Source organism: Hymenobacter seoulensis (assembly GCF_054780535.1).
Map to the genome: position 1 here is coordinate 113,838 of NZ_BAAGWD010000002.1, position 57,325 is coordinate 171,162.

Below are 57,325 nucleotides of genomic sequence, written 5' to 3' on the forward strand. Positions count from 1 at the left end.
CGGCGCGGCCCCCGGCGACATTCGCTTTAAGGACCTGAGCGGCCCCGATGGCGTGCCAGACGGCATAATCAATGCCTCTGACCGCACGTTCATCGGCAACCCCAACCCTGACTTCACTTACGGCATCAACAACACCGTTACCTGGGGTGGTTTTGACTTGAACATGTTCCTGCAAGGCTCGCAGGGCAATGATATTTACAACCAGAACCGCTACATCCTGGAGAGCCCCCTGTATGGCAACAGCAGCGGCAGCACCCGCGTGCTAGGCCGCTGGACCGGCCCAGGCACCAGCAACGATGTGCCCCGCGCCATTGCCGGCGACCCAAACCAGAACCTACGCGTGTCCAGCTACTTCCTCGAAGATGGCTCCTACCTGCGCATCAAAACGCTCACGCTAGGCTACACCCTGCCGCAAGGCCTGCTCGACCGCGTGGCGGCCAAGCAGCTGCGCGTGTACGCAAGTGCCCAAAACCTGCTGACGCTGACCAAATACACTGGCTACGACCCTGAGGTGGGCTCCCGTGGCGTCGACCTGGGCGTTTATCCCCAGCCGCGCGTGTTCTTGGTAGGTCTCAATCTGGGCTTCTAACCTTTAATCAGCCTTCCCATGTCATTATTCAATAAATACGCTTGCGGTACATTCCTGCTTACGCTGGGCCTGCTTTCCAGCTGCGGCAAGGAATTCCTCTCCGAAGAGCCGACCGACCAGGTTACGGACGCTAACTTCTACAAAACCACTACGGACGCCATTCAGGCCACCAACGCTGTGTACAGCGAGCTAGGCAAGGGCGGGCAGTACAACTACGCGCTGTGGGGCATCGGTGATATCGGCTCCGACCTTTCCACGACCGGTGGCGGCGGCGGCGGCGACGGTATTGAGCAGCAACAGCTCGATTTCTACAACATCCCGACCACCAACCCCCTGATTACCCGCCTGTGGGGCGGCTGCTACATTGGCATTGGCCGCGCCAACATTGTGCTGCAGAAGGTACCCGGCATGAGCATTGATGCCGCTATTCAGAAGCGCAGCATTGGCGAAGCCCAGTTCCTGCGAGCCAAGTACTACTTTGACCTGGTGCGCGCCTACGGCGATGTGCCGTTGCTTACTACCCCTCCTACCTCCCTGGAAGAGGTGAACGTGCCCCGCACGCCCGCCGCGCAGGTGTATGAGCTGATTGTGAAGGACCTGACCGATGCCATTGGCAACCTGCCGGCTTCGTACAGCGGCGACGACATTGGCCGGGCCACCAAGTGGGCTGCCACCGGCCTGCTGGCCAAGGTGTACCTCACGCAGGGCAACATGGCCGGCGCCGCGCAGCGGGCCCGCGAGGTGATTTCGCAGAGCGGTAAAAGCCTTTGGGATAACTACGGCGACAACTTCAAGGTAGCCACCGAGAACGGCAAAGAGTCGTTGTTTGAGGTGCAGTACGTAGCGGGCCGCAACCAATACACCTTTGATGGATTGGGCTTTGTGGGCAACGAGTTCATGGGCCCCCGCGGCCAGGGCATTGTGCCCCAGGGCGGCTACGGCTTTAACATTCCGGAGCCCGATTTCGTGGCGGGCTACGAACCCGGCGACCTGCGCCGCGACGTGACCATCTGGAAGCCCGGCGACGCGTATCCGGATGGCCGGGTGCAGCCGTCTTCCTTGCCCGGCTCCCCGAACGGCTATGGCGTGAAAAAGTGGTTTGTGGGTAAAAACAATACCAACATCTGGGACTCGGAGCTGAACATTCCGGTGCTGCGCCTAGCGGAAGTGTACCTGATTCTGGCCGAGGCCGCCGGCCCCACCGCGGAAGGCTACGAAGCCATCAACAAAGTACGCCGCCGGGCTTTCGGGCTGCCCATCAACACGGCCAGCGCCAAAGACCTTTCGGGCCTGAGCGCCGATGCCTTCAAAACGGCCGTGTGGCGCGAGCGCAAGTACGAGCTGGCCTTCGAAAACGACCGGTGGTTTGACATGAAGCGCACCGGTGAACTGCTGAAGTACCGGGGCGTGAAACCCTTCAACATTGTGCTGCCTGTGCCGCAGTCGGAAATCGACGTGAACTCGGGCCTGACTCAGAACCCCGGATACTAATTCTGCCTTGTCTGGCGGTTTGGCTGCCGGCTTACTACCCCCGCGCCTAGTGTAAACCTTCGGTGGGGGTAGTAAGCCAGCCGGCCAGCTTTCCCACTTCACTTCCCACGCAAATTCCCCATGAATCATATTACCCGCATTGCTGCGCTGGGCCTGCTGGCCGCTCCGCTGCTGCTCGCCTCCTGCGAAAAGGAAGGCGACGACTACAAGCTGGAGGGCGCCGTACCTCAGGCCAGCTTCACCTACTCCGTGAACACCACCGAGTACCCCACGGTAGTTACCTTCACCAGCACCAGCCAGGATGGTTTCTTGTACCAGTGGAACTTCGGTGATAACACCCGCGCCTCCGGCTCCCCCGTTACGCACACCTACATCCGCCCTGGCACGTACCAGGTGGAGCTGATTACGGCGGGCCGTGGCGGCACGGGCATTTCGGCCAAGCAGGCCGTGGTGATTCCGGATGCCTGCACCAACAACGCCTTCAGCAAGCTCGTAGATTGTGCCGGCAGCGGCACCCGGGTGTGGTCTATTGCTGATGCAGCAGGCTCCATTGTGAAAGAGTCGGCGACCGGCGCGGTACTTTCTACCTCCGCGACCCTGCCCGGCTGCCAGCTTGACGACCAGTTCTCGTTCAGCAACGGCTACACGCTCAACTACGAAAGCGCGGGCCAGACGTACCAGAACGGTGCGTGTGGCACCTCCCTGAACCGCTCGGGTAACTTCGTGTACAAGCCCAGCAGCAACGGACTAGGTCAGATTATTCTGAAGGGCAAAGGCGCCTTCATCGGCCTGCCTGACTCGGTTTCGAACAAGACCTACGACATCCTGGAAGCCACTGACACCAAGCTGCGCCTGCGCGGTACCAACCCCGATGGTACCCGCACCGTCATCACGCTGGCTCCCTTCGATGCGACGGCTCCTATTAAGCTGCTGCTCACGGGTGGTTCTTCCAAAACCTGGAAGCTGGACAACGCCGCCGATGCTCCTATTACCGTAGGCACTGAGGCTAACCCCGTAGCCTACTTCCCCGGCGTGAAACCCGGCGAATTGCCTGCCTGCCAGTCCGACGACGAATATACCTTCTCGACGAACAATGTGTTCAGCTACAATGCGTTAGCTGAAACCTTCTCGGCAGCAGCTGGTTACACCTGCAAAGCACCCGAAACCGGCACCTCGGCCTACGTATTCGGGCCAGCCGCAGGTCCTGGGCTAGCCCAGTTCACATTGTCGAAGGCAGGCTCCTTTATTGGTGCCACCGATGCTTCGCCTACAGAGCGTGTATATCGGATTCTTTCCATTGACGACAAGAAGATGACCATTCGGGCCGGTAGCGGCCAAGCTGGTGGAACCGTATTCACCATTAAGATGGTTGCGAAGTAAGAAAAGCTCGACTGTTCGGGTACAGTACTGTTTGTAGTTCATGAAAAATAAATTCCTGATTGGAGTGCGGAAAGCACAGCTCGGCGCCACCTTTTTGATGGCGCTGAGCCTGAGCTCCTGCACCGAATCCAAATCCAAGAACGTGCCGGCTCCGTTGCCGCCCACACCAGTTACTCCGGTGGTCAATGAAGAAGCGCGCGACTACGGCCAGTATACCGAGCTGAAGTGGGCCGATGAGTTCGACGGCGGCTCCCTCGACCAGACCAAATGGTCGTATGAGCTGGGCGGCTGGGGCTGGGGCAACAATGAGCTGCAGAACTATACCAACTCCACCGAAAACAGCTTCCTGAGCGGTGGTAATCTTACCATTCAGGCGCGTCGGCAGCAGTCGGGCAGCAACGGGTATACCTCGGCCCGGTTGGTTACCAAGGGCAAGCAAAACTTCCAGTTCGGGCGCATTGATGTGCGCGCCAAAGTGCCTAAAGGCAAAGGCGTATGGCCGGCCATCTGGATGCTAGGTGCGGATATCGACCAGAACAACTGGCCCAAGTGCGGCGAAATCGACATCATGGAGCTGCGCGGTAGCCGGCCTACGGTGTTGCTTTCCACGGTGCACTTTGCCAACAGCACGGGCGCCCGCGAGCTGAAGGGTGAGGAAAAGAACCTGGACTTCGACTTGTCGGCTGACTTCCACATTTTCAGCGTGGTGCGAAGCAAGAACATGACCCGCTTCTACCTCGACGGCAACCCCGAACCGTACTTTACCTTCACGGGTACTACCGCTAGTCCCTATCCGTTCAACAACCCGTTTTTCATGATTCTGAACGTGGCAGTTGGCGGTGACTTCGATGGCAACCCGGATGCTTCCACCACCTTCCCGCAGCAAATGCAGGTGGACTACGTGCGGTATTACCAGTATAAATAAGCGTATGACACTGCCACCTGGGGCTGAGAAACAAACCAGGTTTCAGCAGTAGCCGCCCACTAATGTAGTTCACGCGTACCCCGTTCGGCTTCAATGGCCGGATGGATAGTTCCGGGGCCGGTCTGCCTGTTAGGGGTGCAGACCGGCCTTCGGTTTTACTAGGCCTGGTACCAAGCCAAAGCCCGTCTGCCCAGCAGTTGACTTCCCTTGATAAGAGGGGCTAGTCGTGCTGGGCAGGCGGGCTTTTTGGTTACTTCCGGCTGCTTACTCTACAGCTAGCACCAGCCCTTTCAGGTACTCACCTTCCGGATGGAAAAGGCTGACGGGATGGTCGGCGGGTTGGGTGAGGCGGTGCAGAATGCGGGCCGGGCGGCCGGCCTCAATAGCGGCGGCCAGCACGGCTCCTTCAAATAGCTCCGCCGAAACTACCTGCGAGCAGCTGAAGGTGAACAGCAGGCCCCCGGGCGCAATCTGCCGGATGCCGGCCGCATTCAGGCGCTTATAGCCCATCAGGGCGTTGTGGCGCGCCGAGAGGTGCTTGGCAAACGCCGGTGGGTCGAGCACGATGAGGTCGTATTGTTCCTGGCTGTGCTTCATGAAGCTGAACACATCCTCGGCGTAGGCCGCGTGCTTGCTTTCTAGGCCGGTAAGAGCCGCGTTGCGCTCCGTGAGTTCAATGGCTTTCTTGCTCGAGTCAACGGAATGCACTAGCTCAGCGCCCGCCTCCAAGGCATAGGAGCTGAAGCCGCCGGTGTAGCAGAAGGTGTTGAGCACGCGGCGGCCGGGGGCATAGCGGGCCAGCAGGCTGCGGTTGTCGCGCTGGTCAATGAAGAAGCCAGTTTTCTGGCCCGTTTCCCAATCTACCGCGAAGGGATGGCCGTTCTCGTGCACAATGTGCTCTTGCCCGCTGCTTTCCCCGAAGAGGTAGCCATTTTGGGCACCGGGCGCGGCCTTGGCGGGCACCGTTTCGGCACTCTTATCATAAATAGCGCGCAGGCCCGGAATAACGGCTTGCAGGGCAGCGGCAATAAGTGGGCGGGCCTTGTACATGCCGGCGCTGTGCGCCTGCACCACGGCCGTATCGCCATACACGTCGATAATAAGGCCGGGCAGACCGTCACCTTCGGCGTGGGTGAGGCGGTACACGTTGGTATTGCCCGTGCCCGTAAGCCCTAGGCCCTGCCGAAGCTGAAAGGCATTCCGCAGCCGCGCTTCCCAGAAAGCGGCATCGGGCAGTGGTGCCTCGGGCCCGAAGCCGAGCATGCGTACCGCAATGGAGCCGGGCGCGTAGTGGCCCACGCCCAGCACCTCGCCGTTGTGGGCCTGCACCATCACCACTTCGCCTTCTACTACCTCGCCCTGCATCCGGGCAATGGCCCCGGAAAACACCCACGGGTGCAAGCGACGAAGAGACTGGTCTTTACCAGGTTTGAGCGTGATAGTGGCGGTCATGGCAACGGGGCATTAGGAAAATGGACTACAAAGGTAGCCTCCTAATTTTTCCTATCCGTTGGCCCACTGAATTTGTAGCTGCTGCCATACCCAGTCAGTTACTCAAACGGGTCCAGATACGCTACCAGAATGGCAATAGCCGATAGCCCAGCCAGCACGGCCCACACCGGTCCGCCCCAAATCAGGAGCCCAATCAGCGAGACCGGTAGCACAACCAGCCCTAGCACGCCCAGAACGGTTGTGCCCAAGCCTACTTCAGTTGTGCGCTTGGGCCCAGCTGCTCGTTGCAGTGCTTGCGTGTTGTGGTGGCCAGGTTGCAGGCTTCGTTTGGCTAGTGCTACTGCGGTGGCTGGTGCCTGCGTAAGCGCCCGGCGCGCCTCTTGCCGCAGCTGTCGGCGCTTTGGCTGTTGCTGAGGCCTAGGGAATACTGCCGCTGCTTTATCGGAATCTGCAACTGAAGCCGGCACAGTGGCTACCGGCCCAGACGGAACCGGGCGCGCTGCTACTACCGGCGCGGAAGGCTGAAACCGATACGCCGACTGGGTGCTGCGGCAACCTTGGGCCACAAGCAGGCCTAGTAACGCGGCCAATACAACAGAAAGCCGAAAACGGCGGACAGCAGGAGTAGAAGATGTAGGCATACGATCAGAACGGGGAGCATCAGCAAGATACGCGGCTTATTGCCACCCTATACGGCAGCTGTCGGGCTCGCGCTGCCCCAGCCTGATTTTACTAGGTGCCTAGCGCGCCTGAACTTGCCCAAACCAGCGCCGGTAAATCGGCCGCCGCCAGGCAAATTGCGCCCATATAGCTGGGTAAAGCAGCACATCCAACGCCTTCAGTCCCGTCCGGTACTCCAGGTCTTCGGTGATGTAGGTGCCGCCGCCGGGAGCCGGCTGCATGAGGTGGCGGTGCCGCCAGTAGCGCAGCGGCGGCGGAAGCTTCTGGCCTTCGTCTACAAAGTAAAAGGTACCATCTGGCGTGGTGCCATGGTCGGTGATAAGGGAGGTCCAGTGGAAGCGGGCCGGACCGGCGCCGAGCTCAATATGCACCTCGTCGCCGCGGTGGCAGCCATCAAAGCGCAGCAACCGAAACGGTGGAAACGGAGGCGCTAAGGCCAGAAACAGCTCCCTAGTAAAGCCGGTCCATACTTGCGTTGGTGGTGCGGCTACGTGGGTACTCAGAGTGAAATGCATATGCCCTAGTACCTCCGCAGTAGGCTCTTTGTTTTCGCTACTGGCGCCCATTGCCTCTGCTTCATGCAGATAGAGTAGTAGTCCTTAGTGAAGATACGAAGGAAGGGCTCTTTGAATTTTCTCTTATATCCAAAATAATATCTATATATTTATGTATTAGTGCTTTGCGGCCAAGAGTAGCTGGTATATCATTACCCATTTTTCTGCCATGAAAAACCCAAACGCCCTCGTTGGCGCTGGCCTGTTGTTGGCCGGTGCAGTGTATTTCCTGAGCTCACGCAAACAAGGGCACTCTAAGCCGAAAAGGTATTTCAGAGGCGACGTGGGCAAACGCTTCACCGACCATTTTGACCCCGATGCCGGCCAACCAATTTCCGTGTCGGAAGCCACGAAGCTGGCCAAAAAATACAAGAAGAGGTACAAGGACAATACCAGCTCCAACTACTGCAACATCAAGGTCATCGAGACCATTAAGCAGACCACTGACTGCTACGGCATCCGGATTTACCGCACCCTAGACGATGAGGGCTTTCATGGCATTGCAGTGGTCGGAGTTGATAAGCAGGGCGTGGACATTATCAACACCAAAGCCCACCTTTCCGACGCTACACTGGTAGCTAGAAGCTACGAAAAGTGCCCCTACAACTGCGACGGAACCCGCCTTATTCAGTAAAGCGGCTCCTACCCTAAAAAGGGTACGTGAGCGTTGGAGCAGGCGTACCCATCTTAAAAATAGTGACCGAAACGAGATAGTAGCTGCGTGCCCGCAGGCCTAGCCGGAAGTGCTTACCTATCGGCCGCGAGTACTCCAGACCTGCTACTACGCCAGCTTCTTCGGAGTAGCTATTGCGGCGGTTAGTTCTATGTATTCAAGCGCTACCAAGCTGCCTGGCGTGAAGCTTCGGCAAGCTCAGCATGGTCCTTCTGTTTGAAATAACGTCAGCGCACGAACTATGCCTTTCTGAGCAGCCCACCGCTACCCCAGCAGCTCCTCAATATCCTCCTTGGTCAGGCTCTTGATGATGGCCTCATCGGTGGTGATGAGGTCCGTGACCAGCTGGATTTTCTTGTTCTGGAGGGCTAGTATTTTTTCCTCTACCGTGTTCTGGGTGATGAACTTATACGTGAATACCGTGCGCTGCTGCCCAATACGGTGGGCCCGGTCAACGGCCTGGGCCTCCACGGCGGGGTTCCACCACGGGTCGAGGATAAACACGTAGTCAGCGGCCGTGAGGTTGAGGCCTACGCCGCCCGCTTTCAGCGAAATCAGGAACACGCGCAGGTCTTCGGTTTCCTGGAACCTAGTAACCTCCTTGTGCCGGTCGCGGGTGTTCCCATCGAGGTACGCGTACTCAATCTGGCGTTCATCCAGGGAGGCGCGCACAATATCCAGGTGCTTCACAAACTGGCTAAACACCAGTACTTTGTGACCTTCTGAAACCACGCTCTTGATCATCCGGATTACCTCCCGCAGCTTGCCCGACTCATGCTCATACTCCGCATCGGCCATGCGGGGGTGGTTGGCAATTTGGCGGAGCTTGGTGAGGCCCTGCAGCAGCATAAACTGCGTACTGGCCGTGCCGTGCTCCTCTATGCTTTGCAGAATCTTATTGCGGTAGAAGCTCTTGGTTTCCTCGTAGCAATGCTGCTGCTCCTCTGTCATGGGGCAGTAGCTCAGGTTTTCAATCTTTTCGGGCAGCTCCGTGGCCACCTGGGCCTTGTGGCGGCGCAGGATAAAGGGCTTGATAAGTGCGTGGAGGCGCTTGGTTTTCAGCTCGTCCTTGCCCTTTTCAATCGGCTTCAGAAACTCCTTGCGGAAAAACGACTGGCTCCCCAGCAGCCCGGGGTTGATAAACGACATCTGCGACCATAGGTCCATGGTGCTGTTCTCTACGGGCGTACCCGTCAGGATGAGGCGGTGGCGCGAGTGCAGCCCCCGTACGGCCTGGGAGGTAGTAGAGCTAGGGTTCTTAATGGCCTGCGACTCATCCAGAATCACATAATCGAACTTGTACGTCTTGAGCAATTCGGCATCCAGGCGCACAATACCATACGACGTCAGCACCACATCATACTCAGCGAACTGCTCCACGTTTTTGTCGCGGTAAGTGCCGGTGTAAATGAGTAGGCGCAGGTTGGGCGTAAACTTAAACGCCTCCGTCATCCAGTTGTACACCAAGGAGGTTGGCATTACCAGCAAGGACGCGGCGCCTTTGGCGGCACCACTTTCCTTGCGTTGCAACAGCATGGCCAGCGTTTGCACGGTTTTCCCTAGGCCCATGTCATCGGCCAAGCAGCCGCCAAAGTGGTAGTCCTGCACAAAATGCAGCCAGTTGTAGCCCGCCTTCTGGTAGGGGCGCAGCTCGCCGCGGAAACCCGCGGGTAAGGGCCGGTCTTCCACAGCCTCAAACTCGCGCAGTTTTTCCAGCTTTCGGCTCATCACCACCGTGGCCAAGTTGCCATTCTGTAAGTCAGAAACCAGTGCTAAGTGGTGCTTGCGCAGCGTAAGCATCTGGTGGTGCTCCTCTACAAAGGCAAACAGCTCCAGATACTGGGTAAACCACTCCTCCGGGATGATGGCAATTTGCCCGTTCGGCAGGCGGAACTCGTGGCGCTTGTTGAGAATGTAAGGCCGCAGCTTGATGAAGGGCACGGCAAACTCTCCGAAATGCACAATGCCGTGCACATCAAACCAGTCGTTGGATTCCGTGATGCCTACCTGGGCTGTAATGGCCCCAATAAAGTAGTCTTTGCCCGAGGTGAGGCTTTGTTGCACCGTGAAGCCTAGGCGCACCAGCTCATCGGCGTGGTTGTGCAGCCAGCGGAAGGCGGTGGCCCGCTCCAGAATGGCGCGGCCATTCCGAACTTCCAAGGCCCGGTCGCGCAGCTCCGTAATAATCTCCTGCTCCCTATCAAGATTGCGAATGAGGCGGTGGAAGATGTAGGTGTCTTCCTGCTTTTCCAGCTTCACGCACACGCGCTTATCGTAGGCTGTGTGCACGGTGTGGTCGCCGTAGCGGAAGCTCAAGTCGAAATGGATCAGATCCGAATCGGGGGCTTCTAGGGTGGCCGTGCTGCCACGCCGGCCGTTGCTTGCCGTAGCGCCTCTGGGCGTACTAGGTGCTGCCGCTACGCTAACCCCGGGTACATCAGAAAACGTGAGTTGGGGGCGGGCAATGTAGCGTTCCGAGCGAATATCAAAGCCGCGGGCGTGCACATCAAACGACTCTACTAGCGGGGCCACAAAGCGCTGAAAGTAGCTGTCCTCTACCTGGCGCGGAATTACAATGAACTTCTTGTTAAGGAAGGGCTTGATCTTTTTGCCGTCCACATCGTTCAGGAAGTTGTGCAGCACATCGTCTACCAGCAGCCACGCCGGTTGTTCGCAAACGATTACGGCGTTTTTGTACTGAAATTCAAGCTTCTGGCCCTTGTACTGAATGGTGGGGAAATAATGCGTGCTGTCCTCGTTGCGCCGAAAATGAAAAAGCACCGAAGCCCGCTCCGGTGCTACCATTATTTCGCGCCATGTCGGCTCACCGTCCTTGCCCATAATGAACACATTCTTCCCCTGCAGCCGGTTCAGGATCTGGCCCATCCGCTCCTGCACATACAGGCAAATGGCTTCCTGCAAGGCTTTGTCGCCTTTCTCCGGGTCGTAAATCTTAAGGAAAAACTCAGCCGGAGTAGTCTTCTTCGACCAGAACTCCTTAATAACCGCATCCTGTTGGATCTGGTCTGTGAGAGCCACCAGCTCAAAGTCTACCACGTCCAGACCGTCCGCAAACTCAGGCGCGTTCTTGGCCGATACTGTCTGGTGCTGCAGTGTGAGCTGACCGCGTTGGTTGCGCTGCACTACATACGATTCAAACAGATAACCAAGATACTCGTGCTCAAGCAGAGAATAGACGATTTGAAAGGGCTGTGAAGTGGAAACCTTCATAGTCGGTTACTATAGTGCAGCTTCGAAAGTAAGAACAAATGCTAAATTGATATTTATTTATCGAAAAGTAAAATTCATTCCAAGAATAGTTACATTATAAAGATGAACAATGTTAAAATGTAGGTCGAACTAACCTTTGAGGTATATGAAGGTAACCGGCATTTCTTCCGAAAGTTATAGGATCTTTTTATGTGTCAACTGAACGTAGGCTTAACAGTAAGTAAGCGCGTAGAGCTGGGCCTATAGTAAACCGAGAAAGCGCCCGACTAGCCCAACATGGGCTGGCAGAGCGCTCTATACAATCCGGAAGTAAATTTTCGGTAGTAGCCTACAAGTTTTCCCGCAAGTCGAGGCGCGAGGCATTCAGCGCTGGCCGGATGGATACGGCAATGGTGATAAAGACGATAGCCAGGCCCGTAAGCATTACATCGGCGAACTGCATCTTGACGGGGTAGGAATCTACGACGCTAGTAGCCATGCCCATGCTTACAACATGGAAGGTTTGCTGAATCCAGCAGATACCCACGCCCAGCACCAACCCGGTAATGGCGCCCACTTGGGCCACAATAGCGCCCTCAAGCAGAAATATATTGCGGATCGTGCGCGTACTAGCCCCCATGGCCATCAGAACCGCAATGTCTTTGCGCTTATCAATGACCAGCATGGAAAGCGAAAAGAAGATGTTGATGCTGGCGATAAGCAGGATGAAGGCGAAGGTGATGAACACAAACATCTTCTCCACCTTAATGGCTTTGAGCAGGCTAACGTGCTGCTCGTCAGAATCCAGGACTTTAAATGTCTTGCCTAGCTCCTGTTTGAGCTCGTCCTTTACCTGCGCAATGTCGCGGCCGGGTTTCACCTTTACCTCGAGGGCAGTACGGCGGTTTTCGTAGCGCAGCAGCTGTTGGGCAAACTCCAGGGGCACAAACACATAGCTGTCGTCGATGTGCTGCTCAATCAGAAATACACCGCCCGCCAGGATGTTCTGCTCCGTAAAGGCAGTTTCTGGGTTCATGCTCAGCGTTTTGCGGCCCGTGTTACGCGGGTACAGCAAGCGCATAGGCGAAAACCGGTTGTCGAGCGTGATGCTGAGCTCGTGCTGGACACCGGCTCCTAGTAAGGCATAATCCAGCCCGTCGCGGTGCAAATCGTGGTTGCCATCCACAATGGCCGAGTCGATGTTGCTTTGCTTGTAGTAGTTGTCGGAAACGCCTTTCATCTTCACTACCATCTGCCGGTCGCGGTACTGCAGCAGGGCGTTGTCTTCAATCACCTCTGTGATAATGCCTACCCCCGCCGTGGCCCGCAACTTAGCTAGTAGGCGCGCATCAACCGGAAACGACTTGCCCTGCACAGCCGTGATCAGCAAATCCGAATCAGACTTGCCGTACAAACTCCGCACTAGGTCCTCGAGGCCGTTGAACACGGAAAGCACAATAATCAGCGCCATCGTCCCCACGGCCACGCCCACCATGGAGATGTTGGAGATAATGCTGATGATGTTGCGCTTCTTCTTCGAAAGAAAATAACGCCGGGCAATGAGCAAAGGTACGTTCACGTGCGGGGCGCGGGGTGGAGCTAGTGAAAGGGCGTAATAACGAAAATTGGTAGGTTAATCAGCAGCCAAGATACGCCGCCGGGCGCAAAAGGTCTATTTCCAGGCCTTCACAATCAGGCCAGTGCCCGAATCGTGCTTGGTGTTGGCATCGAACCAGTTTAGGAGCAAACAGAACGGGAACGTAACGAGGTAATAGAAGGGCAGCAGCACAAAAAACCACTTGGAGTAGCCCAGCATCAGGATGGGGTACTTCATGCTCAGCCGCCAGGATATTTGGCCCGGCTCCCCATAACTATACTGCGCCTCAATGCGCTCGAAGCCTGCTGTACGCAGTTTCTGCTGAATTTCGTGGATGTTGTAGCCATCGCGCACGTGCTCCTCAATGAAGGAGGTTTCGCCATCGGAGTGCACATCGGAGCCGCCCTGGTCTGAAGGGGTGGAGATGAGCAGCATGCCGCCGTCTTTGAGCGAGGCGTGAATGTTGCGGAACACCTCCACATCTTCCAGAATATGCTCCATCACATCCACCGACAGGGCCAAATCGAAGGTGTTGGGCTGCTGGTACAGCACAAGATCTTGCACGGCAAACTGGGCGTTGGTACGGCCGATTTGGCGGAAGAAGCGGTTGGAGTCGGCTACCTGCTCATCCTTCACATCCACGGCCAGAATCTCCCACTTCTTGCTCAGGCCCGACATCCAGTAAGTGTACTGCCCGTAGCCGGAGCCGGCATCCAGAATGCTGGTGGCGGCATCGGTGCGGCCTTTGGCCCACTGGCGTAGCTCGCGGTGCACGTGCCAGGTCCGGAGCAGGAGCAAATCGAGCAGGTGGTAGAAGAGGCGGCGGAGCCACGGCGTACGGTTAAATACTTCGCCGAGCGACTTCTTAATCGGGTCGTAGTACAAAGGGGTGAGATTGTGAAGTTGTGAGGTTGTGAAACTGTGGCTTGATGAAGTATTGAGAACAGGTCCGGTATACAAGCAGACCGCCTTTCGCAACGTTACAAGCGCACCATTTCACCTTGGCTATTCGTCTTCGTCGGCGAACAGCTTGGGCCGCTTGGGCGCACCGCCCTCCGGGCCGCCTTGAGTGGCGTCGTCGCCTTCGCTAGGGGTAGGCGGAATGTGAATGTCGCCGAATATCTTGTCCATGTGGGCCGCGTACGCCGCTGAGTCATCCAGGAAAAAGACTAGGTCCGGTACGATGCGCAACTGCTGGCGCACGCGCTTGGCCAATGCCTGCCGAATACCTTTCTGGTTGTCTTTCACTAGCAGCAGCAGGTCCTCGCCGCTGGTATCCTTGGCCATCACCAACAGGCTCAGGTACACGCGGGCAATGCCCAAATCGGGGGAAACGCGAATCAGGCTGATGCCCGGCGGCAACCCCGGAAACAAGTGGGGCAGGTCGCGTTGAAATACGGCGGCCAACTCCTGTTGGAGCAGGCTAGCTACTTTTTGCTGTCGTTTACTTTCCATAAGAATTTACAAAGATACCGTTTGGGGTGATTAGGTAACGCAGGGAATAGATGATTAGGTAATTACCTAGGGACGCTAACGCCAGAAAGCTGGGTGCGGCCTTGCCGGAACCGTACATTTGCCGGCTAGTAGGCCGCTTTGTTTTTCCGGCGCTAGGGTCTGTTTCGTTTTAAACTGCTGATTTCGCCTTGCTGCAATTTTTCAAAAGCTCCCTGCCCACCCGGCTTTTTGCCTTGTTGCTGCTGTTGCTGGCGCTGCGGCTTCCGCTGCTGTGGCTGGGCATTCCGCTTACGCCCGCTGAGCTTCGGGCCCTGCTGGTAGGCGAGCGGCTGCAGGAGGGCGCCCTCCTGTACCAGGATATTTATGATAGCATGGCGCCGCTGGCCGCCGCGTTTTATGGCGCCTTAGACCTAGTAAGTGCCCGGCCATTGTGGCTGTACCGCTTGCTGGCTCTGGCTCTGCTGATTTTTCAGGCCTTGCGCTTCAACTTTGTGCTCAACCGGGCCGATGTGCACCCGGAGCGCGGTTACGTGGGCGCACTCACGTACCTGCTGCTCGGCAGCCTCACCTCCGAGCTAGATGCGTTGTCGCCGCTGCTGCTGGGCCATTCGTTTCTGATTGCGGCCCTGAGCGCCTTGCTGCCTACCTCCCGCGAGGGCTACGATAACCGGCGGCTGTTCCGGGCCGGCTTTCTGATTGGGGTAGCGGCGCTGTGCTACCTGCCGCTGGCGTTATTTCTGTTGGTGGGCTTGTTTGCCGTTATTATCTTCGCGGCCAACTCGTTTAGGAGCTTTTTGCTGCTGGTTTGCGGCTTTTTGTTTCCGTATGCAGTGGTGGCTACGTTCTTTCTGTACACGGAGTCGTTGCCGGGTTTTGCTCAGTTTCATCTGCAGCCCACCTTGCGCGGCTTAGTAACCGAAACCGATGGGCTGCCGCTATGGGTGCTGCTGCGCCTACTGATTTTGCCGGGGTTGCTGCTGGTGCTAGGCCTAGTGCGCAGCTTCACTACCTCCCTCGGACTTGTGTTCCAGATCAAGTTTCAGCAGCTGATGCTGATTTGGCTGGTGGTGGCGGTGGCCATTGGAGCTGCCGGCCGCGGCATGGCTACCGGCACGTTGGTGCTTATTTTGCCACCTCTCACGTATTTCAGCTTGTTTCTGTGGCAGAAAGGGCGGCGGGCCTGGGTACCGGAACTGCTGCTGCTGGTGGTGATTGGGCTGGTGGTGGTGGTGCGGTATCGGTCGGTGCTGCACCTAGAAACCGTTATCCAGATTCCGGGAGAAGGTAACTATGCCATAAATCCGGAGCCCAAATATGCCTTTCTACAGGGGCAGCGCCTACTGGTACTAGGTCCCGATCAGCGCCCCTACGTGCAGAACCGCTTGGCTACTCCGTACTTCGACTGGCGCCTAGCGCAGGCCGATTTTGGCCACCTGAAGGAGTACGATGCGGTGTTCCGGGTGGCCCGCAACTTCCAAAACAACCCGCCTCAATACCTCATCGACCAGGCCGGGCTAGTACCAGAACTGCAATACAAAATCCCAGACATTTTTGGCCGCTACCGGCCCACGAATACACCCGGTGTGTACCGCTTAAGCAAATAAAAGAGCGGGTTTGCGCTGCACTAGGTCCTGGTGCAGCGCAAACCCGCTCTTAGCATGGCGCTAGCAATTAGCAGCTTATCTTGTCAATGCGAGTCTGGTGGCGGCCGCCTTCAAAAGCGGTGTTCAGAAACTGGCTGGTAATGGCGCGGGCTGTTTCGGCATCTACAAAGCGGGCCGGAATGCACACAATATTGGCGTTGTTGTGCTGCCGAATCAGGGTGGCTACCTCCGGTTCCCAGGCCAACCCCGCCCGAATGCCCTGGTGCTTATTAGCCGTAATGCACACTCCGTTGGCGGAGCCACACAGCAGAATGCCCAGCTCAAACTCGCCCTGCTCCACGGCCGAGGCTAGCGGATGCACATAATCAGGGTAGTCCACAGAGTCGGCGGAGTAGGTGCCAAAATCCTGGACCTCATACCCGTTGTCGCGGAGCCAGTGCAGCAGCATTTGCTTTTGCTCGAAGCCGGCGTGGTCGGAACCAATGGCAAGTTTCGTCATGTGAGTGAGCTAGGAAAGTGAGTTGAGAGGAGTGAAGGTAGTACAGATGGCAAAAAAATGTGCTGACGCAGCTAGTGGTAAAGCTCATCAGCACATTTCTTGTTCCGTATCAGGAGCTATGCTATGCCTTTGTTTTCAGTTAGTTGTGCGTTCAGGGAAGCAGTGCGGTTGCGGCCTACTACCCGGGCAATGTTAATACTCAGCTCATAGAGCAGAATGATAGGAATGGTCACGATAATCTGGGCCGATACATCGGGAGGCGTGATGATGGCCGCAATAACCAGAATAACCACAATGGCGTGCTTGCGGTACACGCGCATGATTTCGGGCGTTATCAAACCAGCTTTGGCCAGGAAGAACACAATCATGGGCAGCTCAAACACAAAAGCACACGATAACGACATGGTCGTGAGTGTGCTCAGGTAGCTTTGCATGTCAATCTGGTTTTCAATGGTAGCATCTACCACGTAGCCCGCCAGAAAGTTGATGCTCATGGGCGCCGCAATGTAGTAGCCAAAGAGCAGGCCCAACGCAAACAGCACCGAGACAAAGAATACGGCCCCCTGCGAGTTCTGCTGCTCATGCGGGTAAAGACCGGGCTTAATAAAGCGCCACAGCTCCCAGAACAAATACGGAAAGCCCAGCACCAGGCCCACAATAAAGGAGGTACTGATGTGCATGGTCAGCTGCCCGCTCATTTCACGGTTCTGAATGACAAAGCCAATTTTATCGATGCACAGGCTGGGCGCGTGCAGCCATTCCCCCACCTGGCAGAACATCCGGTACGTCCAGAAGTCGGGGCGTGAAGGACCCAGGATCAGGTCGTGAAATAGAAAGTCCTTGGAGAAAAAGGCCGCCAGGGCAAATATCACTACCGCAATAGCCGCCCGGATGATGTGCCAGCGTAAGGCCTCCAGGTGGTCGATAAAAGACATTTCCTGCTGGTTGCCCAGCGCAGGTTGATTAGGATCCACAGAACGGGGGAAATGAGGAAATAAACGAAGGAGTCAGGACTAGGGTGACAGACAAACGAAAACCAGCCCGAACAGGATGCTGCCGGACCAGTTTTCGTGTCAAATAGGCCTAGCTACTCAGCCATTCCGGAGGTTAAACGAACAGCGGATACTGCTCCATCCACTCGTTGATCTGGCCCCGAACGCGGGCAATGCGGGTATCGTCGTCGTTATGGGTCAGCACTTCATCAATGAACTCCACAATCCGAACCATATCCGTTTCCTTCAGGCCACGAGTGGTTACCGCCGCCGAGCCGATGCGCATGCCGCTGGTAATAAAGGGCGACTTATCATCGAAGGGCACCATGTTCTTGTTGATGGTGATATCGGCCTTGATAAGCGTGTTCTCCGCAATTTTGCCGGTCAGGCCTTTGCTGCGCAGGTCAATTAGCATCAGGTGGTTGTCGGTGCCGCCTGAAATAATTTGGTAGCCGCGCTCCACGAAGGCACCTGCCAACGCCTGCGCGTTTTTGATAACCTGGTGGGTGTAGTCGGTGTAAGCGTCGCTGAGCGCTTCGCCGAAAGCAACGGCTTTTGCGCCGATAACGTGCTCAAGCGGGCCGCCTTGGGTGCCTGGGAATACGCCCGAGTCCAGCAGGCTGCTCATCATGCGGATTTCGCCTTTCGGAGTTTTCAGGCCGAAGGGGTTTTCGAAATCCTTGCCCATCATGATCAGGCCGCCGCGCGGGCCGCGCAGGGTTTTGTGCGTCGTCGTCGTAACGATGTGGCAGTAGTCGAAGGGGTTATTCAGCAAGCCCTTGGCAATCAGGCCGGAAGGGTGCGAAATATCAGCCAGCAACAGCGCGCCTACCTCGTCGGCCGCTTCGCGCAGAGCTTTGTAGTCCCAGTCGCGGGAGTAGGCCGAGGCACCGCAGATGATCAGCTTCGGCTGCTCGCGGCGGGCCGTTTCTTTTACTTTCTCCCAGTCAATAAGGCCGGTTTCGCGCTCTACGCCATAAAAGGAAGGCTTGTAGAGTTTGCCTGAGAAGTTAACGGGCGAGCCATGGGTCAGGTGGCCGCCGTGCGACAGGTCGAAGCCGAGGATTTTGTCGCCGGGGTTCAGGATGGCCAGCATGACGGCAGCATTGGCCTGAGCACCAGAGTGCGGCTGCACGTTTACCCATTCTACTCCGAACAGCTCCTTGGCCCGGTCGATGGCCAATTGCTCGATCTGGTCCACGATTTCGCAGCCACCGTAGTAGCGCTTACCGGGCAGACCCTCGGCGTATTTGTTGGTGAGGATGGAGCCCTGGGCCCGCATCACTTGCTCCGACACGTAGTTTTCGGAGGCAATGAGTTCAATACCGTGAGTTTGCCGTGCTTTCTCCTTCTGAATCAGGTCGAAAATTACGGTGTCGTGGGTGAGGGTAGTGGCTTGCGTTTCCATAGCTTCAAAGGTAGCGGATGAATAGTGAAATGAGTACGCACTAGGCTTGGGAGTTTGCCAAACCCTCCTTGTAGTTGTGGTGTGGCTTTAGAAAAGGTAACGGCCTAGGACAGGTGCAGACCTAAACCGGTACGTGCTAGCGTAACCGGCTGGCCACGGGCACTTCTTCCGCATCTCGCAACTTCGCCTTACCTTGCCTGTATGAACTCGCCCCAGCAGCTTGCCGAAGTCCTGACCAGCTTACGCATCGGCAATCAGTCGTTTCTGATTACGTTTTATGAACAGAACCGCGACCTGTTTGCCCGCTGGGCCCGGCGCCAGCACCAGCTGGCGCCGCCTGAGGCCCACGCCCTGCTGCGCACTGTAGTAGTAGAGTTCTACGACCAAGTCGCCGATGGCCGCCTAACCAAGCTGCCACCCGATTTGCGGGCGTACGTGTATGGCATTGCCGATGAGCAAATGCGAGCTGCCCGCACTACGGCCGAGTTGCCCAGGGCCGAAGCTGGCCGGCGCCATCACCTCTTGGCAATGTTTCAGCAGCTAGGAGAAGGGTGCCAGAAAATGCTGATGTATTTCTACTTCCGGGGCTACAACTTTGAGAAGGTGGCCGGCAAGATGGGGTACGCCAATGCCAACGTTGCCCGGATCCAGAAATCGAGCTGCCTGCGGAAGCTGTACGAACTGCGGCTGCGCGCCGAAGGAGCCCAAGCATAATGGCTGGCTGGGCTCTTCTGCGTAGCTTAGCAGCTTCTGGGAGCTGTTGTGTACCTGCAGCATGCCTCCTAATCCGCCGCCCTACGCTTATTTTCCCGCTAGTACTGTAGTATGACGCCGCCTGCCTTCGACCTGCGCCCTTACCTGGAAGAGCTGGAACGCTTTGCCGATGGCCAGATGACGCCCGCTGAGCAGGAAGCCTTTGAGGTCCGGCTGGAGCAGGATGCTACGCTGTACCAAGCCTACCAGGCGTACGAGCAGCTGGCCGCCGACCTACGCTGGGTGGCCGGGCACGAAACCCTGCATCAGCGCCTGCTCGCCCTAGATTTGCGCCTGGATCAGCGCCAAGCCGCCTTGGGCCGCATCCGCCGCCGGCAGCGCCGCACGCAACAGCGCTGGGGCCTGCTGGGGTTGGCGGCTGGTATTGTGCTTGTATTGCTCTGGATGATCCTGCGCCCAACGGCCCCGAATGCGGAGGCCTCCTGGACCCGGTACTACGTGCCTGAGGTAGGGTTATCTGATGACGTAGTGCAGGAGACGCAACGCCCCCTGCTGGCCGAAGCCATGCGCTACTACCGCGACGGCCACTACGCGCCGGCGCTGCACTCCTTGCGGCGCATTTCGTCCAGCAGCCTGGGCCAGGATACGCTCATGTACTATAATGGCATCTTTCTGCTAAGCCAGGATAAGCCTGAGCAGATTAAGGCTGCGCAACCATTTCTGCGGCGCGTAGCCATGCAGTCGGGCTCGGGGCTGGCCCGGCGGGCGCGCTACCACCTGGGCATGGCCTACTGGCGCAATCAACAAATTACGGCTGCCCGCAACACGCTGCGCTCCGTCGCCAACGACCCCCAGAACCCGTATCAGGAAGCGGCCCGCCAGCTGCTTCGCTCCGACGCGCTACCGCAGGAATAAGGAAGCCAAACACTAGCCTGCCTGGCTTATCGAACCGCAATGGGGTAGTCGGGCTCTATGTTGGGTTGCAGCACCAGTTTGTTAGTATCTAGGTCCAGAGCGGCCAGATGGCGAAGCTCCAGGTTGTGGCGGTACACGCACCCTGTATCGAGGCAAATAGCTTCTTTGTGGGCTTTTACGTGTTTTTCCACGGTTGCTGTGGGGGTGGGCACGTGCCCGTGCACTATTCGCTTGCCGCCCGTGCGGGAAGCATCGTAGGTAAAGGCCTTGGTATTGAGCATGGTGTCCCAATCGTGGCGCATTTGCTCAGCGGGCAAGCGAAAATCGAAGCCGGCATGCACCAGAATAAAGCCCGGTACTTCAAACTGATACGGCAGGTCATGTAGCCAGCGCAGGTAGCGGGCCGGAATGTCCTCGGGCCGTTCTACGCCAAAGCTCTGTAATGTAATACGGCGGTCTTCATCCGTGGCCCAGGTGAGTTGTTGGTGTCCGTTGGCGGCGTCCAGCAGTTCCTGGTCGTGGTTACCCCGCAGGCACACCACGTGGTAGCCCCGTTGCGGAAGCTGCATAAGATAGTCGAGGGTGCCGCGGCTATCGGGTCCTTTGTTCACGTAATCACCTAGTACATACAGTTCATCTTGTGGGGTTAGCTTCAGCTTTTCCTCTACTAGGTGCTGAAACGAGCGTAAGCAGCCGTGCAAATCAGTGGTAACGTAACGGGCCATGAGCGTAACTGGAAAGAAGAAACGAGAAACAAAAAAGCACCTGCCGTGGCAGGTGCTTTTTTACGGAGTCCGCAGTCTTTAGCTGTAAGCGGGCTTGTCCAGATCGGGCTTGTCGAGGTTGCGGTTCGGATGACGCAGACCAGCATCTAGGGCCTCCTGGGCCAAGCGCTCTTCGGTGGCCTCATCTAAATTATTTACAGGCAGGTTGCCGGTGCCTTTCGGCTGTTCCGTTTGGCTAGGGCTGCCATGGTTTTCCTTAGACTGCTGATTGGTGTTATTGCTTTTGTAGGGCATCGCGTTCAGAAGTTTACTGGTTCGTTTTCACGTAGAAACAGAGCGGGAAACTAAAAATGCCAGGAAAAACCTGGGCCTACAGGCTACTGCACAATGGCAGAGTCCGAGGCATTCGGGTCAGTGAGGTCGGCGTTGGTGCCTTGGCGGGCCAGCTCATCGTTGTTGGGCTGGCGTTGCTCCATTTGGCCCATGCCCACACGGGAGTTCGGGTTGCGCATTTCGTCGCGGCCGGGGCGGTCGTCGTCCGCATCCAGCTCATCTACGGGGCGACGCGGGCGCATGTCAGCGTCGCGGTCGTCGGGCATATCCTGGTTGGGGCGGTCGGAGCGGCCTTCGTCGTTGCTGCGCATATTATCGGCGGGGCGCTGGGCCTTATCCGCATCTTCATTCACGGAAAGCGAGGTAATACCGTTCTCACTGTCTGTGCCGTAGCCTTCTTTGCCGTCGCGGTTGCCGAAGCCACCACGCGCTGCTTCGTTCTTGGGTGGGTCAGCACCTGGGATGATGTGTCCGGCAGAGAGTTCCTGGTCCGTCGTGTCGTCGTTGATTACGCGAACGGGACGATTGTTTGGGTCAATGGCCATAAATAAGCAGACTAGTAGGATGGGAGGAGTTACAGGAAAGTGTACTGTGGTTTGAGGGTTTGGGTTTAGGTTTCGCCTAGTAGCTGGCCCATAAAATTGCGGCGTGCCCTCCTGCGTAGCTGAACGGTTGAGGCTCTCATGAGGCCTATTACTAAAGGCGTTAAGCCAATGCGCCAACCAAAAACGGGGACCTTTCCACTCCTATCAAGCAACAAAACGGGAGGCCCCGACTAGCAGGGCCTCCCGTCCTATTTCCAGGCAAATAGCTGATGCCTAGTCTTGCAGTACAATGCGGGTAAACTTGCTCTTTTTGCCAGTTACCAACCGGGCCATGTAGGTGCCGGAAGAGAGCTTGCCTTTGCTGAATTCATACGAGAAGCTCTCCCCCGCTTCGCCGTTGCCTTCTGCAACTACCGTTACCACCGAGCCCTGCATATTCATTACCTCCAGGCGGTAGTGGCCGCTTGCAGGTAGTTTGAAGGCTAGGGACGTACGACCCCGCGAAGGGTTGGGTGAAGCCGTTAGGCCATCCTCCGCGGTGCTTTCGCTGCCCAACAGGCTCGTGGAAGCCTCTTCCTGGCAGGTGCCTACCATGTCGCCGTGGCGCAGGTGGTCTAGGACATCGGTGCTGCCGATGCAGAGCAGCTTGCCGTTGTGGCACACCTGCACTTTGTCGTTTTTATTGCCGCAGCGCACGTCAATCACCTCAATTCTAACCTCAGCCGTGCGGGTGCACTGGTCAGCGTTAACGGCCGTAACGGTGAAGGTGTACGAACCAGCCGCAGTAGGCGTGAACACCGGATTAGCACTAGTGGCGTTGCTCAGGCCGGTTGCCGGCGCCCAGGTGTACTGGAAGGTTGGGTCGCCGCTGGCGGTTAGCGTCACGCTCTGAGCACCATAGCCTAGGTAAATGGTGTTGCGGGCGGCCCCAGCGAAGCCAGCAGTTTCGGGCGATACCGTAATGGTGGGTGCTGAGCAGGCATACAGTGGGGGCATATCGAAGGCCTCCACTTGGTCGATGCGGCTGGAGCTGAGGCCCTGCTTGGCGCTAAAGCCCAGACCACGGCGGGCAAATACCTTCCAAATTAGCTCCTGGTTGGCGCCTTTGTTCAAGACCATATCAGCCGCCAGAATGCCGTTGCGGGCATCTACGAAGCCAGGGCTGCAGGGCTGCTGCTTCAGGCCTTCAATCACGAGAGCCATTGCGATGTTGTTGCCGCCCGTGCCTTTATACAAGTCAGCATGATACCCGTATTTCTCGATCAGGGCCCAGTTCATGTCCCAGATCATGGTAGCCCATACAAAACCTACGCCGTGCGGAGCTGCCAGCGCCGTGTTGTTGGTAGCGCCATACGTGTAATTATTCACCGCAAAATCGGTGCTGTACGGAGCCGGACGAATACCGCGGCCGGTGGTGGGCTGCCCGGAGGCGTATGTGCCAATACCACGCGGCTTCGCGCCGTTGTCGCCAACTTTTGTGGTCAGCATCAGGCCAAACCAGTCGCTCCAGCCTTCACCCGCTTGTTCAGCATTGCGCAAGCAGGTTGAGTTCATGGCGCCGCCCGTCAGGCGGGTAGAGATGCCGTGACCGTATTCGTGGGCAATGATGCCGTTATCGAAGTCGCCATCAAATTCCGGACCTGAGCCATCATTCTTCAAAGTAATTACCACTTCCGTTTGCGCATCCAGTGCCGTCCGGACCTTAGCTCCATCGGCTTGGCTGATCATTACGGCCGGAATAGCAATAGCCGGCAGGGCCACGGTGGGCGCACCGCCCATGATAATGGGTGCACCAGCGGCGTTGTTAATAACTAAAACAGCTATAGCTCCTGCTTTTTGAGCGTTCTGTACCTTATCGGCAAAGCCGCAGCTACCCCGGTACACCACCGCAATGTTGCCGCTGATGGCCGCTGCATTACTAAACTCGCTGCAGCCTTCCTGGCCTACGCCCGTGGCCGTAGCGGCCAGCACAAGCTTGCCCGTTACGGGTGTGGAGGTTAAGGGCTTACTGAAGCTGCCTTCGAGGGCGATGTAGCTCCCGGCCAAGGCAGCTGGCGAGGTAATGCGGAACAAGTCCTTATCGGGAATACCGCTCCACAGGTACATCTGCATGCGGGGCGCAAAGCCGTCGTTGCCGGTGGCAAAGTTGGCGTTGTTGCGCGTCGTTGGGATGTTGCGGCTGTCTTGGGCCTCAGCTAGTACGGGGTCATTGGCCATGCCGCCCCTGTCGAAGACATCATACTGGAAGTTGCCACTGGCCTCATCGAAGCCATACTGGTACCAGATGTCGTGCATGAGGTTGTTCCAGTAGAACAGGTTTGCTGTAGCCGCATCGCGGTACGTGACGGGCTGCTTGGTTAGGTCAACCGGAAAGTTAAAGTTCAAGTCAGCACCACCATCGGGACTGTAGTTGGTAGCGAAGCTATTGTTATTGGTAGGGTCTTCGTAGGCGAAAACGTTGTTGCCACGGGTGGTAGTAAACGAGCCAGCGGGCGAGTAGTGCCAGCCCCGAGGCGAGGCTTTTTCATCGGCAGCACTCGTGCTGACAAATACCCGAGGCCCGTGGTTAGGGCTTTCCGTTACCAGGGGGTACACATTGTAGATGTTGGCTACCGGGTCGGCGGCGGCCGCTACGGTGGCGGCAAAGTTAAACGGCTTCGATGCCGCAACAGCCTGAGAAGCGCCGTAGCCCAGCGGGAGACCGCCGGGGCCATCATTGTCAAACTCGCAGTGTACTACTAGGTTGTCTTTTTCCAGCACCTCCCCGGTAGCAGCATCTAACCGCATGTCCCACCAGTTCTGAGCGTTCAATTCGTAAATCGACACGTTCCAGGCCAGGCGCAGGCTGCCATCGGGCATGGGCTGATACACGAGCTTGGCCGGAATGGACTCCAGCGAAATGCCCCCGTTTGAGAACAGAACCTCTTGGTTTGTGCCCCCGGTCTTTTTCTGAACTGACAGCGGCTGTTTCAAGGAGATGTTCAGATGTCGGGCTGCGGCCGCTACCGCCGCCTCGGCCGTGAGGCGGGCTTTGGCCGGCTTCACGCGCTTGCTCACATCAAGTTGGAAGCGGTTCCCCACGTTCAGGACCTGGTTGTCTGGGGTCATGTTCACGTTGGTAATGGCATTGTGGATTTCAATGCCTTGGTACCGCTGCTTCAGGTAAATGTGTTTTACTCCACTCCTCTTCGACTCCGTCTGACTGCTTACCGCAACGTCGGCAATATCAGAATCTGTGAGCTTGAGGAGTTGCTTGTTTTTTTTGAGGTGGTTCAGTACGGCCTGCGGTACTGCTTTCTGGTCCGAGGGCCCCGTGCCTTGGCCATAGGTAGCCTGACCGGCTAGGAATAAGGAGGCTGCTAGCACGGGCGGTGCCAGGCGTGGTAAGAGTTTATGCATGTTGTAAGAGTATGGTGGATAAGGCAATAGCGCACTGTAAGTAAACTGTTTGGTATAGTTTTTTCAATAAGTAATTTAACTTATTTCATTAATAGTAGGCATTCATTGAAATAATTACAATTGAAAGGGCCTTTCTTTGGCTTAATGGCTATTTTTATTAATAATATCATATATATCAAAATTATGTCATTGTGAATACGCTGTAGCTCAGCGGTATAGCCGAGCCAAAACGGGAACTGACTAGGTGCCTGAAAACGAAAAGCCCCCTGGCAGCAAAGCCAGAGGGCAAAAGGAGGAGTAATAACTTCACTGGGAAGCGTGGCCTCTGTGTGCTTTGCTAGGGCGTTTGGAGGTGTAAAGCGCTAAAATATAGCTTGATAGGCGTGCTGTAAGCTAGGCAAAAACCCGTTTTACAGCAGTTTATGCCACTGCGGCAGAATCCTATAGTCCGGCTTTAATGCACCAGCACTCCAGCGTCTTCCGCGGCGGCTACTGGCTGCCCAATCAGGCGGCGCCCTACCAATTGAATCAGTAAGGCCAGCAAGGCCGAGGTGGCCATGATGGACACCATAGGTACGGCCGTGTGGGTATTGAACAAACTCACTCCGAAGGAGGCTAGAGCGCCCACCGCCATTTGAGTGGCGCCCATCAGGGCGGCAGCGCTACCCGCGTTTTTGGAGAAAGGAGCAATGGAGAGGGCCGCCGCGTTGGGGTTGGCAAAGCCCAGGCAGCACAGAAAAAGAAAGAGCATCACGATGGTGCCAGCTACGCCAAACCACCCTAACGCAGTAACCAGCAGAAACACTAGCCCAATAATCGACTGAAACCCCATAGCTACCAACACAATCTGCTCGCTGCGGTAATAGCGCAATACCCAGCTGTTGACTTGGCTGGAGCCAATGAAGCCCACCGAGAGCAGAGCGAAAATCCAGCTGTAGGCCTTACCGCTCACCCCAAAAATATCCATGAATACCAGGGGCGAGCCGGAAACGTACGCCAGCAGGCCGCCAAACGTCATGGCGCCGGTGAGGGCGTAGGTAAAGAACTGGGGCTCGCGCAGCACCGACCAAAACGTGGTCAGGATGGGCTTGGGGTGCAGGGAGTAGCTAGGGTCGGGCTGGTAGCTTTCGGGCAGCCAGAACACGGAGGCCAGCAGCATGAGCGCACCCATCAGGAACAAGACCAGAAACACCGACTGCCAGCCGTACGCCTCCACCATATAGCCGCCCACGGTAGGCGCCAGCATGGGGGAAACGCTGATAACGAGCGTGAGCAGCGAAAAAACCTTGGGCGCATCCTTCACCGGAAACAGGTCGCGGACCATGGCTACGGCGGCCACCGTAGCGGCGCAACTACCCAGGGCCTGCACAAAGCGCAGCAATATCAGAGAATCAATGGAGGCAGATAGGTAACAGCCCAAAGAGGCCAGCGCGTACAGCAGCAAGCCTATGTACAGTGGCTTTTTGCGCCCAAACCGGTCGAGCAGCGGGCCATACAAAAGCTGCCCGGCCGAAACCCCCACGAAAAAGCTCGACAGTGAAAGCGAAACCTCAGCCACTGTGGTATGCAGATCCTGCGCTATGGCCGGGAAGCCCGGCAGGTACATATCAATGGAAAAAGGACCCAGCGCCGATAGGGTACCTAGTATCAGAATCAGAAAGAAATAGCGTTGCTTACTCATGAAGGGGTAGCAGACACCTTCCGGCCAGCTCAGTGGTCAGGGGCATCTTTAAAAGAAAAGTCAGGTTTTTAGGCAGTTGGGCTTCTTAACCAAAGAATGAGCAAGAAGATTAGCTCAACAGCGAAATGTTTTTTCAGAAACGACTCCGCTGCGGACAATTTGCGCAAGCCACAAAGGTAGCGGGCTAGGGTGGTTCTGGGGCCCAAGTGCCAGCGGCAGCAGCCCCATGGTAGCGGCGTGTGTGTTTCCGGGACGGGCAGCCTACCTTGCACTTCCTCCCTGTAACTGCGCTACCCTATGTGGACTGAACAAGACAACGCCCTTACCCGGACTTTCCGGTTCAAAGACTTCAAAATGGCCTTTAGCTTCATGAGCGATGTAGCCGAAGAAGCCGAGTATCAGGAGCACCACCCGTGGTGGAGCAATGAGTACAACATAGTAACCTTCCGTCTGCGCACCCACGATGCCGGCAATACAGTAACCGACAAAGACCGCAAGCTGGCCGCCGCCATTGATCAGCTGGCGGCCGAATACGGCGGAGAGTAAGTAACGAGTAATCGGTTGCCCGCTACGCAAGGCCTAGTACCCGTACGCCGCAACCCACTACTTGCAACTGCTAACTCCTCTACCTTTGCTGCTGTATGACGACGACTGCTACTCCCGCTCCCACGCTTCTGTATCTGGTGCCCACGCCCATCGGCAACCTGGAGGATATTACCCTGCGGGCCATTCGGGTGCTAGGCGAGGTAGATACCGTGCTAGCCGAGGACACGCGCACCAGTGGCCGCCTCATGCAGCACCTGGGCCTGAAAAAGCCGATGCTCAGCTACCACCTCCACAACGAGCACCAGCAGGTGCAGCGCCTGTTGGAGCGCCTGGAAAAAGGCGAAACCATGGCCTTGGTATCGGATGCAGGCACGCCCGGAATTTCTGACCCCGGCTTTTTGTTGGTGCGCGAGTGTCTGGCCCGTGGCCTAAAGGTGGAGTGCTTGCCCGGCGCTACGGCCTTTGTGCCGGCGTTGCTGAAATCGGGGTTTGGGGCTGAGCGGTTTACCTTCGAAGGATTTTTGCCAGTGAAGAAGGGGCGCCAAACCCGCCTTAAAGAGCTGGCTGGCGAAACCCGCACCATGATTTTCTACGAGTCGCCGCACCGGATTGTCAAGACCCTGGAGCAGCTGGCCGAAGTACTAGGTCCGGAGCGGCCGGCATCCGTCAGCCGCGAACTGACCAAGCTATTTGAAGAAACCGTAACGGCTCCGCTCTCGGAGCTGGCTGCCAACTTTGCCGCCCGTGCGGCCATCAAAGGTGAAATTGTGCTGGTAGTGCAAGGCCACAAAGAAGAGCGCGCCAAAGAAGACCGCTATACCGACGAACATCGTGCTGACTAAATCAACTGCTTCCGCTACCCCCTCCACGGCCGCCAACCTGCCGGTTTCGGGGTTGGCTTTCTGGCTGCCGAGCCTGCTGGCCCTACTGGGGGCAGCGCTGTTGTGGATGGGTTGGCCCGTAAATCCGGCTCCGTTGGCGCTGGTGCTGCTGGTGGCGTGGGTGCCGTTTCTGCGGATGGAGCAGCTTCTCACGGAGCGCGGCGCCAGCGGCTGGAAAATATGGCGCTACGGCTACCTGTTGCTCGTGCTCTGGAACCTGTTCACTACCTATTGGGTGAGCTACAGCACGTTGGGCGGCGGCATCACGGCCGTTATCTGCAACGCCCTGATGATGACCATGCCGCTGGCGGCTTTTTACCACACAAAAAAGCACTTTGGTCCGCGGCTCGGCTACCTTTCCCTGCCTATCTACTGGATTGCCTTCGAGCAGCTGCACCTGCACTGGTTCCTAACCTGGCCCTGGCTGACGCTCGGCAACGGCTTTGCGCAGGCTAACAACCTAGTGCAGTGGTATGAGTACACCGGTTTCCTGGGCGGCTCCGTTTGGATTTGGGCCGTGAACCTGCTCGTGTTCGGGGCGTGGTTTGGCTTTCGTAGTGCTGGTGCGGCGGCTGGTACTACCCCTCCGCTGCGCCTGAAGTGGCTATGGCCGGTGCTCGCGGTGGCACTTCCCATAGCCGCGTCTTTTCTTATCGGAAGTCAGTATCAGGAGAAAGGCCCCACGGCCGAGGTGCTCGTAATTCAGCCCAACGTCGATCCATTTAACGAGAAGTTTGAAGGCGGCGCCAATTTCATTCCCCACGATCAACAGCTGACCCGTTTGCTCACACTCACCGAGCAAAACCTCACCCCGCAAACCAAGCTGGTGCTCTGGCCCGAAACCTCGCTGGATGAAACGTACTTCGAGGCCAGCATTGAGGGCTACCCTAAAATTATGCGCATCCGGCAGTGGCTGGGCCAGCATCCGGGCGTGGAGCTCATTACCGGCCTGACGACCGTGGGCCAGTATGGTCCTACTAAAGACAAAGCCAGTCCTACCGCCCGCTTCCGTGAAGACCTGGGCTACTACGACATATTCAATGCCGCCCTGCACCTGGGTAGCGCCACGGGCCCAGCGGAGTTTTACCACAAAAGCCGCCTAGTGCCTGGTGTAGAAGGCGTGCCGCCGTGGCTCTCCATGTTTGTAATTGACTTGGGTGGTACGGCTGGCGGACTAGGCTCTCAACCCGAGCGAACCGTCTACCGCACTGCTACCCCAGCCCTGCGAGTAGCCCCGGTTATCTGCTACGAATCGGTGTACGGCGACTTTGTGAGTGACTATGTGCGCGACGGTGCTTCGCTGATTGGCATCATTACCAACGACGGCTGGTGGTCTGACTCGCCGGGCCACAACCAGCACCTGCAGTATGCCACCTTGCGCGCTATTGAAACCCGCCGCGACATTGCCCGTTCCGCCAATACCGGTATTTCCGCGTTTATCAATCAGAAAGGCGAGATAATCCAGCGGACCGGCTGGTGGGTGCAGGCTGTTAGCCGCGCCACCGTGCACCTGAATACCGAGCTAACGTTCTACGTGCGGTACGGCGAGCTAATCGGGCCCGCCTGCCAGATAGCGGCCTTCCTGTTGCTGATTCTCACGGCCGTATGGGCCGTACTGCACCGCAGGAAAGTAGCTCGCCTATAATTCCAGACCGTCATGCTCCTGCATCACGAAGCATGACTACATTTTTCTTCTAATGCTTGATTACAATCAACTTAGCTTTCAGCTGGCAGCCGTTACGCGCCACGCCGGCCAGTTTATCCGCCAAGAAGCCCTGACCTTCGACCGCAGCCATATCGAAACCAAAGGCGTGCACGACCTAGTGTCGTATGTGGATAAGGAAACCGAAAAACTGTTGGTGGCCGGTCTGCGCGAAATTCTACCCGAGGCTGGCTTCATCACGGAAGAAGGCACCGTTGGCGCCGACCGCGTAGACGGCTACAACTGGATTATCGACCCCTTGGATGGCACCACCAACTTTGTGCACGGCCTGCCGGTGTACTGCGTGAGCGTGGGCTTGATCTATCATCAGGAGCTAGTAGCGGGTGTGGTGTACGAGGTAGTGCGCGACGAATGCTTCCGGGCCGCCAAAGGCGCCGGGGCTTTCTGCAACGAGGTGCCCATCCACGTAACCGATGTGCCCGACCTGAATAACTCTCTCATTGCTACGGGTTTCCCGTACACCGATTTTGGCCTGATGGATGACTACCTCCAGATTCTGGGGGCGTTCATGCGCCGCTCGCATGGGGTACGCCGCGTAGGCTCGGCCGCCGCCGACCTGGCGTATGTAGCTGCTGGCCGCTTCGAGGGCTTCTTCGAGTTCAACCTGAATTCATACGATGTAGCTGCGGGCATTTTGCTGGTGCGCGAAGCGGGAGGCCGGGTAACTGAGTTTCTGGAAGATGGCGACCCACTCTTCGGGCGCCAGGTGGTAGCCAGCAATGGCCACGTGCACGACGAAATGCAGGCGACCATCCGGGAGTTCTGGAAGTAAGAGCGCCTAGGCAAACCACACGGCTTAAACCAAACTTTTCCGAGCTTGTCGTAGTTTCGTGACCATCATGTGGATACAATATCTCATCATTGCTTTGCTGTTCGCCGGCGCTGCGTTCTACGTGGGCCGCATTTTCTGGCGGACCTTTATGTCCAAGGATCAGGCGGGTTGCGCCAAGGGCTGCGGCGGGGCCTGCTCCGTGATTGATGTAGACCGGTTACAGCGTACTATTGAGCTAGCGGCCACCCGCGACGCAAGTCCGCGCTAGCCCGCAATATTCTTGCATCCGGATATAACCTGTCCCCGTACTGGCTACGTATAGCCGGTACGGGGGCTTTTCGTTTGCAGGCCCTGCCTGCCTCGGGCCCTGTCAACCTCTCCCTTAACTACGCCCCTCATCATGCAAGACAAAGAAGAAGAACGCTCGCTCGTCAACGTAGAACAGAAACTCAACAAAGACGGCTTTACGGCAGACTTCCGCGTGACGGAGGGCCGCTTGCACACCCTGGATACCGAGCGCGCCAAAAGCTACGGCCCTGAGGAAGTAACCATCGTGGACTTTTACCGCTTTGAAGGTGAAAGCGACCCGGATGACATGTCGATTCTCTATGCGCTGGAAACGACCGATGGTGTCCGGGGTACTATTTCCTCGGCCTATGGTACCTACGGTGACTCCGATGCCTTGGAATTCCTGAAACAGGTAGAAGACTTGGGTAAAAACCTGACCAAGAACCACAAGTAGGCGCCTACCGCGCCAAATAGTACTACCTGCCCGCGTGCGCCGCAACTCCGTTGCGACGCACGCTGTCGTTTTCGCCCTTACCAAACTCAGCTATGAAGACGCCGCTGCCCACTCACCCGCTTCTCTCTGCCGCTGACCTCGACCCCTTGATAGAGGCTATTGGCGATGCCCGCATTGTGCTGCTAGGGGAAGCCTCGCACGGAACCTCGGAGTATTACACCTGGCGCACTGCTCTTTCCAAGCGGCTCATCCAGGAAAAAGGATTCGGGTTTATAGCAGTGGAAGGCGACTGGCCCGATTGCTTTGAGGTGAACGCCGCCATCAAGCAGGATGAAGTGACCTATGGCACAGCCGCTAGGCTGCTAAGTACCTTTAACCGGTGGCCTACCTGGATGTGGGGCAACTGGGAGGTAGCGGCTTTAGTAGAATGGCTGCACCAGCACAACCGGCAGCTGCCCCGGGCGGAGCGCGTTGGCTTTTATGGTCTGGATGTATACAGCCTCTGGGACTCCTTGCAGGAGATACTGCGCTACGTGGAAAAGCAAGGCGACGGCGCCGTGCACGCCGCCCAAAAGGCCTTCCGCTGCTTTGAGCCTTACGGCGACGACCCACAGGAATACGCTGAAGCCGTGGCCTTCGTCTCGAAAGACTGTGAGGACGAGGTGACGAACATGCTGCACACGCTGCGCCGGCAGGTGGCCACCCAGCAGCTTGCCGGCTTACCGGAGCGTGAGGAACAGTTTAATGCCGAGCAGAACGCGTTAGTAGCCGTGAATGCGGAACGCTACTACCGGGCTATGATTCAGGGTGGCTCGGCCTCTTGGAACGTGCGTGATCGGCACATGATGGAAACCTTAACGCGCCTGCTTGACCTCCACGGGCCCACTAGCAAAGTCATCATCTGGGAGCACAATACGCACATCGGCGATGCGCGCTACACCGACATGCGCCGCGACGATATGGTGAACGTGGGCCAACTCGCCCGCGAAGCCTATGGCCGCGAAAATGTATTTGCCGTGGGCTTTGGCTCGTACCAGGGCTCCGTTATTGCCAGCAAAAAATGGGGCGCTACCCCGGAGCGTATGACGGTACCCGAGGCCACCAATGGCTCCTGGGAAAACCTGCTGCACCAGCAACTCCATGGCGAGAATGCTCTGCTTTTCTCGCATGAGCTACGCGGCCACAGCGCCCTGCGCGAGCCTATTGGGCACCGGGCCATAGGGGTGGTGTACCGGCCCGAGTTTGAGCGGTTCGGCAACTACGTGCCCTCCATTGTGCCCGAGCGCTACGATGCCTTTCTGTTCCTAGATAAAACCCGGGCCCTGCATCCGCTGCCCACTCACGCCGCCGAGCACACCCCACCTGATATGTATCCCTGGGGAGAATAACGGGTTAGAAACTAGTTGTTTATGAAGTGCGCACACTCCAGTTTGATGTCGCTGGGAGCCTAGTGCTATAGTATTTTTACTACACCACGTGCAACGTTTGAGAGTGCCCAGGATTCTTCTTGGTACTAAGCTTTATACTGCTTGGGCTCTTTTACACTTTATAGCACTTGATGTATGTTCATCCGATCTATTGGCATTAGTGCCGCTTTACTCTCTCTTCCACTTCTTGGAGTAGCGCAAACTACTGAACCCGAAACACCGCGGTTTTATGTGGGCGTATCAGCCTACACCAACTGGTACCAGCGCGCAAGCCGCGGATTGGATAACGGTAAATGGCCCCCACTACAGCTCACCCTGGGCTACCAACTTCGCCCGCGCTTGGGGGTGCAGGTAAGTACGGCCTATAACAGCAGTACATTTTCATATGAGGGCGTAGTTAACGACTTCACCGGTTCCCCCGTTGAGTACTCTTCTAAACGCCGCAACACGTCTTTGAATGTTTCGGTGCTCGGGCGTTATACCCTCACGCGCGACCTGAGCCGCCGCTTCCAGATAGATGCATTGGGCGGTTTTACACTAGATCGTGATACCTATCACCTCAAAGGATATGGCCTCGACAATAATCGCCCCGGTGAAACGGTCGCCTTTGAGCGCAACAGGCAAGCCAACCACTATGGCCTTAGCATAGGCCCTAGTGTGCGTTACCGCCTTTTCTCAGGCCTGGAGGCAGTGGGCGAAGGAACGCTCAACTTGGGCTTACAGTCTCCAAACGCACTCACCACGTCGGGCTCTATTGGATTGCGCTATCGGTTTGGCCACAAATAGGGGCTAGTCTTGCACGGCAGGTAGTTCAGCTAGCGGACACTGTGAGGGTGCCTCCGCTAGCCCCACACCTTGGTGCCCTCGGTGCAGTTGCGGCACATGTCAATCTGGTCGCGGCCTTTGAGCAGGGAGGCGCGGAACTGCCGGTATTTGGAGCCGTGCCACAACTGGCGGAAGGTTTGCTGCTGCAAGTCACCTAGGCGGTACTCGGCGTCTTTATCAAAGCAGCAGGGTACTACCAACCCATCCCAGGTTATCACGCAGGAGTGCCACATCTTCCAGCAGTGATTCACTAGCTTGTTCTTGATGCTCCAGGTACCGTTCTGGTTATTCTCGTAGCGCGAGTAATAGTCGATGGTGGGGATAAGCGGGGAGCCATGCTGGTAGTCGTAGATCTGGGCGGTTTTAAACCATACGTCATCTACGCCCAGCTCTTTAGCTAGCTGCTTGGCCTCCGCCATCTGATGCTCGTTGGGGCGAACAACTAGAAACTGAAACACCACCCGCGGCGTCTGCGACTTCAGCTCCCGACGCCACTTAATCAGGTTTTTGGTGCCCTCCAGCACTTTATCCAGCTTGCCGCCCACGCGGTACTGCTGGTACACCTCCTGCGTAGTGCCATCCAAGGAAATGATCAGCCGATCAAGGCCGCTTTCCACGGTGCGGCGGGCATTGGTATCGTTGAGGTAGTGCGCGTTGGTGCTGGTAGCCGTGTAAATGCCCTTACCTGCCGCGTACTTCACTAAGTCCAGGAAATTAGGGTGTAGGTACGGCTCGCCCTGAAAATAGAAAATCAGGTACCACAGCCGGGAGGCAACCTCATCAATGGTCTTACGAAATAGCTCATCAGGCAGCATACCTGTGGGCCGCGTGAAGGAGCGCAGGCCACTAGGGCACTCCGGGCACCGAAGGTTACAGCTGGTAGTAGGCTCGAAGGATAGCGCTACGGGCAGCCCCCAGTGCCGAGCCTTGCCCGTTAGCTTGCTTAGCACGTAGCCGCCCACTACTTGCGCCCCATTCCAGACGCGGGTGGGGGTAGCTTTTGAAAAGAAGTTAAGTCCGTCGGTGAGTAAGGAAGCCATGCTGGTGGTAAAGGTACGGTGCCGGGGCTTGTCTGGTCAGGCCGTAAGCGTACTTCGCTCAACCCTCGGGTATCATCAGCTCCGTAACAAACAAAAACGCCTGCTGCCGCGTGGCAATAGGCGTTTTTGGTCCAATAAAAATGGAGAGCGGTTTACTTACTGTCTACGGGTAGCGTGCTGCTGTAAGTGTTGGCCTTCCCAAAAGACTCTTTAATTTCATCTACGGCCGCCCGGCTGCTGAGGCGCTTAGGCTTGGTATTGAGGAAGGTACCATCTTCAGCGAGCAAGAAATAGCTGGGTACATCCTGTACGGCATACGCTTTGGCCATGGCCGAGCGCAGGCCGCCGGCTGAGCGCACGTGTACGCCGGGTAGCTTCTTGCTGATAACCAGTTGCTTCCAGGCCCCTTCGTTCTCATCAAGGGCAACGTTCAGGAATACAATGTTTTTGCCGTCGAACTTCTTGGCTAGGTCCGCCGCATATGGCAAGTCGCGCAGGGCCAGGCCGCTGGTAGTGCGCCAGAAGTTGATATAGATGAGCTTACCCGCAAACTGCTTAAGCGTAACGGAGTCGCCGGTGGCCGATACCAAAGTGAAGTCGGGGGCCGGCGAGCCGATGGCAAATGCCTTATGCGTCTCAAAATCCTGGAGTAGCAGCGGGTAATACCGATTTTTGGCATCTACGGAGCGGTAGTCTGCCAGCATGGCTGCCGACTGCTTTACATGCCCAAACCGAAACGACTCCTTGAGCACACGCCCCATGATAATGGGCTGCACGAGGCCGCTCAATTGTTTTTTGGCCAGATCATAGCACACCTGATAAAAATCGGGGTCTGTGCGCTGCTTGCCGTTGGTGATGGCTAGCGAGTGGATGTAATTCAGCAAAAACTCCTGGTACTGCTCACTCTGAACCGCCGCCGGATTGTTAATCAGGGCTTTGTCGTTCAGGAAGTCATAGTACGTAGGCGACATTTTCAGGCGGCTCTCCGTTGCCACCACTTGCTCGCGCAGGTCCTGAAAGGTGAGCCGGTCGTTGGCGTAGCTGTACTCAATTTCTGCCTTTACATATTGCTGAAAGGCCGGGCTCAGGCCTTCCATGCTCGCTTCCATAAACTTTACCTCCTCTTTGCGGCGGTAGTCCAAGAAAGAAAGAAAGCCGGGTTCATAGAGCATGATGTTATCAGGAAGTACCTGAAAACCATCATTTTCTACAAACTTGTCGTCCATTTCGCTGAGGAACGTATTTGCCTCGGCCCCGCGACCTTTGTAGCGAACGGTGCCAGCCAAATCAGTAGCCTTGAAGCGGACTTCCATCTGGTTGCCGGGTTCCAGGTACATGTCTACCACGTCGTCGCCGTACACAAGGTCGGCGCGGGTGGGGCCTTGTACCGTAAGGGCCAACCGGAACTCTCCTTTAGAGTCCAAGCGGGCGTAGGTAATCTGCTCTTTTACATCCAGCGGATTTTCGCGGACGGACACGGCAACCGAGTCAGCAGTACGGCCACTGACCTTACCGGTCAGGACCACGGTGCCCTGGGCGCGGCCCAGCAAAGGGGCGGCCAGCAGCCCCGCCCATAGCAAGGCGGCAGTGAAGGTAGATCTATTGGCCATTGAAGGAGCTACGTCAGAACCAGAACCCCAAATCTGACAGAAACATGTCAGGATCAGGCAACCGGAGTAAGGTGTTTCGCGGTAAAAGTCAATTCTTCTACCGAAGATACGGTGGAAAGGTTGAGAAAGTCCAATCCGATATATTACTTTTTTCGTAACCTGACCCGCAAACCCAAAGTTTTGAACACTCAGGAAAGCCCAGCCAAGAAGCTACATAAATTGTAGATTTCCTGGCTGGGCTTCAGTATGAGTGAGTTAGCGGTTTTACTGCTCCCGTAACCTAGTGTTTTAGCCAAATAAACCGGTTAGTACCTCATCTAGCCGGCCGGCCGGGTGCACCCGAATGCCATAGCGCGCGAGGTCGAGGCCTTTGGCATTAAATTGAGAAATGTACATTTCGGCGAAGCCCAGCTTTTCTGATTCTCCCAAGCGCTGATCAAGCCGGCTTACGGCTCTGATTTCTCCGCTCAAGCCAACCTCGGCGGCCAAGCATATTTCGCCCCGAATTGGGATGTCATTCAAGGAACTTACCACGGCGGCGCACACGGCTAAATCCAATGCGGGATCTTCGAGGCGCAGGCCGCCAGCGATGTTCAGAAACACATCATGCTGGCCCAAGCGCAAACCGCTTCGCTTCTCCAACACCGCTAGTAGCATTTGTAACCGCTTGCTGTCGAAGCCGGTAGAGGAGCGCTGCGGAGTACCGTATGTAGCCGGCGTTACCAAGGCCTGTACCTCCACCAGCAGTGGCCGGTTGCCTTCCAGGGTGGCACCAATGGCAATACCGCTCAGCTGCTCGGTGCGCTGGCTCAACAGAATTTCAGAGGGGTTGCTTACCTGCCGTAGCCCCGAGCCCTGCATCTCATATATCCCTAGCTCCGAAGTGGAGCCAAACCGATTTTTGATGGTGCGCAGAATGCGGTAGGTCAGGTGCCGGTCGCCTTCAAACTGCAGCACGGTATCTACCATGTGCTCCAGAATTTTGGGGCCAGCAATGGAGCCGTCTTTGGTGATGTGGCCGATGAGCAGCACCGGCACGCCCGTATCTTTGGCGTACTTAAGCAACTCTGTGGTGCACTCGCGCACCTGGCTTACAGAGCCCGGGCCCGCCTCAACAATAGTGCTGTGCAGCGTCTGGATGGAGTCAACGACTACCACGTTGGGCTGGAGCTGATCTATCTGGCGGAAGATGTTCTGGGTATTGGTTTCGGTGAGGATGTAGAGACCGGGGTGCTGCTGGCCCAGGCGCTCGGCCCGCATCTTGATCTGTTGCTCACTTTCCTCGCCCGAAACGTAGAGAATACGCAGGTTGCGCAACTGCATGGCAATCTGGAGCATAAGCGTGCTTTTGCCAATGCCCGGCTCGCCGCCAATCAGCACCAAGGAGCCTGGCACCAACCCACCACCTAGCACGCGGTTCAGCTCCGCATCGTGGGTATTCAGCCGCGACTCCTCTTCGTACACAATATCTCCGAGCGACTTCGGCTTGGCTGCTTTAGAGGTAGTACCCACCGCCGTAGATGCCTTCCAGGCATTGGCCGCCGTGTTGGTATCGGTTTTCTCAATTACCTCTTCTACGTAGGTGTTCCACTCGCCACAGCTAGGGCAGCGGCCAATCCATTTAGCCGACTGGGCGCCGCAATTCTGACAAAAAAACAGGGTTTTAACTTTGGCCATGCCGCTTGATTGAGATGCAAAAGGGGAAACTAAAGAATGCAGCCGGGAGCTAAAAAGTTTGGCAAGAAACGTCTTTTTACCCGCCCGCGCTGCTTTTTGATATTCGTAAGAAAAGAAGGCCCAAACTACTGGTAACAGACTGGCATCCGCTGTGAAAAGGGGCCGCTTCAGGCCACGCCACTTCCACAACGCTCTACACGATGCACCGGAAAAGACTAGGTCGGTTGGTAGGGCAAAGCCTCCGAAACTCAACCAATTCAAAGTAACTTATACCTTCAACCGTCTGCCGAAGGCATGTGCTAGCTATTGAGGCGAGCCGTGGAAAGAAATAGTCCTTACCTACCGTTAGTTGCTTTGCCATGACCACCGCTGCTGTTGCTGCCGAAGAGCTTACCCGAATCACGATTTTTAATGATTTGCCCCCTGCTACCCTGCACTGGTTGGCCAGCCATGGCGAGCGACGAAACTTTGCGCCCAACGAAACCATCCTAAGTGCCGGCGACGAAGCCCAGTACATGGTGGCGGTGCTAAAGGGCGGCCTGCAGTTTTATATGGTGCGCAATGGAAACCGGGAGCCCGCCTTTCGGATTGATGCTGGCCAGATTAGTGGCGTATTGCCGTATTCGCGGTTGCGCGTGATTAGCGGGCACGGAGTGGCAGTTGGCGAAACAGAGGTGTTTGTGCTCCACCGTGCCCTGTTTCCGGAGCTGGAACAGGAGAGTCCTGAGCTGGTGCAGCGGCTAGTGGGCCTGATGAGCGACCGGGCCCGGCTGGAGGCCCGCCACCAGGAGCGCGACGAAAAGCTGCGGGCCTTAGGCAAATTATCAGCGGGGCTAGCGCATGAATTGAACAACCCGGCCGCGGCCATTATGCGGGCTACCGAAACGCTCACGTCCCTGCTGCAAGCCAAGCCGGCGCTGCTGCTGGAGTTTGTGCGTTATTGTCCGGCTCCCGAAACTCTGTCGGCCCTGGCTGCCTTGGCCGCCGCACCCGTAACGGCTGCCCCACCCGCTAGTTCGCCGCTGGCTCGCGCTGATGCCGAGGATGAATTATCGGAGTGGCTAGAAACGCAAGGCGTGCCCGATGGCTACCAACTGGCCGCGGGCCTATTGGATGCGGGCCTGACGCTGGAAGCATTACAGCCTGTGGTTGCCGACTTACCCGAGCCCGCCCGCCCCGCCGCCCTAAGTTGGCTGGAAGGCCAGCTTACTACCCGCCGGCTAGTGCTAGATGTGCAAGAGGCCGGAACGCGCATTACTACCCTAGTGGCCAACGTGAAGACGTACAGCCACATGGACCGGGGTAGCAACTTCGAGCCCTTGGATGTGCACACCGGCCTCGACAGCACCGTGAACATGATGAGCTACTGCATGCGCGAAGAGAAAGTGCAGCTCATCCGCGACTATGCACCCAACTTACCCCTAGTAAAAGGCCAGGTCAGCAGCCTCAACCAAGTCTGGACCAACCTACTGGATAACGCTATTGATGTGCTGCCGCCGGGTGGCGAAATCATTCTGCGTACCCGGCAGGAAGGCGAATTTGTACGCGTGTTTGTGATTGATAATGGCCCTGGCATACCGGCCGACGTGCTGCCTCATATTATGGAACCCTTCTTCACGACTAAGCCTGCCGGAGAGGGAACCGGATTAGGGCTCGATATTGCCATGCGAATTATAGAACAGCACGGTGGCCGACTGGAGGTGCAGTCGGAGCCCGGCCATACGGAATTCGGCGTGTGGTTGCCGGCACTTTAGCACCTAGTGGTCCTGCGCTCATCTTATCTATCGTATTTCTGCCTTCCCTCACTTGCCTCTGCTTACTATGAAAAAGCCTGTTATCCTCTGCATTGACGACGATCCGCAGGTTCTGACGGCCATTGATCGGGATTTACGCCAGGAGTTCCGTCGCGACTACCGGGTACTGCGCGCCAACTCGGGCCGCGAAGCACTGGCTACCATTCAGGAGCTGAAAGACCGGGAAGAGCCACTGGCGCTGATTTTGGCCGATCAGCGCATGCCCGATATAGAAGGTGTAGAGGTGCTTACGCAGGCACGCCAGCTGTACCCCGATGCTAAGCGCGTGCTGCTCACGGCCTACGCCGATACCGAGGCAGCCATCCGGGCCATCAACTCGGCCCGCCTCGACCATTACCTTATGAAGCCCTGGGACCCGCCCCAGCAACTGCTGTATCCTACGTTGCACGACCTACTGCGGGCTTGGGAAGTCGGTTACAAGCCGCCGTTCAATGGCGTTCGGCTGATTGGCTTTCAATGGTCGCCCCGCTCCCACGACCTCAAAGATTTTCTGGCGGGTTACATGGTAGGCTACCAGTGGCTCGACTATGAAACTGATGCTGAGGCCCAGGCTTTACTAGCCCAGAAGGGGCTCTCAACCCACGACTTGCCCGTGGTGGTGCTGGAAGATGGCACGGCGCTGGCCAACCCCTCGGCCACGGAGGTGGCCACGCGTATCGGCCTAACGGTGCAGGCCTCGCAGGAACTGTATGATGTGGTCGTGATTGGGGCGGGCCCGGCAGGCTTGGCCGCCGGCGTGTACGGCGCTTCGGAGGGGCTCCGGACCCTAGTGATTGAGCGGCAGGCGCCGGGTGGGCAGGCGGGCACCAGTTCCCGTATTGAAAACTACCTAGGCTTCCCGACCGGGCTAAGTGGTACGGAGCTGGCTCACCGCGCCTGGACCCAGGCTGTGCGCCTTGGTGCTGAAATACTAGCTCCTCAGGAAGTAACCGAAATGTGCGTGCAGGATGGCTATAAGGTGCTCACCCTCAGCGACGGAAATAAAGTCCGGACCCGGGCCGTGATACTAACCACCGGCGTTAGCTACCGCACTTTGGCGGCTCCTGGCATGGACCGCCTGAGCGGGGCGGGTGTGTATTACGGGGCTGCCCGCACCGAAGCGCGTTCCTGCGAGGAACAGGATGTGTACATCGTAGGCGGCGGCAACTCGGCGGGGCAAGCGGCCATGTATCTGGCAACGTATGCCCGGCGGGTGTTCATCGTGATTCGGGGCGAAAGCCTGGCCGCATCCATGTCGAGCTACCTGATTGATCAGATTGGCCAGACGCCGAACATTGAGTTGCTGCCGTTTACAGAGGTAGCGGAAGTGTGCGGCGGCGACCACCTGGAAGAAGTGATGTTGAAACGCGAAGGCCAGCTGGAGCGCCGACCCGCGCGAGCCCTCTTTGTATTCATTGGGGCAAAACCCAGCACCGAATGGGTGTGCAACACTATCGTGTGCGACAGCAAAGGATTCTTGCTGACGGGCCGCGACCTGGTAACAGATCCGCGCTATGCGGCCTCCTGGAAACACCCCCGCCGGGAGCCGTATCTGCTCGAGACGTGCGTGCCGGGTGTGTTTGCCGCCGGCGATAGCCGGGCCGGAGCTATGGCGCGGGTAGCTTCGGCCGTTGGAGAGGGAAGTATGGCCATCAAATTCGTGCATCAATACCTCGATGAGTAGGCGCCGATGGGGTAGCGGGCAGGACTTTCAACTTTTTTTATGGAAACTCAACCGTATGGTTGGGCCAGCCTGCTCCTCAATTTTGGGCCTTGGTAGGTAATAGTGCGGGTTACAATTGGAAACGCGAGGTTCCTAATCAGGCGTAGCAGGTCTTTCCATGCGGTTTTGACGAAAACCATCCGTTCGGTTTGGAGGTATATAGCGTTGTGGCTATTCACAAGGATAGCCGTTTGCTGTTGTTTTTCGTGCCGAGGCGTATGCGCTCATTTTTCCAAAACCTTACTTCTCTTACTTTCCTGCCCGTAGCCGCCACACTTTTGCTGGGCAGCTGCGAAATGCTGGAATTTAGCCCCAGTGACCACCGCTCACCTCATGATAAGCAGGACCTGACTGCTAAGCATCTGGCGCGCTTGGCTCAAACTCCTTTGCCTGCCCGCGACACGCTGCGCTTTGTATTCACCGGCGACTCGCAACGCTTTTATGATGAGGCGGAGGATCTGGTGAAAAGTGTGAATCAGCAGCCCGGCGTGCAGTTTATGCTGGTGGCCGGCGATATTTCCGACTTTGGCCTGGCCCGCGAAATGCACTGGGTAGATGACCACTTGCAGAACCTGAAAGTGCCGTACCTCACCGTTATTGGTAACCACGACCAGGTGGGTAACGGCCGTGAAGCCTACCAGAAAATATTCGGGCCGCTGAATTACTCCTTTACCTACGGCGACACCAAGTTTATCATGACCGATACCAACGGCCGTGAGTACAACTTTAATGGCCGCATTCCGGACATGAACTGGGTAAACCAGGAGCTGCAGGATAAGTCGGCGAGCCGCCAGATTATCGTCTCGCATGTGCCACCGCAGGATGTTGATTTTGACCCGGCCGTGCGCGATGCGTATGTAACGGCCCTGCGGGAAGCGCCTCGGTTGGCGTTCGAAATGAATGGCCACCGCCACTCCTTCAGCATTGGCGAGGCCTTCGGTGATGGGGTAACGTATATCAATTCTTCGGCCTTTGACACGCGTCAGTACCTAGTGGTAACGGTGTGGGGCGACAAGCAGTTTCGGCTGAAAACAGTAACGTTCTAATGGTACCGCGCATTCTATTGGCGGCCCTGGCCGCCACGCCGCTCGCCGTTGCTGCCGGGCCCGCTTCTATTTCCCCTGACTCTCTAGGTAGCACTTCCGCTTCAACCGTTGCGGAGGTGCCTTCTGACAGTACGCACCCGTGGTACCGCCCGCGTCATTTTGTGGCGCAAACGGGCGGTGGGCTGGGCATGGCGACGGTGGGCGCGGGCTATTCCTTCTGGCAGGAGCGCACCGACCTGGATGTGCTGCTGGGCTACGTGCCTAAAAAATATGCCGGCTCCGCCCTTACCGTGATTTCGGCCAAGTTTACGTACTCGCCCTGGCATGTGCCGGTAGGGAAGAAGTGGGCCATAAAACCGCTTTCTGTGGGAGCCTACGTCAGCTACACCAGCGGCATTGCCAACAAGGAAAAGCCGGGCCAATACCCCAAAGGCTACTATTGGTTTTCTACCGACACGCGTTTTGGGCCTTTGCTGGGTAGCCGCCTGAGCTACGCGCTGGCGCCCACGGCATCAGGTCGGCCCCGCAACCTCTCGGCATATTATGAGCTAGGCTCCAATGATTTGTACGTTATCAGCTACGTGCAGAATCCGAAGGGCTTGTCGCCGGCCGATATTCTGACCCTGAGCTTGGGCGTAAAACTTGATTTCTAGCGCGCTACCCTTTCTTGGTATCGCCCAGCCTGTTGTTCAGGAGCCGGAAACACTAGGCCGGCAACGTGGCTGAACCGTCGGTTTGGAAGAGGTGAAGGGCTAGTAAAGCCGGCCCAACATGAAGCACCGCTCCTGCTCAACATTTACTAGGTGCTAGCTGGGCGCAAACCCGAACAACACAGCGGTTCTGCTCAGCGGCTCGCTGTGCGCTAGGCGGCGCTTATTCGTTTACGCTTACATGCTCCAGGTACGTGGTGCGGGCTGCGCGCAGCAACTGCAGTAGTTCCGTGCGTTGCTGGATCAGGCGTTCGGCCACGGGCCGCTCCGTCCGGAACAGGCGGAGCACCCGGAGCTTGCGCAGGCGTCCGGCCAGGTTTCCCCAGTAGCTCAGGGCATAGAACCCCGACAGCGGCAGACTAATGAAATACAGTATCGTCCAGAGCCAGCTGTGGGTAAGGGAATGTACCAATGCCGTTTGGGCCAGATAAAACAGTGTGAACGTGAGCATGCCCGTCACTAGCATGATGGGGGCTATAAACACCACATCAGTGTTAGCGCGCTTGGCCGTAAGTGAGGGAATAATATACGGTAGATAGTTATTGACCACGCCATACAGGTACAGCGGCGCCCCCAGCAACAGCCGAATGCCTGCTCCAATGGCGCGGCTGGTGCGGCTGCTGCCATCATCCGTGCGGGTTTCCAGGGCCTCATCCGTCAGGCGCAGGCGGGTGAGCTCCTGATGATAGGCATGCATTTTTTGCTGTAACTCGGCGAGGCGGCCGGCATCGTGGTTTTCAAAAAACCGGACGGCTTTTAGCAGGGTCCGGCTCAGCTGGAAGTTGTCGTAGAGCGTGTCTTCGTCGTCCTGAATCAGGTGCTGGCCGAAGGTGCGCTCCACTTGAGTCACGAGCTCATCTTCCTCATCCGTGCGCGTAATCACCAGGCAGGCCTCCATGCGCCGCCGGATTTCCTCCGTGAGCACATCGGCCGCGGCATCGGGGTCTTGGTGGTACTGATCGGCGTAATCGGCTACCCTAATCGGCTCGGCTAGGTCCACAAACACATCAGACCGGAATCGTTGCGGATCGAAGTAATTGATGCCCATGGGCAGGATATGCACGCCCAGTGTAAAGTTGTGCCGGGCTTCGGCACCTAGCGCAATGCGCGCCGCGCCGGTTTTCAGGGGCCGCAGCCGCCGTTCGGCCACGCTGGTGCCTTCCGGAAAAATCATGATGGTGCCGCCCTTGTCAAAGTAATCGTAGCAGCGCCCAAAGGCTTTTTCGTTCTGGGCCTCCAGCTGGGCCGGCGTCAGGTTTTCAGCTCCGGTATCCAGGTCCTGCCGGCGGTAAATCGGGATAGAGTTACCCGACTCCATAATGGCCCGCACAATCGGGTTCTTGAAGAAGGTGCTTTTGGCCAGAAATGCGATGGGCTGCCGCCGGTTAATGGCCGCTACCAGCGGGTCCATCAGGGTGTTGGGGTGGTTACTGGCGATGAGCAAGGGGCCGCGCATTTGAAGGCGCTTGTGGTGGCGCACCTCCAGCTGCCGAAAAAACACACGTAGGGCCACCTGCACCAGGGGCTTCATCACTGTATAGAAAAGCATAGCCGCAAGAAAGGCAGATTTTGGTGGGATTGGATAGGCAAGTGAGCCGCAAGTTGTCGAGCTTACGAGTGTTGCCGTAACATCGGCCGGAGTACCGCGGGCCGAGTGAGCGGCATCCGCGCAATTTCCAGCATCTTTGAGGTACGTTTTGACTTGCCTATTATGCGTCTGTTGCTTGTATTTCTGGGGGTAGTGTTGGCCCCACTGGTGAGCTTAGCCCAAACGACGGCCGCCGCCGAGGCCGCTGCTCAGGCTACGGGCCTGCGCCGGGCCAACCAGCTGGTGCTGGAGCGGCGCTACGAATCGGCGTGGAAACTGCTCAAGTTTCTGGATCAGATGAACGTAGAGCCCGCCGTCGCGCTCAAGAAAACAGAGGTGGCCCTGAACTACCATATCGGCACCGAGGGCCTGACGTATTTCGCCTTCCGCGACCTGTCGTTGCTGGCACCTTCCATCGACAGCCTGCGCCAGTTGGGCAAAGATTCAGTGCGCTATACCTTTCCGGTGCGCCGCGTGCTGGAAACGCTGAAACAGAAGTACCCCGATAACTACAAGCTCGACCGCGCCCTCGGCGACTACTACTTTGCCGTGCAGCAGTGCGATTGTGCCGAGCCAGACTTAGGCGAGGACGAGGTATTTCAGCGCACCGTTCAGCATTACCAGCAAGCTCACGAGCACGGCCAAGGCGACTACCTCTCGTATTTCGCTTTGGGCTATGCCTATCAGCGCCTAGGCCAGTTTAAAGAAAGCTTGGCTCCGTTTGAGCGCTCCATTCAGCTGCGCAAAAACTACCCTACTTCGCACCTGAACCTGGCCTTCGTGTACTTGGAGCTCAAGGAGTTTGAAAAAGCCCAAAGTCATGCCCGTCGTGCCGTAGAGCTCTACGACGATAAGCACCACAAAGACGATGCTGCCTTCCTGCTCAGCGAAATTGAAGCGCGCCTAAAATCTGCTACGGCCCCTAAAGCCCAATAAGAAAGGAGCGCGAACCGCACGGTTCGCGCTCCTGGTATTTTACAGTGTGGTACCTGCTTTAAACGTGCCGTCGTTCACAGATTTCAGGAACTTGGTAAGGCCGCGGAAGTAGGTTTGCTGGTCGTCCCACATGCTCATGTGGCTGCCTTGCGGGCAGAGCAGGTAGTTGCCCTGCTTTACTTTGTGGCTCATTTCCTCCATTTCCTTGGGGTTCATGGTGTCAAATTGACCGCCAATCATGAGGGTGGGCACCGTGATTTTATCGAGGTCGTTCCACCGGTCCCAGGTGAGCAGGCGGCCAGCAGTTTTAAACTCATTCGGCCCCTGCATTAGCTCATATACGTGCTGATTGACGTGCTTGAAAGAGCGCGCCACTGGGTCGGGCATCTCGGCCATGCGCAGCAGGTGCTGGGAGTAGTAGTTCTTGAACACCAGGCCCTCATACGTGGGATTGTGGTAGTCTTTCTTCACCTCAAACTTCTCCAGTGAGTCCAGCAAACTAGGCCGCAATTGGGCCCGAAGTGTCTTATTGTAAGCATCATAACGCGGAATGCTAGCCACCATGTTCGAGATGACGAGGCCCGCCAAGTGGTCTTGGTGTTTGAGGGCATACTCCAGGGCCAAGATGCCGCCCCAGGAGTGGCCTAGCACATAAAACTTATCAATGCCTAAGGCTTGGCGTACCTGCTCCACCTCATCCACGAAGCGCTCCGTGCGCCACAGGTCATCATCCTGGGGCTGATCGGAGTAATAGGAGCCGAGTTGGTCGTATTCATAGAACTGGATGCCTTCCTGCGGGAAAAAGCTCTCGAAGCACTCCATGTACTCGTGGGTCATTGCCGGGCCGCCGTGCAGGAGCAGCACCTTAATTTTGCCCGTCCCAAACCGCTTCGTCCAGACGTTGAACGTGCCCTCGGGTGTCTTAATTGGAATCAGCTGTACTCCTCCACTCCGAACACCCGTTTCAAACGGCTGCAAATAGCCCGTAGTAACAGTATTAGGCGATTTATCGGAAGGAGCCGACGGGGCGTCGGGCTTCTGCTGGCAGCCGGTGATGGTGAGAGCAGCGGCCATGGCTAGGCCAGTGAGGCGGGTGAGGAGAGGTGCGGTCATGAGGTGGGGTCGGTTAGTTCTTCAATAGTAGAAAGAACTGACCGAAAGCCCACTAGGCCTATCGGTGTTTGTAGGTTAGCAAACCTATAGCCCTTAAAAGCACACCGTCATGCTGAGTTTGTCGAAGCATCTCTACCGAACAAGTTGTTCGGTAGAGATGCTTCGACAAACTCAGCATGACGGTCTATGGAAGCTGCGTTGGTTACGCAGAGTAGCCTTGCCTACGGAACTCTACAAATTCTCGCGATTCATGACGCGGTTCTGGCGGTTAATAGACTCCAAGTGAACGGCATCGAAGTACTTCAGGATGAAGTCTTTGGTGAGGCCGAGCTGGTTGCCTTTCTGTACGCCGCGCTCCAGAATTTCATTCCAGCGGTTGGTTTGCAGAATGGTGATGTCGTTCTCCTTTTTGTAGGTACCGATGTTCTCAGCCACCTGCATACGGCGGCCCAGGAGGTGCAAAATCTCGTCGTCGAGCTGGTTGATTTGCTCGCGCAGCGTGGTGAGCACCGTGATGAACTCCTGCTGATCGGTAGTTTCGTGGCGCCAGATGAGGCCATCGAGCAGCTCAGCGAGGCGCTCGGGCGTTACCTGCTGCTTAGCGTCGCTCCAGGCGTTGTCGGGGTCAATGTGTGACTCCAGCATCAGGCCATCGAAGTCCAGGTCAATGGATTTCTGGGCGATGCCCGCTAAGCCAGTCCGGTTGCCGCAGATGTGGCTTGGGTCGCAGATGATGGGCATATCAGGCAGGCGGCGCTTCATCTCGATGGGCAGGTGCCACATCGGGGCGTTGCGGAACTCGGTGTTACCGTAGCTCGAGAAGCCCCGGTGAATGAGGCCAATGTTTTTCACGCCAGCCTTCGCCAGGCGCTCCACGGCGCCCATCCACAGGTCCAGGTCGGGGTGCACGGGGTTCTTGATGAACACGGGTACATCGGTGTTGCGCAGCGCATCGGCCACGGCCTGCACCGAGAAGGGGTTTACGGTGGTGCGGGCCCCAATCCAGAGCACATCTACCTCGAAGGCCAGTGCATCTTCCACGTGTTTGGGTGTGGCCACTTCCACGGTAGTCGGTAGGCCAGTCAGCTGCTTGGCTTTCTGCAGCCACGGCAAGCCTTTCGTGCCCACACCTTCAAACAGGCCAGGCTTGGTGCGGGGCTTCCAGATGCCGGCACGTAGCATATCAACCTTGCCGGTTGCGGCCAGGCGAGTGCATGTTTCAATGAGCTGCTCCTCCGTCTCGGCCGAGCAAGGACCGGAGATGATAAGAGGCTTTTTGGCCAAGAAGGTCTTGTGTTCAGCCTGGTCGGCGGGGGAGGTGATGAGCTGTTCCATTATAGGTAGTTGAGTTTTTCAGTTGGAGTGGCCTAGGGAGGCCGGGAAGGAGGAAGTATTATCAGAACGTCATGTCGAGCTTGCCGAGACATCTCGCGTGCTGATATCTGATTGCCGTTGCAACGTCAGCACGCGAGATGTCTCGACAAGCTCGACATGACGGGCTTTTGTTAGGGTCAAGCCAGTCCTTACTTCAAAATCTTTTTGATCAGGTTGGCTTGCTCAATTTGTTGATAAACAGCCGAGTAGTCTTCCTGATTCAGCAGCTCGCGCAGGTGTTGGAGCTGGTGGATATGCTCGTCTAGCACATCCAGCACATTCACGCGGTTTTGGCGGAAAATGGGCACCCACATGTCGGGCGAGCTTTTAGCTAGGCGTACCGTCGACTCAAATCCACCACTTGCCAATGCAAATATCTGCTGTTCTTCTTTCTCTTTCTCTAACACGGTGAGAGCCAAGGCAAAAGAAGTGATGTGCGAGATGTGCGAGATGTAGGCTGTGTGCAGGTCATGGGCGGTGGCATCCATGTAGACTAAGCGCATGGCCAAGCGGCCAAATACTGCTTCTACTCGCGCCACGGCATCTTCGGCGCTACGGGCTGCATCACAAATCACGAGGGTTTTGTCGCGAAACAGGCCGGGAATGGCGGCCGAGGGGCCAGAATATTCAGTGCCTGCCATAGGATGTACCGCCACGAAACGGGCGCGGTTGGGGTGGTTTTCTACGGCGGCCAGCAATGTTGCCTTGGTGGAGCCGACATCAATGACTACCTGGCGCTCCGTAGCGGCATCTAGTACCTGGGGCAGCACATGCAGCATGGCATCCATCGGCACGGCCACTACTACCAGATCGGCGCGGCCGACGGCAGCAGCCAGGTCGGCTTCTATTTCATCAACCAGGCCTAGCGCTACGGCTTGCTTCTGGTTTTCAAGGCTTTGATCTACACCGATGATATGATGCGCTAGGCCAGTTTCTTTGAGGCTAAGGGCGAGTGAGCCGCCAATCAGGCCAATTCCTATTATCGTGACTACCATTGGTGAGGTGGTGAAGTAGTGTGTTTGCTGTGCTTGAGTGGAGCGAAGGACCTGCGAACATCAGGCATGCTCCCCGACGATACCGTTGCAGCGGGAGCAGGCCCTCCGTTCCTCTCAAACTGATGCGGAAGGGCTGAGCTGCTGGGTCTGCTTGATGCGGCCCAGCGCCGCCTGCAGCACTTCTTTGGTCTGGCACAAACTCACCCGAATGAAGTTGTTGCCGTTGCTCCCGAAGATGCCACCGGGCGTGATGAACACATTGGCGTTGTAGAGCAGCTCATCGCTGAGGGCGTACCCATCGGCGTAGCCCGCTGGAATGGGTGCCCACACGAACAGGCCTACCTGGTTGCGGTCGTAGCTGCAGCCGATGGTATCAAGCAGCTCAAACACCAGCTCGCGGCGGACGCGGTAGTGGGCGTTTAGCTCGGCGTACCAGGTTTCATCGAGGTTCAGGGCTTCCACTGCGGCCAGCTGCACGGGCAGGAACATGCCCGAATCAAGGTTGCTCTTGAAGCGCAGCACTTCCTGCAGCAGATCGGCGCGGCCCGCCAACAGGCCTACACGCCAGCCCGCCATGTTGTGCGACTTGCTCAGCGAATTTAGCTCCAGTACTACTTCACGCGCGCCCGGCACTGCCAGCAGACTCTGGGGCTGCTCCGTGTTCAGGATGAAGCTGTACGGGTTGTCGTGCACCAGCAGGATGTTATGCGCTGTAGCAAAGGCTACTAGCTTGGTGAAGAACGCGGCATCGGCGGCGGTGCCGGTGGGCATGTGCGGGTAGTTTACCCACATCAGCTTCACCCGGCTCAGGTCGCGCTGGGCCAGGGCATCGAGGTCGGGCAGCCAGTTGTTCTCGGCTTTCAGGTCGTAGTCGAGGGGCGTGGCGCCGCTCAGGTGCGCGGCAGCGCGGTAGGCCGGGTAGCCGGGGTTCGGAATCAGCACCTCGTCGCCGGCCTCCAGAAACGTCATGCTCACATGAATGATGCCTTCCTTAGAGCCCAGCAGCGGCAGAATCTCCGACTCCGGATCGAGGGTCACGCCGTACTGCCGCTGGTACCAGCCCGCCATGGCCTGGCGCAACGCCGGTACCCCCTTGTAGCTCTGGTAGGCGTGGGTGTTCGGCTGCTCGGCAGCGCGCGTCAGGGCGGCCACCACATTGGGGTGCGGCGGCATATCGGGAGAGCCGATGCCCAGGTTGATGATCTGCTTGCCGGCTTTGTTCAGGCCATCAATCTCGCGCAGCTTCTGCGAGAAGTAGTATTCCTGGGTGTGCTGAAGGCGGCTGGCTACGGGGACTTGCATGAGGTAAGCGTTTGTCTGTTATCCTAGGTGAGGCGAGGAATGACAGCTCTGATGAGTGTTTTTTAGTGCGTGGTGCCCTTGTGGTACACTCCTAGCACTTCCAGTTTCTCCGTCACGGGGGCAATGTCGCGGAGGGCAGCTTGCAGCTGCTCCGGCTGGTCGAATTCCAGGTCGGCGTGGAAGTAGTATTGCCAAGTGCTGCCTGGCTTGGGGCACGACTGCAGCTTGGAAAGGTTGATGCCCAGATCGGCAATGCGCACCAGCACCCGCGCCAGGCTGCCCTGAGCATGTGAGGTATGGAAATACAGCGAGGCTTTGTTGGGCTGCTCTACTTCCAGAGTGTTTTCAGGGCGGGCTACTACCAGAAAACGGGTGTAGTTTTTCTTCTCGGCGTGAATGTCTTCGGCCAGAATTTCCAGATCATATAGCTCGGCGGCAAGCTTACCAGCCACTGCCGCCACACCTGAGCGCTGCTGCTCCCGTACGCGTTGAGCGCTCAGGGCAGTATCTTCTGTTTCTACTAACTGCCAATGATGGTAATCGTTCAGAAAATCAGCGCATTGCAACAGGGCCATGGGGTGGGAGTGCACCTCCTTGATATCGGAAAGCCGCTGGCCGGGCAGCGCCATCAGGTGCTGGCGAATGCGCAGGTACACCTCGCCCATCACCCGCAGGCCCGACTTACGCAGCAGCGTGTAGTTGGGCAGAATGCTGCCCGCAATGGAGTTCTCAATTGCCATCAGGCCGGCACCGGTGCTGCCGCTGGCCACTTGGCGCACTACCTCGCTAAACGTGGCGCAGGGCGCAGTCAGCGTTTCGAGGCCGAAGTAGTGGCGGGCGGCTATCTGGTGGAAACTACCGTCAAAGCCCTGGATGGCAACAGTGGGGAGCATGGTATTGGTGCTGAAATGGCAATAAAAAAGGCCTCCGGAGTGCGGGGCCTTGGGTTTTGCTGTGGTGCTGCTCTTGTGTCAGTTTCGGCAAATCGGGCCCCGCTTCTTTGTAAAAAAGAAGTAGTAATAGCCGTAATAAAAGAAGTGCTGAGCAGACATGTGGGGTACTGTGTGAGCGTAAAAAAAGCGCCTCCCGAGGTTGTCGAGAGGCGCTGAAGTTTTTCGGTTGGGAAAGCTACAGAGGGGCCGCTCGACTACGCGTTGGCGTAGTAGAAATAGGAGCTAAAATAGAAGCGGCCGGTGGGCTGGAGCATGAGTATCAGGTGCTTTGACGGTGGCAAGGTGGGGCCCGACAGCGGTAAATCCAAATTAAATTTTAGAAATAAAAGCGAACAAACGTTCGGTAGAAGCGGCAAACACATCAGGAATGTTCCGCCTCTATGCGTGTTGTGCTGCCACCTGCAAGGCACTAATCTTCCCTGGGTTTGACTCCGATGTAGACCTAGTCTTTTTCCGCAGATTGTCTTCCATTCAGTGGGAACAACCGACCTGGCTTGCAGTTACGGCTGAGCTATAGGTGCCTCTAGCAGCTTGGAAACCTAGAAAATGTGAGCCGACAGAAAGTTGGCACGGTTTTGTAATACTATCTCTCCGAAGCCGGCAGCCACCCGCTGCGCACCCTTGGTAGCCGGCCCTTTCCTTCCAACTTTTCTTGCTATGAATACGAAGCGACTTTTCGGCCGCCTGGCCGCTGCTACCCTATTGATTTCGGCTTTTGCTACTGCTTCTGAGGCCCAGGTTCAGACGCACCGCGTACCTGCTTATACCGGCAAAGCACAGGCTCGCACGGTTCCTTCCTACTCCTCTTCGTCGGCCACGGATGGCGTGAAGTTTGGCGTTCGGGCCGGTGTGAACGTATCGGACTGGTCGGGTGATGCGGTAAGCAGCGTGATGGACCTGGCGGAGTACACCAGCGGCGCCGTGACCAAGGAAATGAAGCCGGGTATCTATGCCGGTCTGTACGCTACCTTGCCGCTGGGCCCGCGCTTTGCCATTGAGCCCGGCATTGGCTACTCCGAGAAAGGTACGGCTTTGGTGGGCCGAATTCCGCTGGAACAGTTTGATTTCCTGAACGCGAAAGTAACGGCCACGGCCCGCATGGCTTACCTCGATATTCCATTGCTGGCTAAGGCGTACCTCACGGATGGCTTGTATATCTATGCCGGCCCGCAGGCGTCGGTGCTGCTTTCAGGTAAGGCCCGCGTGAAGGCCAGCGCCCTCGGGTTCTCGGCTTTCAATACTGACTTTGATGTGAAAGACCAGTTCCGCCCCGTTGACTTCAGCGTGGTAGGTGGCCTAGGCTATCAGTTTCAGAGCGGTTTTGGCCTGAGCGCGGGCTATGATTACGGCTTGTCATCGCTCGATAAAAACAACAATTTTGATGCGCAGAACCGCGTCATTAAGGCATCCCTGAATTACTCGTTCTAAACTCTCTCTCCGCGTACCTATTCCCTGCACAAAGGCCCCACCGAACTTCGGCGGGGCCTTTTTCGGCACGAGCAATAGCACCACTAGGTATACGTCACTAAGATAGATAGCAAGCCGAAGTCGACCCAACGGTCTTGGCGGGCGGCGCGGCTGCAACCAGCGCCCCCAGACCCGCTAGTGAGTGAAGCATGGGCCGACTTCGGTGTTCGTAATGGCGTTAGCTCGCCTTGTTAGGAGCGCTAGGGCAGAACCCAGCTGAAGACAGGAGTAGTATGGCGTTGAATAGGTTGCATTTGTTTGAAAATCTGATGGTTACTAGTTGGCTTTAATGCCGGGCCTAGCAAACGTCCTGGCTTTAGCGGACGCCCACTTCCCGGGGGTTGGGCCGCAACCCTTCTGCTAGCTTAATAAGGCGCACCAACTCGGCGCGGTACCCATCGGGGTCGAAGCGCTTGGCACCCTTGGCGAGGCTAGCAGTAGATTCCCAGGTGGCTGCGCCACGGTAGTCACTCTGGCGCAGCAGCATACCAAACTGCGCGACGGCCGCGGCAAAGCGAAGGTTTTCACTAGCCTCCGCCAAGGGCCGAACCGGCCCGGTAAGTGGTTGCTCCAGTAGCTTACTGGCAGTGCCCTGAGGCTGTTTGTAGCGCAGCTTTACGGTCAGCAATTCCGCTGAAGCTGGCGCCGGGGTAGGGGCCGATTGGTATTTTAGGGCATCGACGGAAGTGCGCGTGCCCACGGGTACTACCTCATAGAGGGCCGTAACGGTGTGGCCGGAGCCCATTTCGCCAGCGTCTTTGCGGTCGTTGTTGAAGTCCTCGGCGGCCAGCAGACGGTTTTCGTAACCCACTAGGCGGTATTCGCGCACTCGAGCGGGGTTAAACTCCACTTGCAGCTTTACATCTTTGGCAATGGTGAAGAGGGTGCCCCCAAACTGCTGCACCAGCACCCGGCGGGCTTCATCAAGGTTATCGAGGTAGGCGTAGTTGCCATTGCCTTGGTCAGCGAGTAGCTCCATCTTCTTGTCTTGGTAGTTGCCTTGCCCTACGCCCAGCACCGTTAGGAACACGCCGGATTCGCGCTCCTGCTTAATAAGGCGCTCCATGGCTTGGTCGCTTTGCTCACCCACATTGAAGTCGCCGTCGGTGCAGAGAATCACGCGGTTGTTGCTTTCCTTATTGAAGTTCTCCCGCGCTACCTTGTAGGCCAGGCACAACCCTGCCCCACCGGCCGTAGAGCCGCCGGCTTCCAGGTTATCAATGGCTTCCAGAATAGTGGCGCGTTGGGAACCGGCAGTGGGCGGCAGCACCGTGCCCGCGGCCCCGGCATATACCACCAACGCTACCTTGTCCTGAGGGCGCAACTCTTTGGTGAGCAGCCGTAGCGCCTGCTGAATCAGGCCCAGTCGGTCTTCACCTTCCATGGAGCCCGAGACATCAACCAGGAAAACCAAGTTGGCTGGTGGCAGCTTCTCAGTTACTATTTTACGGCCCTGCAGAGCTATTTGCACTAAGTGATGCTCGGGGTTCCAGGGGCACTGGGCTTGCTCCGTAATAACGCGGAACGGTTCAGTAGAGGAGGGTTCGGGCTGGGGGTAGTCGTACTGAAAATAGTTGATGAGCTCCTCCGTGCGCACCGCGTCGATAGGCGGCAGTTGGCCTTGCTGCAAGAAGCGGCGCACGTTGCTGTAGCTGGCCGCATCCACATCAATACTGAAGGTGCTTAAGGGTTCTTTGGTGGCATTGCGGAAGCCATTTTCAGCAATGGTAGCGTACGATTCGCCGGCGCCCGGTTCGGGGCGCGGCGGGTAATACGGACTATGGCTGCCTTTGCTTTTGGAATGTTTTCCAATACTAGCGGCGCCGCGAATACGAATGCCGGCCACCTGGCCTTGTACTCCTGATACTACTACCTCGTTGAGCTGCCTTGAAGCGGGGACCAGTGCGACGTCAATGGTTTTCTGCCCACTGAGCTTTACTTCCTGCTGAATAAACCCAATGGCACTGAAGATGAGCGCTTTTTTCCGGCTCGGGACCTGTAGCGTATAGGTGCCATCGTGGTTCGTGCTTACCCCGATGGTGGTATCTTTCACAAGTACCGTCACGCCGGGCAAGCCCTGGCCCGTGCTCCGGTCTGTGACTTTGCCGCTGACAGTATAGGTGGCAGCCGGCGCGGAGGTGGCTGCCCGCGGTTGGGTTTGGGCTACCATGGATGCGGAAGGCAACAGCGCTACCGCCAGCGCGAAATAGAAAATACGCTTCATGAGAGAAAGAATAGAGGTATGAGGATATAAGCGGCACGTAAGTCAGAGGGGAGTAGCGCGTTGGTTTGGGCTGTGCTGGTACCTAGTGCTACTACTAGTGCAGGTTTGCGTCAGCTGGGTACCTAGCGGCTGAGCACAACCGGCCGAAAAGCAGGAGTGGGGCCCCGTACCCAAAGGCGTTGTGGGAGGTGCTTGTCATGTAGATGCCGCCGCCTCGCAGATTCCACAGGGCTACTGGAAATATTTTTGCAACTCTTTTGCGAGCCGCGTTGCTGTGCTAGTAGAAAGCAGAGCGATGCGGTTTCCGCCCGAAACCGTAGCTTTCGGCTCTGCCTGCCCGTTGTCATGTTCTTTCGTCGCTCCCGCCGTACTGTGCCAGTTGCCGAGCTCCCCGATGGGGAACTGCTCCGGCGCTACTACGCCCACGGCGATGTGCACGACCTCGGCACTCTCTACGACCGGCACATGGTGCAAGTACTAGCCATTTGTAGGCGCTACCTCCGCGATGAGGAAGAAGCCAAAGATGCCGTGATGCAGCTCTTTGAGCAGTTAGTCAGTAAGTTACGCCAGCATGAGGTAGAAAACTTTGCACCTTGGCTGCATGCTACGGCCCGCAACCACTGCCTCATGGCCTTGCGGGCCCGGCAACGAGCCGGCCCGGCGGCGGGTGGGGCGCTGGTGGTGCATTTTCCTGATGCCGCCGGTATGGAATCGGCCGCGGCCCGGCATCTACTAGCTGATGACCCCGAAGATGCCGATCTGCACGAACAGCACCTGCAACAACTGGAGCACGCACTGGCCGAGCTGCCCCCCGGCCAACGACGATGTCTGGAGCTGTTTTACCTCGAAAAGAAATGCTACCGCGACATTACCGACCTCACGGGTTTCGACCTGAACGCGGTAAAAAGTCACCTTCAAAACGGTAAGCGCAACCTGCGCCGCCACCTCGAATCAACTGCTGCTTCCAATGCCTCTCCCTAACTCGTCTTCTGAACCCACTGCTTCCGCGAGCCGGCACCTGCCGGTGGAAGTACTGCGTCGGTACGTGGCCGGGACGCTGGAACCTGCTGAGCAGCACCGCGTGGAAGCTCACACCCTCGACTGTGAGCACTGCGCTGATGTACTAGCTGGCTTGGAGCTGCAACCCGCCGCCGTTACCGATGCCAGCCTGCTGGAGTTGCGCCAGCGCCTAGGCAGCCGCGTGGCCGAGCTGGCTGAAGAAACAAAGCCCGTAGCGGCTGGACTAGCGTGGCGGAAGCTGGCCGCTGCGGCCGTGTTGCTGCTAACTCTGGGAGCGGTAGCCTGGTTTACGCTGCACCGCACTACTTATACCGGCAACGAGGCCCTGGCCACTCGCACCATAACAGTAAAGACCACCCCGCCCCCAGCCGCTCCCCACACGCTGCCCCTGGACACGACCCTGCTAGCGGCTTCGGCATCCACTACCCCTGACCTGGCCCTGAGCCTGCCTCCGGCTACTAGGCCAGCACCCTTAGCAAACCGCGCACCCTCAAAACCGGTCCGGGTATTCGCTGATAAAGAGGTGAGCAGGCCGGCAGTTGTCGCGTCAGCCACGCTAGCTGGCAACCAGTCGGCTGCTGATGCTTCCGAGGCCCAGGACTCTGGGCGTACAGCGTCCTCAAACGCCGCCATGGTAGCGGCTGCCCCTGCCCAGCCAGCAGCCCCCAGCGCCGAGGAAGCTTCTAAAGTCATGGCGCGTTCGGCTAGGTCGAAAGTCAGTGCAAAGGCCTCGCCGCCATCTATAGCCTCCGCTACGGAAGCTACGCGCACGGTGCGCGGCCGCATTACCGACCAGACCTCCGGCACGGGGTTGCCGGGCGTGACGGTGCTAGTACCGGGCACGCAGCAAGGGGTTTCGACGGCGCAGGATGGCTCGTTTACGCTCACCGTACCCGCCACCACCGACAAGCTCGCGTTCAGCTCCATTGGTTACACCACCAAAACGCAGGCCCTGCGCCCCACAGACTCCACGCTGGTCCTTGCCCTGGCACCCGACTCGAAGGCCCTGAGTGAGG

The 57,325-nt window shown here is 57.3% G+C and carries 49 protein-coding genes (2 of these 49 only partly in view); 24 read left to right on the forward strand and 25 right to left on the reverse strand.

Features of this window, described 5'->3' with window-relative positions:
* The 4 genes from ACYVHC_RS08295 to ACYVHC_RS08310 all read left to right on the forward strand — a co-directional run.
* Positions 1–589 carry the 3' portion of a SusC/RagA family TonB-linked outer membrane protein gene (locus ACYVHC_RS08295; protein WP_460613225.1) on the forward strand. The gene continues 2,570 nt to the left of window position 1, outside the view, so the window shows 589 of its 3,159 coding nt (coding positions 2,571–3,159); the start codon falls outside the window, past its left edge; its stop codon occupies positions 587–589.
* Between the two features lie 18 nt (positions 590–607).
* Entirely contained in the window at positions 608–2,080 is a 1,473-nt protein-coding gene (locus ACYVHC_RS08300; protein ID WP_460613226.1) for a RagB/SusD family nutrient uptake outer membrane protein, read from the forward strand.
* 120 nt (positions 2,081–2,200) lie between these two features.
* Entirely contained in the window at positions 2,201–3,460 is a 1,260-nt protein-coding gene (locus ACYVHC_RS08305) for a PKD domain-containing protein (RefSeq protein WP_460613227.1), read from the forward strand.
* Positions 3,461–3,500: 40 nt separating this feature from the next.
* Positions 3,501–4,385 (forward strand): glycoside hydrolase family 16 protein, encoded by an 885-nt coding sequence (locus ACYVHC_RS08310; RefSeq protein ID WP_460613228.1) that lies wholly within the window; start codon positions 3,501–3,503, stop codon positions 4,383–4,385.
* A 264-nt stretch (positions 4,386–4,649) separates the two neighbouring features.
* On the opposite strand, the gene ACYVHC_RS08315 is transcribed toward ACYVHC_RS08310, so the two are convergent.
* The 3 genes from ACYVHC_RS08315 to ACYVHC_RS08325 all read right to left on the reverse strand — a co-directional run bounded on the left by ACYVHC_RS08315 (position 4,650) and on the right by ACYVHC_RS08325 (position 7,033).
* Entirely contained in the window at positions 4,650–5,837 is a 1,188-nt protein-coding gene (locus ACYVHC_RS08315; RefSeq protein ID WP_460613229.1) for a class I SAM-dependent rRNA methyltransferase, read from the reverse strand.
* A gap of 98 nt (positions 5,838–5,935) precedes the next feature.
* Positions 5,936–6,478, reverse strand: coding sequence for a hypothetical protein (locus ACYVHC_RS08320; RefSeq protein WP_460613230.1), 543 nt, complete (start codon positions 6,476–6,478; stop codon positions 5,936–5,938).
* Between the two features lie 99 nt (positions 6,479–6,577).
* Complete coding sequence (locus ACYVHC_RS08325; RefSeq protein WP_460613231.1) at positions 6,578–7,033, reverse strand: SRPBCC family protein; 456 nt, start codon at positions 7,031–7,033, stop codon at positions 6,578–6,580.
* 208 nt (positions 7,034–7,241) lie between these two features.
* On the opposite strand from ACYVHC_RS08325, the gene ACYVHC_RS08330 reads away from it, so the two are divergent.
* Entirely contained in the window at positions 7,242–7,706 is a 465-nt protein-coding gene (locus ACYVHC_RS08330; RefSeq protein WP_460613232.1) for a hypothetical protein, read from the forward strand.
* Between the two features lie 303 nt (positions 7,707–8,009).
* Here the strand turns inward: ACYVHC_RS08330 and ACYVHC_RS08335 are convergent, their stop codons facing one another.
* From ACYVHC_RS08335 to ACYVHC_RS08350, 4 genes are all read right to left on the reverse strand, one after another.
* The gene (locus ACYVHC_RS08335; RefSeq protein WP_460613233.1) at positions 8,010–10,976 is read right to left on the reverse strand and encodes a DEAD/DEAH box helicase; all 2,967 of its coding nucleotides are present in this window, start codon (positions 10,974–10,976) and stop codon (positions 8,010–8,012) included.
* Between the two features lie 328 nt (positions 10,977–11,304).
* Complete coding sequence (locus tag ACYVHC_RS08340) at positions 11,305–12,534, reverse strand: FtsX-like permease family protein (RefSeq protein WP_460613234.1); 1,230 nt, start codon at positions 12,532–12,534, stop codon at positions 11,305–11,307.
* Between the two features lie 93 nt (positions 12,535–12,627).
* Positions 12,628–13,437 carry a class I SAM-dependent methyltransferase gene (locus ACYVHC_RS08345; RefSeq protein ID WP_460613235.1) on the reverse strand — a complete coding sequence of 270 codons (810 nt, stop codon included), beginning with the start codon at positions 13,435–13,437 and terminating at the stop codon, positions 12,628–12,630.
* Positions 13,438–13,557: 120 nt separating this feature from the next.
* Positions 13,558–14,007: a ribosome-binding factor A gene (locus tag ACYVHC_RS08350; RefSeq protein WP_460613236.1), complete on the reverse strand. Its 450-nt coding sequence runs from the start codon at positions 14,005–14,007 to the stop codon at positions 13,558–13,560.
* Positions 14,008–14,195: 188 nt separating this feature from the next.
* On the opposite strand from ACYVHC_RS08350, the gene ACYVHC_RS08355 reads away from it, so the two are divergent.
* Complete coding sequence (locus ACYVHC_RS08355) at positions 14,196–15,611, forward strand: hypothetical protein (protein WP_460613237.1); 1,416 nt, start codon at positions 14,196–14,198, stop codon at positions 15,609–15,611.
* 67 nt (positions 15,612–15,678) lie between these two features.
* Here ACYVHC_RS08355 and rpiB read toward each other — a convergent pair whose 3' ends face one another.
* The 3 genes from rpiB to ACYVHC_RS08370 form a co-directional block, all read right to left on the reverse strand.
* On the reverse strand, positions 15,679–16,110 hold the full coding sequence (rpiB, locus tag ACYVHC_RS08360; protein ID WP_460613238.1) for an RpiB/LacA/LacB family sugar-phosphate isomerase: 432 nt from the start codon (positions 16,108–16,110) through the stop codon (positions 15,679–15,681).
* 116 nt (positions 16,111–16,226) lie between these two features.
* The gene (gene tatC, locus ACYVHC_RS08365; RefSeq protein ID WP_460613239.1) at positions 16,227–17,084 is read right to left on the reverse strand and encodes a twin-arginine translocase subunit TatC; all 858 of its coding nucleotides are present in this window, start codon (positions 17,082–17,084) and stop codon (positions 16,227–16,229) included.
* A 133-nt stretch (positions 17,085–17,217) separates the two neighbouring features.
* Positions 17,218–18,510: a serine hydroxymethyltransferase gene (locus ACYVHC_RS08370; protein WP_460613240.1), complete on the reverse strand. Its 1,293-nt coding sequence runs from the start codon at positions 18,508–18,510 to the stop codon at positions 17,218–17,220.
* Between the two features lie 201 nt (positions 18,511–18,711).
* Here ACYVHC_RS08370 and ACYVHC_RS08375 point away from each other — a divergent pair, with 201 nt between their 5' ends.
* On the forward strand, positions 18,712–19,224 hold the full coding sequence (locus ACYVHC_RS08375) for a hypothetical protein (protein ID WP_460613241.1): 513 nt from the start codon (positions 18,712–18,714) through the stop codon (positions 19,222–19,224).
* 111 nt (positions 19,225–19,335) lie between these two features.
* Positions 19,336–20,139, forward strand: coding sequence for a tetratricopeptide repeat protein (locus ACYVHC_RS08380; RefSeq protein ID WP_460613242.1), 804 nt, complete (start codon positions 19,336–19,338; stop codon positions 20,137–20,139).
* 26 nt (positions 20,140–20,165) lie between these two features.
* On the opposite strand, the gene ACYVHC_RS08385 is transcribed toward ACYVHC_RS08380, so the two are convergent.
* The 5 genes from ACYVHC_RS08385 to ACYVHC_RS08405 all read right to left on the reverse strand — a co-directional run bounded on the left by ACYVHC_RS08385 (position 20,166) and on the right by ACYVHC_RS08405 (position 26,822).
* Positions 20,166–20,864 carry a metallophosphoesterase family protein gene (locus ACYVHC_RS08385; protein WP_460613243.1) on the reverse strand — a complete coding sequence of 233 codons (699 nt, stop codon included), beginning with the start codon at positions 20,862–20,864 and terminating at the stop codon, positions 20,166–20,168.
* 78 nt (positions 20,865–20,942) lie between these two features.
* Entirely contained in the window at positions 20,943–21,158 is a 216-nt protein-coding gene (locus ACYVHC_RS08390) for a hypothetical protein (RefSeq protein ID WP_460613244.1), read from the reverse strand.
* A gap of 83 nt (positions 21,159–21,241) precedes the next feature.
* Positions 21,242–21,742, reverse strand: coding sequence for a hypothetical protein (locus tag ACYVHC_RS08395; RefSeq protein ID WP_460613245.1), 501 nt, complete (start codon positions 21,740–21,742; stop codon positions 21,242–21,244).
* 273 nt (positions 21,743–22,015) lie between these two features.
* The gene (locus tag ACYVHC_RS08400) at positions 22,016–25,141 is read right to left on the reverse strand and encodes a T9SS-dependent M36 family metallopeptidase (protein ID WP_460613246.1); all 3,126 of its coding nucleotides are present in this window, start codon (positions 25,139–25,141) and stop codon (positions 22,016–22,018) included.
* 454 nt (positions 25,142–25,595) lie between these two features.
* Entirely contained in the window at positions 25,596–26,822 is a 1,227-nt protein-coding gene (locus ACYVHC_RS08405; RefSeq protein ID WP_460613247.1) for a multidrug effflux MFS transporter, read from the reverse strand.
* A gap of 297 nt (positions 26,823–27,119) precedes the next feature.
* Between ACYVHC_RS08405 and ACYVHC_RS08410 the strand changes: the two genes are divergently transcribed.
* The 8 genes from ACYVHC_RS08410 (at position 27,120) to ACYVHC_RS08445 (ending at position 33,699) form a co-directional block, all read left to right on the forward strand.
* Complete coding sequence (locus ACYVHC_RS08410; protein WP_460613248.1) at positions 27,120–27,368, forward strand: 4a-hydroxytetrahydrobiopterin dehydratase; 249 nt, start codon at positions 27,120–27,122, stop codon at positions 27,366–27,368.
* A gap of 95 nt (positions 27,369–27,463) precedes the next feature.
* The gene (rsmI, locus tag ACYVHC_RS08415; protein WP_460613249.1) at positions 27,464–28,210 is read left to right on the forward strand and encodes a 16S rRNA (cytidine(1402)-2'-O)-methyltransferase; all 747 of its coding nucleotides are present in this window, start codon (positions 27,464–27,466) and stop codon (positions 28,208–28,210) included.
* Positions 28,200–29,894, forward strand: coding sequence for an apolipoprotein N-acyltransferase (gene lnt, locus ACYVHC_RS08420; RefSeq protein WP_460613250.1), 1,695 nt, complete (start codon positions 28,200–28,202; stop codon positions 29,892–29,894). The genes rsmI and lnt overlap by 11 nt, the downstream gene beginning before the upstream one ends.
* Positions 29,895–29,946: 52 nt before the next feature.
* A complete protein-coding gene (locus ACYVHC_RS08425; protein WP_460613251.1) occupies positions 29,947–30,744 on the forward strand; it encodes an inositol monophosphatase family protein in 798 nt (265 codons plus the stop codon).
* A gap of 67 nt (positions 30,745–30,811) precedes the next feature.
* The gene (locus tag ACYVHC_RS08430) at positions 30,812–31,012 is read left to right on the forward strand and encodes a FeoB-associated Cys-rich membrane protein (protein WP_460613252.1); all 201 of its coding nucleotides are present in this window, start codon (positions 30,812–30,814) and stop codon (positions 31,010–31,012) included.
* A gap of 132 nt (positions 31,013–31,144) precedes the next feature.
* Positions 31,145–31,486: a hypothetical protein gene (locus ACYVHC_RS08435; RefSeq protein ID WP_460613253.1), complete on the forward strand. Its 342-nt coding sequence runs from the start codon at positions 31,145–31,147 to the stop codon at positions 31,484–31,486.
* Between the two features lie 92 nt (positions 31,487–31,578).
* Entirely contained in the window at positions 31,579–32,874 is a 1,296-nt protein-coding gene (locus ACYVHC_RS08440) for an erythromycin esterase family protein (protein ID WP_460613254.1), read from the forward strand.
* A 174-nt stretch (positions 32,875–33,048) separates the two neighbouring features.
* Positions 33,049–33,699 carry an outer membrane beta-barrel protein gene (locus ACYVHC_RS08445; RefSeq protein WP_460613255.1) on the forward strand — a complete coding sequence of 217 codons (651 nt, stop codon included), beginning with the start codon at positions 33,049–33,051 and terminating at the stop codon, positions 33,697–33,699.
* A gap of 56 nt (positions 33,700–33,755) precedes the next feature.
* Here the strand turns inward: ACYVHC_RS08445 and ACYVHC_RS08450 are convergent, their stop codons facing one another.
* The 3 genes from ACYVHC_RS08450 to radA all read right to left on the reverse strand — a co-directional run bounded on the left by ACYVHC_RS08450 (position 33,756) and on the right by radA (position 38,065).
* Positions 33,756–34,778 carry an SPASM domain-containing protein gene (locus ACYVHC_RS08450; protein WP_460613256.1) on the reverse strand — a complete coding sequence of 341 codons (1,023 nt, stop codon included), beginning with the start codon at positions 34,776–34,778 and terminating at the stop codon, positions 33,756–33,758.
* Positions 34,779–34,930: 152 nt separating this feature from the next.
* On the reverse strand, positions 34,931–36,388 hold the full coding sequence (locus ACYVHC_RS08455; protein ID WP_460613257.1) for a TlpA family protein disulfide reductase: 1,458 nt from the start codon (positions 36,386–36,388) through the stop codon (positions 34,931–34,933).
* A 288-nt stretch (positions 36,389–36,676) separates the two neighbouring features.
* Entirely contained in the window at positions 36,677–38,065 is a 1,389-nt protein-coding gene (radA, locus tag ACYVHC_RS08460) for a DNA repair protein RadA (RefSeq protein ID WP_460613258.1), read from the reverse strand.
* 359 nt (positions 38,066–38,424) lie between these two features.
* Between radA and ACYVHC_RS08465 the strand changes: the two genes are divergently transcribed.
* From ACYVHC_RS08465 to ACYVHC_RS08480, 4 genes are all read left to right on the forward strand, one after another.
* Entirely contained in the window at positions 38,425–39,819 is a 1,395-nt protein-coding gene (locus tag ACYVHC_RS08465) for a sensor histidine kinase (RefSeq protein WP_460613259.1), read from the forward strand.
* Positions 39,820–39,886: 67 nt separating this feature from the next.
* Positions 39,887–41,542: an FAD-dependent oxidoreductase gene (locus tag ACYVHC_RS08470; protein ID WP_460613260.1), complete on the forward strand. Its 1,656-nt coding sequence runs from the start codon at positions 39,887–39,889 to the stop codon at positions 41,540–41,542.
* A gap of 257 nt (positions 41,543–41,799) precedes the next feature.
* On the forward strand, positions 41,800–42,627 hold the full coding sequence (locus tag ACYVHC_RS08475; protein WP_460613261.1) for a metallophosphoesterase family protein: 828 nt from the start codon (positions 41,800–41,802) through the stop codon (positions 42,625–42,627).
* Positions 42,627–43,280 carry a hypothetical protein gene (locus ACYVHC_RS08480; protein WP_460613262.1) on the forward strand — a complete coding sequence of 218 codons (654 nt, stop codon included), beginning with the start codon at positions 42,627–42,629 and terminating at the stop codon, positions 43,278–43,280. The genes ACYVHC_RS08475 and ACYVHC_RS08480 overlap by 1 nt, the downstream gene beginning before the upstream one ends.
* A gap of 220 nt (positions 43,281–43,500) precedes the next feature.
* Here ACYVHC_RS08480 and ACYVHC_RS08485 read toward each other — a convergent pair whose 3' ends face one another.
* The gene (locus ACYVHC_RS08485; RefSeq protein ID WP_460613263.1) at positions 43,501–44,886 is read right to left on the reverse strand and encodes a lysophospholipid acyltransferase family protein; all 1,386 of its coding nucleotides are present in this window, start codon (positions 44,884–44,886) and stop codon (positions 43,501–43,503) included.
* 162 nt (positions 44,887–45,048) lie between these two features.
* On the opposite strand from ACYVHC_RS08485, the gene ACYVHC_RS08490 reads away from it, so the two are divergent.
* On the forward strand, positions 45,049–45,861 hold the full coding sequence (locus ACYVHC_RS08490) for a tetratricopeptide repeat protein (protein ID WP_460613264.1): 813 nt from the start codon (positions 45,049–45,051) through the stop codon (positions 45,859–45,861).
* Positions 45,862–45,900: 39 nt separating this feature from the next.
* On the opposite strand, the gene ACYVHC_RS08495 is transcribed toward ACYVHC_RS08490, so the two are convergent.
* The 5 genes from ACYVHC_RS08495 to ACYVHC_RS08515 all read right to left on the reverse strand — a co-directional run bounded on the left by ACYVHC_RS08495 (position 45,901) and on the right by ACYVHC_RS08515 (position 51,538).
* On the reverse strand, positions 45,901–46,974 hold the full coding sequence (locus ACYVHC_RS08495) for an alpha/beta hydrolase family protein (RefSeq protein ID WP_460613265.1): 1,074 nt from the start codon (positions 46,972–46,974) through the stop codon (positions 45,901–45,903).
* Positions 46,975–47,205: 231 nt separating this feature from the next.
* Entirely contained in the window at positions 47,206–48,309 is a 1,104-nt protein-coding gene (locus ACYVHC_RS08500; protein WP_460613266.1) for a chorismate mutase, read from the reverse strand.
* Positions 48,310–48,497: 188 nt separating this feature from the next.
* Positions 48,498–49,343, reverse strand: a complete 846-nt coding sequence (locus ACYVHC_RS08505) for a Rossmann-fold NAD(P)-binding domain-containing protein (protein WP_460613267.1) — start codon at positions 49,341–49,343, stop codon at positions 48,498–48,500.
* Between the two features lie 114 nt (positions 49,344–49,457).
* Entirely contained in the window at positions 49,458–50,645 is a 1,188-nt protein-coding gene (locus tag ACYVHC_RS08510) for a pyridoxal phosphate-dependent aminotransferase (RefSeq protein WP_460613268.1), read from the reverse strand.
* Between the two features lie 62 nt (positions 50,646–50,707).
* The gene (locus ACYVHC_RS08515; protein ID WP_460613269.1) at positions 50,708–51,538 is read right to left on the reverse strand and encodes a prephenate dehydratase; all 831 of its coding nucleotides are present in this window, start codon (positions 51,536–51,538) and stop codon (positions 50,708–50,710) included.
* Between the two features lie 717 nt (positions 51,539–52,255).
* Between ACYVHC_RS08515 and ACYVHC_RS08520 the strand changes: the two genes are divergently transcribed.
* Positions 52,256–53,026: a porin family protein gene (locus ACYVHC_RS08520; protein ID WP_460613270.1), complete on the forward strand. Its 771-nt coding sequence runs from the start codon at positions 52,256–52,258 to the stop codon at positions 53,024–53,026.
* Between the two features lie 355 nt (positions 53,027–53,381).
* Here ACYVHC_RS08520 and ACYVHC_RS08525 read toward each other — a convergent pair whose 3' ends face one another.
* Positions 53,382–55,289, reverse strand: coding sequence for a vWA domain-containing protein (locus ACYVHC_RS08525; protein WP_460613271.1), 1,908 nt, complete (start codon positions 55,287–55,289; stop codon positions 53,382–53,384).
* 345 nt (positions 55,290–55,634) lie between these two features.
* Here ACYVHC_RS08525 and ACYVHC_RS08530 point away from each other — a divergent pair, with 345 nt between their 5' ends.
* Entirely contained in the window at positions 55,635–56,270 is a 636-nt protein-coding gene (locus ACYVHC_RS08530; RefSeq protein WP_460613272.1) for an RNA polymerase sigma factor, read from the forward strand.
* Positions 56,257–57,325: the 5' portion of a TonB family protein gene (locus ACYVHC_RS08535; protein WP_460613273.1), read on the forward strand. 341 nt of this gene lie beyond the right edge of the window; 1,069 of the gene's 1,410 nt are visible here — the first part of the coding sequence; it begins with the start codon at positions 56,257–56,259; its stop codon lies beyond the right edge, outside the window. Before ACYVHC_RS08530 ends, ACYVHC_RS08535 begins: the two co-directional genes overlap by 14 nt.

What these genes read in the sequence shown, in the direction of transcription:
- ACYVHC_RS08300 (WP_460613226.1), top strand. Translation starts at nt 608, where the DNA reads ATGTCATTATTCAATAAATACGCTTGCGGTACATTCCTGCTTACGCTG.
- ACYVHC_RS08305 (WP_460613227.1), top strand. Translation starts at nt 2,201, where the DNA reads ATGAATCATATTACCCGCATTGCTGCGCTGGGCCTGCTGGCCGCTCCG.
- ACYVHC_RS08310 (WP_460613228.1), top strand. Translation starts at nt 3,501, where the DNA reads ATGAAAAATAAATTCCTGATTGGAGTGCGGAAAGCACAGCTCGGCGCC.
- ACYVHC_RS08315 (WP_460613229.1), bottom strand. Translation starts at nt 5,837, where the DNA reads ATGACCGCCACTATCACGCTCAAACCTGGTAAAGACCAGTCTCTTCGT.
- ACYVHC_RS08320 (WP_460613230.1), bottom strand. Translation starts at nt 6,478, where the DNA reads ATGCCTACATCTTCTACTCCTGCTGTCCGCCGTTTTCGGCTTTCTGTT.
- ACYVHC_RS08325 (WP_460613231.1), bottom strand. Translation starts at nt 7,033, where the DNA reads ATGCATTTCACTCTGAGTACCCACGTAGCCGCACCACCAACGCAAGTA.
- ACYVHC_RS08330 (WP_460613232.1), top strand. Translation starts at nt 7,242, where the DNA reads ATGAAAAACCCAAACGCCCTCGTTGGCGCTGGCCTGTTGTTGGCCGGT.
- ACYVHC_RS08335 (WP_460613233.1), bottom strand. Translation starts at nt 10,976, where the DNA reads ATGAAGGTTTCCACTTCACAGCCCTTTCAAATCGTCTATTCTCTGCTT.
- ACYVHC_RS08350 (WP_460613236.1), bottom strand. Translation starts at nt 14,007, where the DNA reads ATGGAAAGTAAACGACAGCAAAAAGTAGCTAGCCTGCTCCAACAGGAG.
- rpiB (WP_460613238.1), bottom strand. Translation starts at nt 16,110, where the DNA reads ATGACGAAACTTGCCATTGGTTCCGACCACGCCGGCTTCGAGCAAAAG.
- ACYVHC_RS08370 (WP_460613240.1), bottom strand. Translation starts at nt 18,510, where the DNA reads ATGGAAACGCAAGCCACTACCCTCACCCACGACACCGTAATTTTCGAC.
- ACYVHC_RS08375 (WP_460613241.1), top strand. Translation starts at nt 18,712, where the DNA reads ATGAACTCGCCCCAGCAGCTTGCCGAAGTCCTGACCAGCTTACGCATC.
- ACYVHC_RS08380 (WP_460613242.1), top strand. Translation starts at nt 19,336, where the DNA reads ATGACGCCGCCTGCCTTCGACCTGCGCCCTTACCTGGAAGAGCTGGAA.
- ACYVHC_RS08385 (WP_460613243.1), bottom strand. Translation starts at nt 20,864, where the DNA reads ATGGCCCGTTACGTTACCACTGATTTGCACGGCTGCTTACGCTCGTTT.
- ACYVHC_RS08390 (WP_460613244.1), bottom strand. Translation starts at nt 21,158, where the DNA reads ATGCCCTACAAAAGCAATAACACCAATCAGCAGTCTAAGGAAAACCAT.
- ACYVHC_RS08395 (WP_460613245.1), bottom strand. Translation starts at nt 21,742, where the DNA reads ATGGCCATTGACCCAAACAATCGTCCCGTTCGCGTAATCAACGACGAC.
- ACYVHC_RS08400 (WP_460613246.1), bottom strand. Translation starts at nt 25,141, where the DNA reads ATGCATAAACTCTTACCACGCCTGGCACCGCCCGTGCTAGCAGCCTCC.
- ACYVHC_RS08405 (WP_460613247.1), bottom strand. Translation starts at nt 26,822, where the DNA reads ATGAGTAAGCAACGCTATTTCTTTCTGATTCTGATACTAGGTACCCTA.
- ACYVHC_RS08410 (WP_460613248.1), top strand. Translation starts at nt 27,120, where the DNA reads ATGTGGACTGAACAAGACAACGCCCTTACCCGGACTTTCCGGTTCAAA.
- rsmI (WP_460613249.1), top strand. Translation starts at nt 27,464, where the DNA reads ATGACGACGACTGCTACTCCCGCTCCCACGCTTCTGTATCTGGTGCCC.
- ACYVHC_RS08425 (WP_460613251.1), top strand. Translation starts at nt 29,947, where the DNA reads ATGCTTGATTACAATCAACTTAGCTTTCAGCTGGCAGCCGTTACGCGC.
- ACYVHC_RS08430 (WP_460613252.1), top strand. Translation starts at nt 30,812, where the DNA reads ATGTGGATACAATATCTCATCATTGCTTTGCTGTTCGCCGGCGCTGCG.
- ACYVHC_RS08435 (WP_460613253.1), top strand. Translation starts at nt 31,145, where the DNA reads ATGCAAGACAAAGAAGAAGAACGCTCGCTCGTCAACGTAGAACAGAAA.
- ACYVHC_RS08440 (WP_460613254.1), top strand. Translation starts at nt 31,579, where the DNA reads ATGAAGACGCCGCTGCCCACTCACCCGCTTCTCTCTGCCGCTGACCTC.
- ACYVHC_RS08445 (WP_460613255.1), top strand. Translation starts at nt 33,049, where the DNA reads ATGTTCATCCGATCTATTGGCATTAGTGCCGCTTTACTCTCTCTTCCA.
- ACYVHC_RS08450 (WP_460613256.1), bottom strand. Translation starts at nt 34,778, where the DNA reads ATGGCTTCCTTACTCACCGACGGACTTAACTTCTTTTCAAAAGCTACC.
- ACYVHC_RS08455 (WP_460613257.1), bottom strand. Translation starts at nt 36,388, where the DNA reads ATGGCCAATAGATCTACCTTCACTGCCGCCTTGCTATGGGCGGGGCTG.
- radA (WP_460613258.1), bottom strand. Translation starts at nt 38,065, where the DNA reads ATGGCCAAAGTTAAAACCCTGTTTTTTTGTCAGAATTGCGGCGCCCAG.
- ACYVHC_RS08465 (WP_460613259.1), top strand. Translation starts at nt 38,425, where the DNA reads ATGACCACCGCTGCTGTTGCTGCCGAAGAGCTTACCCGAATCACGATT.
- ACYVHC_RS08470 (WP_460613260.1), top strand. Translation starts at nt 39,887, where the DNA reads ATGAAAAAGCCTGTTATCCTCTGCATTGACGACGATCCGCAGGTTCTG.
- ACYVHC_RS08475 (WP_460613261.1), top strand. Translation starts at nt 41,800, where the DNA reads ATGCGCTCATTTTTCCAAAACCTTACTTCTCTTACTTTCCTGCCCGTA.
- ACYVHC_RS08480 (WP_460613262.1), top strand. Translation starts at nt 42,627, where the DNA reads ATGGTACCGCGCATTCTATTGGCGGCCCTGGCCGCCACGCCGCTCGCC.
- ACYVHC_RS08485 (WP_460613263.1), bottom strand. Translation starts at nt 44,886, where the DNA reads ATGCTTTTCTATACAGTGATGAAGCCCCTGGTGCAGGTGGCCCTACGT.
- ACYVHC_RS08490 (WP_460613264.1), top strand. Translation starts at nt 45,049, where the DNA reads ATGCGTCTGTTGCTTGTATTTCTGGGGGTAGTGTTGGCCCCACTGGTG.
- ACYVHC_RS08495 (WP_460613265.1), bottom strand. Translation starts at nt 46,974, where the DNA reads ATGACCGCACCTCTCCTCACCCGCCTCACTGGCCTAGCCATGGCCGCT.
- ACYVHC_RS08500 (WP_460613266.1), bottom strand. Translation starts at nt 48,309, where the DNA reads ATGGAACAGCTCATCACCTCCCCCGCCGACCAGGCTGAACACAAGACC.
- ACYVHC_RS08505 (WP_460613267.1), bottom strand. Translation starts at nt 49,343, where the DNA reads ATGGTAGTCACGATAATAGGAATTGGCCTGATTGGCGGCTCACTCGCC.
- ACYVHC_RS08510 (WP_460613268.1), bottom strand. Translation starts at nt 50,645, where the DNA reads ATGCAAGTCCCCGTAGCCAGCCGCCTTCAGCACACCCAGGAATACTAC.
- ACYVHC_RS08515 (WP_460613269.1), bottom strand. Translation starts at nt 51,538, where the DNA reads ATGCTCCCCACTGTTGCCATCCAGGGCTTTGACGGTAGTTTCCACCAG.
- ACYVHC_RS08520 (WP_460613270.1), top strand. Translation starts at nt 52,256, where the DNA reads ATGAATACGAAGCGACTTTTCGGCCGCCTGGCCGCTGCTACCCTATTG.
- ACYVHC_RS08525 (WP_460613271.1), bottom strand. Translation starts at nt 55,289, where the DNA reads ATGAAGCGTATTTTCTATTTCGCGCTGGCGGTAGCGCTGTTGCCTTCC.
- ACYVHC_RS08530 (WP_460613272.1), top strand. Translation starts at nt 55,635, where the DNA reads ATGTTCTTTCGTCGCTCCCGCCGTACTGTGCCAGTTGCCGAGCTCCCC.